This window comes from Enterobacter sp. RIT637, from assembly GCF_019718755.1.
Classification (GTDB): domain Bacteria; phylum Pseudomonadota; class Gammaproteobacteria; order Enterobacterales; family Enterobacteriaceae; genus Enterobacter.
On the sequence record NZ_JAIHAZ010000014.1, the window covers coordinates 1 to 57,671 of the forward strand.

The following is a 57,671-nucleotide window of genomic DNA, read 5'->3' on the forward strand; positions in this document are numbered from 1 at the left end:
GGCCGGGGCTGGGGCCGGGGCAGTTTCTGCCACGGCTGCGGGAGTATCGGATCGCCAGGGGTCGACAGGCGCGGGAGCGTCCTCAACCACCGGCGCGGTCACAGTCACCGGTGCGGTGGCCTGCACCGGCTCCGGCGCGCTTTCAGGCACGCCGCGCTGCTCAAGCACCTCAATCCGCTGGCGCAGCCGGGCGATCTCCTGGCGCGCCGCCGTGCTGCGATTAAAGCCAATAACGGCCAGCACGGGCGCCACCACCAGCGCAAATACCAGGAATAAACAGCCAAGGATGTAAAGCTCGTCCATGTTTCCACCTTCACCGTAAACGATCCGTTAAGATTGACACAAATAGTTGCATTTGCGCCATCTTAAAAGGTGGAAACATTAACAGGTCTTAGCTGCCGGACCAGATCGTCGCGGATACCGCAGGCAGCGCCAGCACGCCGTCCTGCATCGTCGCCTTACCCTCTTTATTCTTCCACGTCGCCACCTTCAGCAGCGGTGAATCATCCAGCACCACTTCGCAGGCTTCGCCCCGGTTAATCGCCACCAGCACGCGCTGCTGGTTATAGACGCGGGCAAACACCACCACGTTATCGTGCGCGTAGACCACCTGACAGCCTCCGTAGCGCAGAGCCAGGCTCTGTTTACGCAGCTTCGCCAGCCGCTGATACAGGCCGAACAGCACCTTGTCCTGTTTCGCTGGATCCCACGGGAAGGTTTTGCGGCAGAACGGATCGTTGTTACCGTCCAGCCCCACTTCGTCACCATAATAGATACACGGCACGCCCGGCCAGGTAAACAGCCAGGTCACCGCCAGCGGCAGACGCGCCACGTCCTTGCCGAGCAGGGATTTAAAGCGGGCGGTGTCGTGGCTATCGAGCTGGTTGAACATCCGCAGCTGCTGCTGATGAGACAGACCGGCGCGATAATTCTCCATCCACGCCATGCAGGTTTCAGCGTCGATATGGTTCGGATCGTAAGAGATATCGGTGTTAGCGAGGAATCCCCACAGCGGGAAGGTAAAGCCGCGATAGTTCATCGCCGCATCTTCCGCGTCGTTCTGCAGCCACTGGCGCGCGTCGCCAAAATGCTCGCCAAAAACGAATGCCTCCGGCTGGGTCGCTTTCGCCGAACGCGCGATCCCGGCGACGTGCTGAAGGTTATTCCGCGCCCCGCCCGCTTCACCGAGCATATGCACCACGTCCAGACGCCAGCCGTCCATGTTCCACGGCGCTTTCAACCAGTGGCGCACGATGCTGTCCTCGCCGCCGTAGATTTCATTCACGAGCGTTGGCGACTGAAAATCAAGCTTCGGCAGGCTGGCATAACCCAGCCAGTCGAGCGCGCGTCCCTCATCGTTAAAGCTGTACCAGTCGCGCTGCGGCGAGTCCGGGTTATGACATGCCCCGCCCATCGACTGGTTATGACGGTCAAACCAGGCGTGGGAATCTCCGCTGTGGTTAAACACGCCGTCCAGAATCAGACGCATATTTTCATTTTTTGTTTTCTCACGCAGGCGCAGCAGGGCCTCATCTCCACCAAACTGTTCGTCAACGTGGCGATAATCCTGCGTATCGTATTTGTGCACGCTCGGGGCTTTAAACACCGGGTTCAGGTAGAGCGCCGTCACGCCAAGCTTTTTCAGGTACGGCAGTTTTTCGCTGATGCCGTCGAGATCGCCGCCGTAAAACGTCGAGCCGCCAGCCTGCGCCGTCACCGGGTCATCCCAGGCTTTCATAATGACGTCGTGACCCGCCGCGTGGTGGTAATAAACCTTATCCTGCTGCGCGGTACGCTTTTCGCTGCGCGCAAAACGGTCCGGGAAAATCTGGTAAAAGACCTGATCGTTAACCCACTGCGGGCCGTTATCCGGGTAATCGACCGCAAACTGCTCCAGCCGTGCGGGCGGGAAACGGCTGAACCCCTGCGGGGTAAACCACAGCTGGCGGTTATTCCACAGCAGTTTGAAGCTATAACGGCGGCGCGGCTGTCCGCTGCGCAGGTCGATATTCGCCCGCCACGCCGTGATCCCCGGCTGCGGCTGGCTGCGCAGCTTGTGCATTTTCAGCCCGGTCTCTTCGTTATCAATTTCGGCGCGGAGCGTCACGCGTTCAGGCTGGTTTTCCCCCGCCAGCCAGAGCGTAATCACAAGGTTGTCTTTGTTTTGCTTAACAAATGGGGCAACCGGAAGGTGCCAGGCGTTTAACATCACGAATCCCCTTTGATGAAATTGACGTCACCTTGCCACAGGGTGATTAAGGATAGCTCACCATGACGTTATTTATTGGGGGAGGAGGACGGGGGAGGAGGCAAAATTCCCTCTCCCACGGGGAGAGGGGAAAAGGATGTTACTGTGCTTCCGCCAGCTGACGGTCGCGGCGGCATTTGAATATCCAGCCTACCAGCAGCAGGACGATCCACGCGAAGCCCACGTACAGGGAGATACGGGTATCAGGATGGTAGCCAATCAGCGCAATAATAAAGACCAGGAAGATCAGGCCGACCACAGTGGTTGGCACGCCGCCCGGCACTTTGAACTTCAGCGCTTTGGCCTCTTCCGGCGACAGGCGACGGCGGAACGCAATCTGCGACAGGAGGATCATGATCCACACCCACACCGTCGCGAAGGTCGCCAGCGACGCAATCACCAGGAAGACGTTCTCTGGCATGATGTAGTTAAGGTAAACCGAGAACAGCAGCGCCACGGTCATCACCACTACCGTCACCCACGGCGTGCCGCGGCGTGAGGTTTTGGCAAACACCTTCGGCGCGCTGCCCTGCTCCGCCATGCCGTGCAGCATACGGCCCACGCCAAAGACGTCACTGTTGATTGCCGACAGCGACGCGGTCAGCACCACAAAGTTCAGAATGCTGGCGGCAAAGGCGATACCCATATGCTGGAAGGTCAGGACAAACGGGCTACCGTTGGTGCCAACCTGATTCCACGGGTAGATGGACATAATCACGAACAGCGTACCCACGTAGAACACCAGGATACGCATCGGCACCGAGTTGATGGCGCGCGGAATGGATTTCTCCGGGTCTTTCGCTTCCCCTGCGGTGATACCGATAATCTCGATACCGCCGTAGGCAAACATCACCATCTGCAGCGACATCACCATGCCGAGCCAGCCGTTGCTGAAGAAGCCGCCGTTGCTCCACAGATTATGGATGCCGGTCGGCTGACCGCCGTTACCGATACCCCAGATGATGATGCCGAAACCGGCGAGGATCATGATGATAATGGTCGCGACCTTGAAGAAGGAGAACCAGAACTCCAGCTCACCAAACACCTTCACGCTCATCAGGTTGACGGCGCAGATGATCAGCACCACGCTCAGCACCCAAATCCAGTGCGGCACCGCCGGGAACCAGACACCCATGTAGATACCAAACGCGGTCACGTCGGCAATCGCCACTATCAGGATTTCAAAGCAATAGGTCCAGCCGGTGATAAACCCGGCCAGCGGGCCTAAGTTTTCCTGTGCGTAGCGGGAGAAAGAGCTGGCAGACGGGTTGTGAACCGACATCTCACCCAGCGCGCGCATGATGATATAGGCCGCCACGCCGCCGATGATGTACGCCAGCAGAACGCTGGGACCGGCCATTTTGATGGCATCTGCCGAGCCATAAAAAAGACCGGTGCCGATAGCAGAGCCCAGCGCCATAAAGCGGATGTGGCGCGTGCTCAATCCACGTTTAAGTTTGTTAGTGCTTTCCATTTAAATCTTGCCATTCAACACGAAAAAAACAAAAAACCACGGGGCCTTAAGCCCCGTGGTTAAACAGTTTGTTGCCGTTGATTAATGGGCGTTCGATGCGACCTGACGCCCTGCAGCACGGTCCCAGATAATCGCCAGAACCAGTGCAACAACGGTAGGCATCAGCCAGGCCAGGCCTTGCTCAGACAGCGGCAGACGCTGTGTCCACGCAGGCAGAATGTCTGCGAAAGCTGATGCTTTAATCCCGTCAAGGATACCAAAAATCAGGCTGATAAACATGGCTGGCGCAATAATTCGTGAAAAGTTGTTCCACCACGGACGAGTAAAGCTCAGCACCACCAGCACGATGCACGGCGGGTAAATCGCCGTCAGTACCGGAATAGAGACCTGAATCAGGTGGCTCAGACCGAGGTTTGACACCGCCATAGAGAAGATGCCGAGGATAAACACCAGGGTACGGTAAGAGAGCGGCAGATACTGCGCAAAGAACTCTGCGCAGGCGCAAGTCAGGCCAACCGCCGTCACCAGACACGCCAGGAAAATCAGCGCAGCCAGCAGCATGCTGCCCGCACCGCCGAAGGTGTGCTGAACGTAAGCGTGCAGGATAGCCGCACCGTTGGCATTCTGATCGACCAGCATGGCGCTGTCGGAACCCAGGCGGAACAGTGCCAGATACAGCAGCGTCAGACCCACACCGGCCATCAGGCCAGCCCAAATGGTATAGCGAGTCAGCAGACGCGCTTCAGTCACGCCGCGGGAACGTGCGGCGTTAACGATAACGATACCAAACACCATCGCGCCCAGCGTATCCATCGTCAGATAGCCGTTCACAAAGCCGTTGGAGAAAGCAGCATTTTTATAGGCGTCCATCGCGTCGCTAATCGGGCCTGCAGGCCAGACGATAGCAGCTACCGCCAGCACGATCAGTGCCACAATTTTCAGCGGCGCCAGGAAGTTACCCACGGTATCCAGCAGTTTGCCCGGATAGAGGGAAACCAGAATCACAATCGCGAAGTAGATCAGGCTGTAGATAAACAGCGGCATCGCGCCGTCACCCGTCAGCGGAGCGATCCCCACTTCAAAGGAAACGGTCGCCGTACGCGGAGTCGCAAACAGCGGGCCAACGGCCAGATAGCAAACGGTCGCCAGCAGAACGCCAGCTACTTTGCCAATCGGGGTGCTGAGGCTGTCCACGCCGCCACCGACTTTCGCCAGCGCGACAACGGTGAGGACCGGTAGACCCACGGCAGTAATCAGGAAACCAAACGCAGCTGTCCAGACGTGTTCACCCGCCTGTAAGCCAACCATTGGAGGGAAAATGATGTTACCTGCGCCAACGAACAGCGCAAATGTCATAAAGCCCAGCGCGATGATGTCACGCGATTTTAAGTGATGGGTCATAAAACCTTACTGCCTGTGGATGTGGTGTTGAAAACGTTGAGATTTTCGCTATCCCTGATGGGACGATACAGCGGAAAATTTGCTCAATTTCAGCGGGAAATGCTCCCGTCCTGGCGTGGAGAAGAATAGTTTTTCGATTTACCACGCAAATACAGTCGGTCTGACAGTATCTGGGGGGCAATTTAAACGCTTATAACGTTTAAAGGCAAGGAGGGATCGTAAAACCAGAACAATATGCCAGTATGAAAAAACAGACCAGCACAATGCACTAATTATAAGAAAAACCCATGGCTAATCATGCGAACAAAAAACCATCAACCGTATAATATTCACACGCGTTTCGCTTGACTGCAAAGCAAACGGGCCAGCAAATGCTGGCCCGTGGAAAGGTAAAATGACACGCCTGCCGTCAGGCGATCTTTTTGGCAATTAATCGTTCCGGAATAACAAAGCTGAAGCGGGTTCCTTTGCCCAGCGTACTTTGAATATCAAGACGGCTTTCATGATGATGCACCGCGTGCTTCACAATTGCCAGCCCCAGGCCGCTTCCCCCGGTCTGCCGTGAACGCGCTTTATCCACACGGTAGAATCGCTCGGTCAGACGCGGTATATGCTCAGGGGCAATCCCCGGCCCGTTGTCCTCAACGCTAAACTCAGCGCCCGCGGTTACACGCTGCCAGCGCACCACTATATGGGTCCCTTCCGGCGTATGATTCACCGCGTTATACACCAGGTTGGAAATGGCACTGCGCAGTTCATCTTCACTGCCAAGCACCTTCAGGGTGCCGTCGACCTCAAAGCTAATCTGATGTTTTTTATGGCTTAACGTTTGCGCTTCGCGCTCCACCACCCGCAGCATCATCGGCACATCGATGGTGTCATTCAGCGCCAGTGAAGGTGCGGCTTCAATCTTCGAGAGCGTCAGCAGCTGCTTCACCAGGCCTTCCATACGGTGCGTTTGCTCGCGCATGGTGTGCAGCGCTTTTTCACGCGGCGCACCTTCGAGCGTTTGCTCCTGCATCATCTCCAGGTAGCCCTGAAGCACGGTCAACGGGGTGCGTAATTCGTGGCTCACGTTCGCGAAGAAGTTGCGTCTCGCCCCTTCCAGCTGGTGCATCTGGGTGACATCCCGCGCCACCATCAGCCACTGCCGATCGCTGTAGGGCATCACGCGGATTTCCAGATGACGCCCGTTGTTGAGCCTCAGATTATGCGGCCCCGTAAAATCACGCTTTTTCAGATACAGCGTGAACTCCGGATAACGCAGCAGGTTAAGAATGTTTTGCCCGTTATCGTCCGGCCAGCGCAGGCCCAGCAGCTGTTGCGCCAGGCCGTTACACCAGAAAATCGTGCCTTCTTCAGTGGTCAGAATGACGGCATCCGGCAGCGACTCCGCGCCGCTGCGAAAGCGTTTGATTAAGCTTCCCAGCTCGCGACGTCGCTTTTTATTGCGCATCTGCATCTGGTGCAGACCATACAGCAGCGGTTCCCAGCTGCCGCTTCCCGGCGGAGGGGTCATGCTTCTGTCCACCCACAGCCACCAGGAAAGGCGCAGTAAGTTCCAGAAATGCCAGATTAATAACCCGGTCACTGCCGCCAGCAAAAACCACGGCAGATGCCCAACGATGGCCCCCAGAATGAAGGCCGGAATACAGCATAAGATCAGTTCAAAGACGAGCCTTTTCCATGACAGACGTTCCAGCACGCGTCACACTCCTGTCACTGTTCAGAAACGGGTCGAAAAACGATAACCCGTACCGCGGACCGTCTGAACCATGCGATCGTGACCGCTCAGCTCCAGCGCTTTACGCAGGCGGCGAATATGCACATCAACCGTCCGGTCTTCCACATACACGTTAGTTCCCCAGACGTTATTCAGCAACTGCTCGCGGCTGTAGACGCGTTCCGGGTGGGTCATAAAGAAGTGCAGGAGTTTAAATTCGGTAGGTCCCATGTCGAGGGGATTTTCGCCGGTCATCACGCGGTGTGACGTTGGGTCAAGGCTGAGGCCCTGCATCTCAATCACCTCTTCCACCGCCATCGGCGAAATGCGGCGCATGACGGCTTTGATGCGTGCCACCAGCTCTTTCGGGGAGAACGGCTTGGTGATGTAATCGTCCGCGCCGGTTTCCAGACCGCGCACGCGATCCTCTTCTTCACCGCGCGCCGTCAGCATGACAACCGGAATATCGCGGGTCATCGCTTCACGTTTAAGATGTTTGATAAACTGCAGGCCAGATCCGCCAGGCAACATCCAGTCAAGCAGAATCAGATCGGGCCAGGGTTCATTCAGCTGGTTCACCGCGCTGTCATAATCTTCCGCTTCAACCGGCTGGAAGCCATTTTGTTCGAGCACGAAGCACACCATTTCACGAATTGGAGCTTCATCTTCTACGACCAGAATACGTCTCGCCATACTTTGCCCTGTCTTATCTTATTTAAGTTACAAGTTTGTAATGCGGCGTCATTATGCGTCAGATTTATGACAGATTTATGAAAAACCTTACCACCATAAATGGCAAACTGTTGTTTTATTACAGCGGTTATTTTCCACTCCCTGAGAGTTTATAATCGCCATCAACTCTTTTCGCCACGGATCAGCTATGCGCATACTTCACACTTCAGACTGGCATCTGGGTCAAAACTTTTACAGCAAAAGCCGGGCGGCGGAACACGAAGCCTTCCTGAACTGGCTGCTGGAGACGGCACAATCGCATGACGTGGATGCGATTATTGTCGCGGGTGACATCTTCGATACCGGTTCTCCACCGAGCTATGCGCGTGAGCTCTATAACCGTTTCGTGGTGAACCTGCAGCAGACCGGCTGTCATCTGGTGATTGTTGCCGGAAACCACGACTCTGTGGCCACGCTAAATGAATCCCGCGATATTCTGGCGTTTCTCAATACCACCGTGGTGGCCAGCGCCGGGCATGCCCCGCAGATCCTGAAAAAACGTGACGGCACGCCGGGAGCGGTGCTGTGCCCCATTCCATTTTTACGTCCGCGCGATATCGTGCAGAGCCAGGCGGGACTTTCCGGCGGCGAAAAGCAACAGCATTTATTACAGGCTATCACTGATTATTATCACCAGCAGCATACCGATGCCTGCGCCCTGCGCGGCGAAACGGCAATCCCGGTGATAGCAACCGGGCATCTCACCACCGTGGGTGCCAGTAAAAGTGACGCCGTACGTGACATCTATATCGGCACGCTGGATGCCTTCCCGGCGCAGAACTTCCCGCCAGCCGACTACATCGCGCTCGGGCACATTCACCGCGCGCAGATCGTCGGCGGCTGCGAGCATATCCGCTACTGCGGCTCGCCCATTTCGCTCAGCTTCGATGAAACAGGCAAGGCCAAATCCGTGCATCTTGTCAGTTTTACCGACGGTAAACTCAGCGCTGTCGAGACGCTGGACGTGCCCGTTACCCAACCGCTGGCAGTGCTAAAAGGCGATCTGGCGGCCATCGCTGAACGGCTTGAGCAGTGGCGTGGCGTCGAGCAGGTTCCGCCCGTCTGGCTGGATATCGAAATCACCACCGATGACTACCTGCACGATATGCAGCGTAAAATTCAGGCGCTGACGGAAGATTTGCCCGTCGAAGTCTTACTGGTACGCCGCAGCCGCGAGCAGCGCGAGAAAATTCTGTTAAGTGCGCAGCGTGAAACGCTCAGTGAACTGCGGGTGGAAGAGGTGTTTGAGCGTCGGTTGTCTCAGGAAGAGATTGACGACGCGAAGCGCGCAAGGCTCAACGAGCTGTTTACGCATACCTTGCATGCGCTTAACGATGAGGGAGAAAACGCATGAAAATTCTCAGCCTGCGCCTGAAAAACCTGAATTCCCTCAAGGGCGAGTGGAAAATCGACTTTACCGCTGAGCCGTTTGCCAGCAACGGGCTATTTGCCATTACCGGTGCCACCGGTGCCGGGAAAACCACCCTGCTCGACGCCATCTGCCTGGCGCTTTACCACGAAACGCCACGACTGCAAAAGGTCTCACAGGCGCAAAACGACCTGATGACGCGCGACACCGCCGAGTGCCTGGCGGAAGTGGAGTTCGAGGTAAAAGGTACTGCCTATCGCGCCTTCTGGAGCCAGAACCGTGCGCGCAATCAGCCTGACGGGAACCTGCAGGCCCCGCGCGTGGAGCTGGCTCGCTGTGAGGACGGCAAAATCCTCGCCGACAAAGTGACGGATAAACTGGAACAAACGGCAGCGCTTACCGGGCTGGACTACGGCCGTTTTACCCGCTCGATGCTGCTCTCTCAGGGACAGTTTGCCGCCTTCCTTAACGCTAAACCGAGCGATCGCGCGGAGCTGCTGGAGGAACTTACCGGCACGGAAATTTACGGCCAGATTTCCGCCATGGTCTTTGAAAAGCACAAAGCCGCGCGCAGCGCGCTTGAGATGTGCGAAGCGCAAGCTGCGGGCGTTGTCCTGTTGAGCGAAGAACAGCAGCAGCAGTTGCAGCAAAGTTTGCAGGCACTTACTGACGAAGAGAAAACCCTGCTGGCGCAGCAGCAGAACCACCAGAAAGAATTTCAGTGGCTTACGCGCAGCGAGGAGCTTATCCGCGAACAGCAGCGCGCCACGACCTTACAGCAGCAGACGCAACAGGCGCTGGCCGATGCGGCGCCCGATCTGGCAAAGCTCCAGCTCGCGCAACCCGCGTCCCAGCTCCGCCCGCTGTGGGAACATCAGCAAGAACAGGCATCACGCCTGGCGCAAACGAAGCAGCGTATTGTTGAAGTAAATACTCGCTTACTGGAAAAAACCGCCTTGCGCTCGCGGATCCGCAACGGCGCTTTACGTACTCATACGCAGCTACAGACCGAGCTGACGGCACTGGCACAGTGGCTGACAGAGCATGATCGGTACCGCCTGTGGGGCCAGGAAATTGCTGGCTGGCGGGCTCACTTCTCTCAGCTTAATCGCGATAAAAATCAGCTGACTACGCTTGCTGCGCGCATCGCTGAATTACGCCATAAGCTGACGGGGCTGCCAGAAAGTTCCCTCACGCTGACGGCTGACGAGGTTGCAATGGCGATGGAGCAGCGGGCGCAAACCCGGTCTACGCGCCAGCGCCTGACCGCTCTCCATGCCCGCTATCAACCGCTGCAAAAACGCCAGCGCCAGAACGCCGAAAGCGTGCAAAAAGCACAGGCCGGGCTGGTCGCGCTTAACGAAACGCTGGCGCAGCGCCGCCAGCAGTATAAAGAAAAAAACCAGCATTATCTGGATGTTGAAACACTCTGCAGGCAGGAAGAGAAAATCAAAAGCCTTGAGTCGGAGCGCGCTCAACTCCAGGCCGGGCTGCCTTGCCCGCTGTGCGGCTCCACTACCCATCCGGCCGTGACGGCTTACCAGGCGCTGGAACTCAGTGAAAATCAACGCCGACGCGACCAGTTAGCAAAAGAGGTCGCCGCACTCAAAGACGAAGGTTTGTTAGTTCTCGGCCAGGTTAACGCCCTGTCACAGCAGATCCAACGCGAGACAGACGAAGCGCAGGCGCTCTCTCAGGAAGAGCAAACGCTCACTAAAGAGTGGCTGGCGGTGTGTGCCTCTCTGAATATTACGCTGAACATTCAAGAGGATATTGCCCCGTGGATGAGCGAGCAGGAGCACTACGAGCAACAGCTTTATCAACTCAGCCAGCGCTTAACCCTCCAAACCCAGCTTAGCCAGCAGGAAGAACAGGAGCGTCAGTACCAGCAGCAGCTGGCGGCGACGCGTCAGGCAGTGGAAACGTCCCTGCATACGCTGTCGCTGGGCATTCCGGATGCAGGTACTGAATCCGTCTGGCTCGCCTCACGCGAAAGCGAATACGCGCAGTGGCAGGAGAAACAGGCTCAGCATGGCGCGACGCAGGAACGTATTAACGCCCTGACGCCGCTGCTCGACACCCTTCCGGCAACGGAGGCCACGGAAGCTGAAACGGCGATCCCTGCGAACTGGCGCGAAATTCATGACGAATGCGTGTCGCTGCAAAGTCAGCTTACCGCGCAACAGCAGCAGGAGGCGCTGGAGAACGAACGTTTGCAGCAGTCACAGGCGCAATTCGCCGCGGCGCTGGCCGCAAGTTGTTTTGAGGATCAAGACGCGTTCCTTTCTGCGCTGCTGGATGCCGACACCGTTCAACGTCTTGAGCAGCTAAAGCAGACGCTGGAAAACCAGGTACAGCAGGCGACAGCGCTCTCCGCGCAAGCGACCCGGCAGCGCCAGGAACATCAGTCGCTGCGCCCGGAAGGGCTGGACGCCGATGTTCAAACATTGCAAACGCAACTGCAGCAACTGGCACATCAGCTTCGAGTGAATACCACGCACCAGGGTGAGATCCGCCAGCAGCTCAAGCAGGACAGCGATAACCGTCTGCACCAGCAGGCGCTTATGCGGCAAATAGAAGAGGCTGCACGCCTGGCGGACGACTGGGGCTACCTGAATTCCCTGATTGGCTCCAGCACCGGCGACCGATTCCGTAAATTCGCTCAGGGGCTGACGCTGGATAATCTGGTCTGGCTCGCGAATCAGCAGCTTAATCGCCTGCACGGACGCTATCTGCTTCAGCGCAAAGTCAGCGATGCGCTGGAGCTGGAAGTGGTCGATACCTGGCAGGCGGACGCGGTGCGCGATACCCGTACCCTGTCCGGCGGAGAAAGCTTCCTGGTGAGCCTGGCGCTGGCCCTGGCGCTGTCGGATTTAGTGAGTCACAAGACACGGATCGATTCCCTCTTCCTTGATGAAGGGTTCGGCACGCTGGACAGCGAAACGCTGGATACCGCGCTGGATGCGCTCGACGCGCTGAACGCCACCGGCAAAACCATCGGCGTGATCAGCCACGTTGAGGCGATGAAAGAGCGCATTCCGGTGCAGATTAAGGTGAAGAAGATTAACGGGCTGGGGTATAGCAGGCTGGATAAGGTGTTTGCGGTAGAATAAATGGGTGGATGGTGCGGTCTGGTGCCCTCACCCTGGCCCTCTCCCTGTGGGAGAGGGTACAAACATCAAAAACGGCAACGCAAGTTGCCGTTTTGCATTTATTCTGGCCACAGCCACGCCGCGCCGCGCACGCCGCTGGAGTCACCATGCACCGCTTTGCGGATCGGGGTTTCGCACTCGCCGCCGAAGACCCACTGTTTCACCAGGTTCGGCACCGTGGCGTACAGCCGGTCAACGTTGCTCATGCCGCCGCCGAGCACAATCACGTCCGGATCAAGAATATTCACCACGTGCGCCAGGGATTTCGCCAGCCGCATTTCATACCGGCTAAGGGCCAGCTCGGCAACCGGATCCTGTTCTTCGACCAGACGCATAATCTCATTTCCCTTCAGCGGCTGTCCGCTCAGGCGATGGTAGTCCGTGGCAAAGCCCGTACCGGAAATAAAGGTTTCGATACAGCCCTGCTTTCCGCAGTAGCACGGCACCTCAGCGCGGTATTTAAGCTCATCTTCATCCATCCACGGCAGCGGGTTATGTCCCCACTCGCCTGCCGTGCCGTTGCCGCCGATATGGGCGCGCCCGCCGAATGCCACGCCCGCGCCGCAGCCGGTACCGATGATCACAGCAAACACGGTCTGGGCACCGGCCGCCGCGCCGTCGATGGCCTCAGAGACCGCCAGACAGTTGGCATCGTTAGCCAGTCGCACATCGCGTTTAAGACGCGCGCTCAAATCTTTATCAAACGGCTGGCCGTTGAGCCAGGTAGAGTTAGCGTTCTTCACCACGCCGGTGTACGGCGAGATCGACCCTGGGATCCCCATGCCAACACTGCCAGTCTGCCCTGTTGCCTGCTCGGCCATCTCGACCAGCCGGGCAATCGTATCGATAGTCTGGTGATAATCATCACGCGGCGTAGGCAAGCGGTGGCGAAACAGCTGCTCCCCCTGCTCGCTCAACGCAATCACTTCAGTTTTGGTGCCGCCTAAATCGATCCCAATACGCACAAGAGACTCCTCATTATTTTGATTATCAACAGAGTAGAAGCCGCCTACCCGATTAGCAATGCAAGCGATGCGACAATTCGTTATCATGCCCGCTGATTTAACGACAAGGCCGTGGAAATTATCATGCTGTGGTTCAAAAATTTGATGGTTTACCGTCTCAGCCGCGACGTTTCGCTGCGTGCAGAAGAGATGGAAAAACAGTTAGCCGCTTACACCTTTTCCCCTTGCGGTAGCCAGGATATGGCAAAAACCGGTTGGGTTCCGCCAATGGGTTCACAAAGCGATGCCCTGACCCACGCCAGCAGCACCGGTCAAATCATCGTTTGCGCGCGTAAAGAGGAAAAAATTCTTCCAACGCCGGTCGTCAAGCAGGCACTCGAAGCGAAAATTTTCAAGCTGGAAGCCGAACAAAGCCGCAAGCTGAAAAAGACCGAAAAAGATTCGCTGAAAGACGAAGTGCTGCACTCCCTGCTGCCGCGCGCGTTCAGCCGATTCAGCCAGACCATGATGTGGATCGACACCGTCAACGGGCTGATCATGGTGGACTGCGCCAGCGCCAAGAAAGCAGAAGACACGCTGGCCCTGCTGCGCAAAAGCATCGGCTCTTTACCGGTCGTTCCGCTGGCGCTGGAAACGCCGATTGAGCTGACGCTGACCGAGTGGGTACGCAGCGGGACGGCCGCACAAGGTTTCCAGATCCTGGATGAAGCCGAGTTGAAAGCCCTGCTGGAAGATGGCGGCGTGATCCGCGCGAAGAAGCAGGATCTGGTGAGCGACGAGATCGCCGTACACATTGAAGCGGGTAAAGTGGTCACTAAACTGGCGCTCGACTGGCAGCAGCGCATTCAGTTTGTGATGTGCGATGACGGCTCCGTGAAGCGCCTGAAATTCTGCGACGAGCTACGCGATCAAAACGAAGATATCGACCGGGAAGATTACGCCCAGCGTTTCGACGCGGACTTCATCCTGATGACCGGCGAGCTGGCCGCGCTGATTCAGAATCTGGTGGAAGGTCTCGGCGGCGAAGCGCAGAGATAACAGACAAAACGTAGGCCGGGTAAGCCTTAGCGCCACCCGGCTTATTTTTTATTTCAGGTAGCGGCACAGATAAGAGGTGGGTTCAGCCACCTGCAAATGAAATTCGCTGTGGGCAGGAACGTTGAACACTTGCCCGGCAGCGTAAACTTTCCATTCCGTTTCACCCGGCAGTAAGACGTTCAGCGCGCCGCTCACAACCGTCATCTCTTCTGCTTCCGCAGTGCCAAAGGTGTATTCCCCTTCCGCCATAACGCCGACACTGGCGCGGCCAGTGCTGCTGCTGGTAAAACCGATGGATTTCACTTTACCGGAAAAGTATTCGTTACTTTGAAGCATGAACTGGCCCTTATATTTATAGATAAAAATCCACTATAGGGGCCATGCTCATGGCCTGTCACGCAAAATCATTACACCAGCAGTTCGGACGCCAGACGCGCCATCAGCACATTGGACAACAGCACCGGTATATCGAGTGCCTTTTGCAGTAAATCGCGATGGTGCTGATGGAAGCCGAGACAGTCCAGAATCAACACATCCGCCCCTCTCTCCATCAGCTCCCGTCCTGCCGCAATGAGCGCCGCTTCACTGTCCCAGAACGGATTAGCCAGCGCATACAACGGAACCTTTTCCAGCACGTGCCATTTTGCCTCCTGGTTATCCATGAGCTCCTCGATGGGAACGATGACCCCCACCTGATGGCCGTCAACAATCGAGGCCACCAGCGGTGGAATAATTCGCATCGGTTCCAGCAAAATCGCATTACGCGCAACCAGTCCTGTTATCGGTGCGGTGCTCATTAATAAAATGACGTCATAACCCTGGTTATCGAGCACTTCAATAACCCCCTGAAGCGCGCGCTCAATTTTCTGGCGTGACACATGCGCCAGTTTACCGTCACTTAATAACGTCGCCAGGGGATCCTCCCCTTCATCCACAGCGTAGTCTTCCATAACCTCTTCACGACTCATCTTACCCAACAGGCTAAGATGAGAGATCTGTTGTTCAGAGACATGCTCGGTTAAGAGCGGTAATACTTCGCTTACAGGGACCACACCAATAGTGAGGATCGCCAATGTCGCCTTCATTTTGATCGCCTTCCATTACTACCACAACCGTTACACAGGTACAGGCTCACTACGCTGCACCGTTCGTTTTTTCAACAAAACAGCACCAAGCGTAGCAGGGGATCTCTGCACCGAAATGTAAAGATCCCAGGCCCATGCCGAATCACCCTGTAATAACTAAATATTAACTCCTGCTTAACATTCAAGATGGGTTAAAAGTGTGATTCAGGCACGGTTTTGCGTGGTTTAGGAATTTAATCAGGACTTTTCGGGATCTTCGTAGCGCCGTTTCGCATCCAGCGCTTCTTGTTCGGTTTCATGTTCGCTGATCAGCGAGTCGGGTTTGGGGTGATCGGCACGCAGCTGATACCAGGTCACGGTATGGTCGGCATGACCTTTTTCGACGGTGACAATGCGTGCTTCACGCGGATAGGGAGGTCTGGTTGGCATAGCTCATCCTTTTTTTATGTCTGAGCTATGAGTATAGACGGCAGTTAGCTGGCGCAGGCCAAACGAAGGGCGGTAATAATCTGAATAACAACCTCTTCAGGTGGAGCAGAGGCATCCACAACGTGGTGTGCCGCCTCGCGGTATAACGCATCGCGCTCCGCCAGCACCTCACGCACTTCTTCGCTGAGCGGCTTCGCGGTCAGCGCAGGACGCTGCCCCTCTTCCGGAAACGCTTCAAGGCGTTCAACCAGGGTAGAGACCGCCGCGCAGAGATAAATCACAATCCCCTTTTCGCGCATAAACTGCCGGTTGTACTCCGCCAGAATAATGCCCCCGCCGGTTGCAACGATCGTCGCAGGTGACGTTACCGCCTCCAGCGCGGCGGTTTCACGCGCGCGAAAGCTCTCCCAGCCCTCTTTTTCGACAATCTCTGCGATGGTTTGAGCCGCATGTTCCTGAAGCCAGTGATCGGTATCAACAAATTGACTCTGGCACACGCGCGCCAGTTCCAGGCCAACGGTGGTTTTCCCACAGCCGCGAGGGCCAACTAAAAAGATGGGTGGGTTCATAACCAGGTGTTTCCCCTTGATGCCGGAAGGCTGAAGACTGTAAAGAAATGATTGCAGAAGATGTTGCGATCACTTTACTGCAAAGCGGTACGGGATGACAACCCTGTGGAGGCCACACTGTACCACATTTTGACAATGGTTATCATTACGCCGTGCGGCGCTTCACTTCCAGCAGCCATTTATCCAGCTCGGCAGCAAACTGCTGGCGGTCACGCTGGGACAGGCTATCCGGCCCGCCAGTCTGCACGCCGCTGGCGCGCATGGTGTCCATAAAATCGCGCATGGTGAGCTTTTCCCGAATGGTCGACGGCGAATAACGTTCACCCCGCGGGTTCAGCGCTGCCGCCCCTTTCTCCAGCACTTCTGCGGCCAGGGGAATATCCGCCGTGATCACTAAGTCCTCGGCGCTGCACAGGCGCACAATCTCATTGTCCGCCACATCGAACCCGGCCGGTACGCGCAAAGAGCGGATGAACCGGGAAGGCGGCACGCGGATATTCTGGTTCGCCACCAGCGTTAACGGCATCTGCACGCGCTCGGCGGCACGGAACAAAATCTCTTTAATCACATTCGGACAGGCATCCGCATCAACCCAAATCGCCATATTGTCACCCTTGTATTGCATTGACGGCTATTGTCGCCTGCTTTTCGTTGTTAAGCTATAAACCTATCAATCAGAGATAACAACGCATAAAAACGGAGAGACGTGATGGACAAGAAAATCGGGTTTATCGGCTGCGGTAACATGGGCAAAGCCATCCTGGGCGGCCTGATCGCCAGCGGGCAGGTGCTGCCGGGACAGATTTGGGTCTACACCCCATCACCGGATAAAGTCGCGGCGTTGCATGATGAGTACGGTATCAACGCCGCTGAAAGCGCACAGGACGTCGCCCAGGTTGCGGATATCGTCTTTGGCGCCGTTAAGCCGAACATCATGATCAAAGTGCTGAGCGATATCACCTCCAGCCTGAATAAAGAGACGCTGGTGGTGTCCATTGCCGCCGGCGTGACGCTCGACCAGCTGGCTCGCGCACTCGGTCACGACCGTAAAATCGTCCGCGCAATGCCAAATACCCCTTCTCTGGTCAACGCCGGGATGACATCCATCACCCCTAACGCGCTGGTCACCGCCGAAGACGTGGCGGATGTACTGAACATTTTCCGCTGCTTCGGTGAGGCAGAAGTTATTTCTGAGTCGATGATCCATCCGGTTGTCGGCGTAAGCGGTTCAGCCCCCGCGTATGTCTTTATGTTCATTGAAGCGATGGCGGATGCCGCCGTGCTGGGCGGTATGCCGCGCGCGCAGGCGTACAAATTCGCCGCCCAGGCCGTCATGGGCTCCGCCAAAATGGTGCTGGAGACAGGTAAACACCCGGGTGAGCTGAAAGATATGGTCTGCTCTCCGGGCGGCACCACGATTGAAGCCGTGCGCGTGCTGGAAGAGCGCGGATTCCGCGCAGCCGTCATCGAAGCGATGGCAAAATGCATGGAAAAATCAGAGAAGCTGAGTAAATCCTGATAAACAGGGCCGGGCGTCAGGCTGCCACTTCGGTGCGGCCTCGTCCGGCATTTTTAGCTTTATAGAGGGCAACATCCGCTGCTTTTAACCATTCGCGGTAGTGTCCGAATTGCGGTCCCCAGGGGGCAACCCCGACGCTAATACAGATCCTCTCTGAAGGTGCTCCGGGTAGCGGCATGTTGACCAGGCGTTCGTGTACGCGGGACATCGCGGCAATAGCACTTTCCGCAGGCGTGCCGGACATAATCACGGCAAATTCATCCCCACCGAAGCGGCCAATAAAATCACACGAGCGTAGCGTCAGCTGCAGCTGGCGGGTGATAGCCACTATCGCTTCATCGCCGACGTCATGGCCCCACGTATCGTTGATGCTCTTAAAGTGATCAATGTCGATGAGCAATACCGTCGCCATCCGATGGCTGCGACGGCATTGCTCATATTCATTTCGCAAAAGCGTTTCCCAGTGGCGGCGATTGAACACCCCTGTCATCCCGTCGCGCGTGCTCATCAGCTCAAGCCGCCGCTTATGCTCAGCCAGCCGAACCGCCGTCCGGTGGCTGACCCAGGCAAACAGCATCGGGTACAACATCAGAACCGGTAGCGTCAACCACCACTCCAGCGGCTCCGAATAGAGCATAATCATGCTGCCGTTCAGCTGCAGCGTGACCAAAGCGGAAAACAGGATAATGAAAAGACCGGTAATAAATAGCCGAAAACCGCCCGATCCCATCATATTCATGCCGATCATCATGATCAGCGCCGTCGTGGGCAGGGCATTCAGGCCCATCAGGCCAATCCAGACGCCGGCGATGATTGCATCTACCTTCAGGTTAACGATTTCACTGTAAAACGGTTTAGATGAGCGGCAGGCAAGTTGCCAGGCGAGATGTGGCCAGATGAAGGTCCAGCCCACCAGTAATAGCCACCAGCCGCCAGGGAGAAAATGGGTAACCAGCACAGCAGAGATCGGGAAAAACATGGCGGCCAGCCCCACCACGCGCGCCAGCCGGATCCGCCGGCAGAATCGTATCCCGGAGCGGTGTGAGTCATCCTGAGAAAGATGTTTATTCCACTCTTCCTGAATGCTCTCTTTGTTGTAATAGATTTCATCATTCATCATTTTTGGGAATATTCTGAAACATTTTCCCAAATTATAGAGAGGGGGCTTTCGGGGAAAGTATGAAATTTCGGGTGAGCCGCGACGGCGACTCACCCGTTAGAACTACACTTTTTTCTTCAGGCAGGCGCTCATGAACTTACTGCGATCGTCCCCTTTCAGGGACTGCTCGGTGGCCTTCGCATTACACTCGCGCATTTTTTGCTGCTGCGGCGTCAGGCTTTTTTCATCCGGTTTAGAGGCGCCGTTTTTCAGGCAGTCACTCATGTAGGTCTTACGGGCATCGCCTTTCAGCGATTGCGAGGTCGCCTGTTGATTACAGGTTGTCATGCGCTGCTGCTGGGGCGTTAAGGTTTTTTCTTCCGCATTCGCTGAAGCCATCAGGAACACGCCTGAGAGTAAGGTAACCAGTATTGTCGTTTTCATTGCATCATCCTTTATGTGAATTTCCACTCTAATTCTGGTTCGTGACGGGGAAAATACCACCCGGCAGTCACGATTTCCGCCGGGTGAGGACCTTATTTCAGACCCAGCGCGGCCTTCATGGTGTAGAACAGATCGGTCTGGTCAGTTAAACCCACCACGTTTGCAGCATGTGGACCGTACGCCGCGATGCGCAGCTGTGTGCCGGTATGTTCCATTGACTCTTCTTCAGAATTGCCATAGCTCATCACCATCACGGCACCGTCTTTGGTCGTCAGCGCCTGCGTCAGGCCGGGTGCTTTGGTATCGGGCGGGATAATCTGGCTGGAGTGCGCGTGGTCAGCGGTGACCACCACCAGCGTGTTACCGTCTTTCTTCGCAAACTCGAGTGCTTTTTGCACCGCTTCATCGAGATCTACCGTTTCGCCAATCTGCCCGCACGGGTTCGCCGCGTGGTCTTGCTTATCAATTGACGCCCCTTCAACCTGCAGGAAGAAGCCTTTTTCACTCTTGCTCAGCAGAGAGATGGCTTTGTCCGTCATCGCCGCAAGCGTAGGAACGCTGTCATTTCGTTTCGGGTTTGGCGTACAGGTCACAGCTGGTTTATCGATATTGCCGTGGTACGAGGCTTTTGGCCCTTCCCAGCGCACCGGCATGTTGCCGTCAGAGAACAGTCCCAGCAGCGGTTTGTCCTGGCTGGCTTCGGTAATCGCCGCCAGAGAAGCCGCATCGCTCACCAGCTGATAGCCGCGGGCCTGCGCCTGCTCGCGCAGGGTTTTACCCTGCCACTCACCGGCCGTCGCCGTTTCGGCAAAGGTTTTCGCCCCGCCGCCCAGCGTCACGTCAGGGCGCGCGTTCAGCATCTGCTCTGTAATCGAGCCTTTACCGCCCTTTTCCAGCGCATTGGTCGGGCATTTTTCGCTGGTCACCGACGGGCCATAGCATTTACGCGAGGTCACGTGCGACATTAACGCGGCAGGGGTAGCATCCTGAAGCTCAGCGGTAGAGACGTTGCCGGTAGCCAGCCCTGCGGCTTTCGCCATTTCCAGAATGGTTTGATGATCTTTCTCGTGAATATCGACGCCCAGCGCGCCGTTATAGGTTTTCACACCGGTTGCCCACGCCGTTGCAGACGCGGCGGAATCCGTAACGTAATCCGGCTTGCCGGTTTTTTTATCCAGCGAGTAATGGGTATATTGTCCCGTCAGAGGCAGCGCATCGATGCCTTTAAAATAGCCGCCTGCCCCCTCGGCATAATTTCTCGCCGCCGTAATTTCGGAATCGCCCATGCCGTCGCCAATCAAAAGAATAATATTTTTAGCGGGGTTTTCATTCAGAGAAGCTCGAATGGCGGCAGTCTGATCCTCTGACAGACGGCGCGCACCGCCTGGCAGGGTGATATCCCCCTGCGCGGCACGATGTTCGAGGACGTTCATATTCGTGGTTTCAGCGTGAATAGCGGGGGCAAATAACAGCGGGAGTAATGCGATAAAAAGCGCGCTCTGTTTCAATTTATTTTCTCCATGTACAAATACATAAAAATAACAACAGAGCGACTATAGGCAACCGGCATGACATTTCTATGACAGCCCGTCACGCATTGTGACAGTTTAGCTGCGCGGATGCCTTAACAGCTTTTTTATGTATTGATGAAGCATCTCGGCGTCCTCAGGCGGAACCTGGGAATCAGGCTTGGCGTTGTCCAGCGCGCTTTCAATGCTGTCAATTAACGCCTGTTGATCCTGGGCAGCCATATGTCTGAGCAGCGCGGTGACGACTATTTCCAGCGCCTCAACCTGGGCGACCAATTCTTTCGACTCTTCTTCCTTTTGTGCAAGCTTAACCAACAACTCAGTAATGAGATTCTTCATGGTGCTATTTCCTTTTGGGTTTTTCCTGAAATTAGCACTCTCAATGATTTATGCAAAGAGGAGAAAAGTATTATCTTATGCAAAAGTGACGTTGCGTCAAAAATAGCGTGGCGCGCACCGCAGCGAAACGTTTTTCTATAACAACAGGCCGCTTTTTGTTATATAAAAAAGCGGCAGCCATAAAAATATATAATACATCCCCAGGGTTAACGGGCTCCTTTTGCCTCCGCTAATTGTCTGCGACGACGCAGTGCAATAGCCAGCTGGATAATATTTATCAGCACCACCACTGCCGTCGCGGCAAATACCCAACGGAAACCGGCCATCGCGGAAACGGATGCACCAATAAGCGGACCGGCGACGTTGCCCAAATACATAAACGACTGGTTATAACCAAAAATACGCCCGGTGACCTGGTCACTGGAATATTTCACCAGCAGTGTCTGGACTGCGGGCAGCATGGCGCCATCGGCAAAGCCGAGCAAGAAGCGCAGCACGCCAAGCTGAAGCGGGGTCGTGACGAACGACATAGCGAAAAAGAGTATGACCGCGAATATCAGGGTGGCCATCAGAATGCGCGCCGTGCCAATCCTGTCGCCCAGCTTGCCGAGCCGCGGCGCTGAGATCAGCGCCGACACGCCGGGCACCGCCGCAATCAACCCGGCGAGAAAGGCGATATTGTTGCTGTCTGGCTCCATCGACTTGATAAACAGCGCCAGAATAGGCCCGACGGAACCGTTACAAAGCTGGATCACCATGGTGGTGACAAAAAGGCTGATCATCAGGCCGGGATAAGGCAGTGAGGCAAAGACCGCCCTGCCGCTCAGGCGTTCTGATTTGCTGACAGCGGGACGCCCCCCTTCTTTGATCAGGAAAAGCGTCACCAGAAAACTGATCACCAGCAGTATCGCGGTGATGAAAAATACCGCGCGCAGCCCCACGTGATCCGCGAGAAATCCTCCCAGCAGCGGGCCGCCGATGACCCCGCTGATCTGCGCGGTAGAGAGCGTACTCAGCGCCCAGCCGCTCCGTTCACGCGGCACCTGCGAGGCCACCAGTGCCATCGCGTTGGGAATATACCCGGAAGTCAGCCCCATGATTGCCCGCAGGATAAACAGCTGCCAGACGTTGGTGGCAAAAGCCTGAAGCAAAATGGCGATTGCCATGCCGAGGGATGCACGCAGCAGCATCAGCTTGCGGCCTTTTCTGTCCGCCAGGCTCCCCCACATCGGCGAGACAATGGCCGAAACCAGAAACGTGACGCTGAACGTCAACCCTGACCACATTGAGAGGGCTTCGTGGGAGGTCACCCCCAGCTGCGACACGTACAGCGGCAGAAAGGGTAAAATCTGGCTAATGGCCAGTCCGGTAAAGAAGCAGCCAAACCAGACCGAGATGAGGTTAACTTTCCAGGATTCCATAACAGAAATAGTCTTCATTTTTAGGCGAATTCGCCGACAGATTAGCAAGTTACGCGCATTGACGTCGCACCAGAGATGCGGCATGGCTGACTTTGGTGTTTTATCTTCCCAGTCATCATATTTGTGAAACAAGTCACAAATTATCCACTTTTCGACGAAAGATTATGCTTCAGCGACACAGCCCGAAGCCGCGCATCCCAAGATGGAAATGATTCGCGTGGGCCGCGTTATAGTCTGGCCCCAGACCGTTACCGTAATATCCACAGCTCGCGGCCAGCAGAGCCTGAAGCCACGGCTGGGTTTTAGCCGACGACCAGCCCGTCAAAATAGTAATCCGCTCACCGTTAGCCAGCCGAAATGCGCTGATGTCCAGCGCCTCTGCCGTGGCATGTTCACTGCGTCGCGCATCCGGGCGACCGTAAATATTGCGACAGGCATAGCTTCCCAGATGGTCGATGCGCGTAAGCTCGCTGCCCATCAAGTTTTTCGTCAGCGGCCGGGCCTGCTGGCTGACAAATAGCGCAGAGCTTAATGCCAGAGGACAGCTGGCAAGGAAACTGCTGTTCAGCCTGACCGGACCGAAGTTACTCACGCGCACCACGTTAGTGAGCGGGCATGCTCCCGCGCTGTCTGCCACCGGCTGCGTGCGGATAAGCGCTCTTTGATTCGCCTCGTTTAGCAGGCTTTCGCAGGCCTCCGGCGTTAAGCGCCGAAGCTTGAACTGGGTGATTTTTCCGGGAGGATCGTCAAGGGTAAGCGGCGTAAAAGGGTTGTAATGAGACGGCAACCAGCGGTAACCCGCCGTTGCAACAGCCACAATGATGAAAACGGTTAGCAGACTTTTTCCTTTCACGCGCCCCCCACGACATCCCCAAAACATTATGGCAGAAGGCCGCGAAACCCGCAGGGCATCGTGGTATGTTATTGGCTTTTCGACAGACTGGAAGAGAGTGAGATGGCAAAGCAGCGCGTAGGTATTGTCTTTGGGGGAAAATCAGCAGAGCACGAGGTGTCATTGCAATCGGCCAAAAATATTGTCGATGCGATCGATAAAAGCCGTTTCGACGTGGTGCTGCTGGGTATTGATAAACAGGGTCAGTGGCACGTTAACGATGCCAGCCAGTACCTGATCAACGCCAACGATCCGGCGCACATCGCCCTCAATCCTTCAGAAACCAGCGTCGCGACCGTACCAGGCCTGGTTCAGGGGCAGTTTATCAACGCCGGTAATGCGCAGGCGCTGGCTCAGATTGACGTTATTTTCCCTATCGTCCACGGCACGCTGGGCGAAGACGGATCTTTGCAGGGAATGTTGCGCATGGCGAACCTGCCGTTTGTCGGCTCCGACGTGCTTGGCTCCGCCGCCTGTATGGACAAAGACGTCACCAAGCGTCTGCTGCGCGATGCCGGGCTGAATATTGCGCCGTTTGTCACGCTCACCCGCGCCAACCGCGAGAAATTCGATTTCGCGCAGCTTTCCAGCCAGCTCGGCCTGCCGCTGTTCGTCAAACCGGCGAATCAGGGCTCCTCCGTTGGCGTCAGCAAAGTCACCACCGAAGCGCAATTTACCGACGCCGTGCGTCTGGCGTTCGAGTTTGACCACAAAGTGGTGGTTGAACAGGGTATCAAAGGCCGCGAAATCGAGTGCGCCGTGCTGGGCAATGATTTCCCCCAGGCGAGCACCTGCGGTGAAGTGGTATTGAACAGCGATTTTTACTCTTACGATACCAAGTACATTGATGATAAGGGCGCGCAGGTTGTGGTCCCTGCGGTTATCGATCCGGTCATTAACGATAAGATCCGCGCGATCGCCGTTGAAGCCTATCAGGCGCTGGGCTGCTGCGGTATGGCTCGCGTTGATGTGTTCCTGACACCAGAAAACGACGTGGTCATTAACGAGATCAACACGCTGCCGGGCTTCACTAACATCAGCATGTATCCGAAACTGTGGCAGGCCAGCGGAATCAGCTATCCGGAACTCATCACCCGCCTGATCGAACTGGCGCTGGAGCGTCACGCCGCTGACAGCGCCCTTAAAAGCTCCGTAAACGGTTAATCGGCTTTATTGACCGTTTCCGTCTCTTCCGCTGTCGTCTCTTCAGGACGGCGGCGGATAATCAACCCCGCCAGCCAGAAACTGATGACCCAGGTGACCAGCCCCACGGCATAGGTTTGCCAGCCTTTTGCCTCAAACCCCAATAGCCCGACAACACCGTTAAGAATAAAGATCAGCCCGATAGCAAAGGCGTAGTAATGCCAGTCACGGCGTAGTTTGGACGTGAGCTTCATAACAACTCCGGCAGGAAAAAAAGACATCCTCTCACAGTTTTATGACCGGGTCTGTGGCGAATGCGGAAATTCTGAAACGCGACGCAATTTCACTTAAGTGATCAAATTGTGATGTGATGCAGAAATCATCAATCCAGGAGCATTCCTGAGGGTAAATTACCACGATTCTGATATTGACAAATGCGATGACCTGTCAAACTCACCCTATGCGAAACGTATAAAACAGCGTGATATTTCGGGAGGTCTATATGGCTGATTTTACATTGTCGAAACCGATCTTTGGCGGCAAACAACCAAAAACCTCCACGGCGGGTAATATCGCCTATGCCCTGTTTGTGCTGTTCTGCTTCTGGGCGGGTTCACAGCTTCTCAACATGCTGGTTCATGCGCCTGGCGTTTATGAACACCTTATGCAGGTCCAGGATAGCGGGCGCCCGCGCGTTGAGATCGGTTTCGGGGTTAGCACCCTGTTTGGCCTGGTCCCCTTCCTCATCGGCTGCATGGTTCTTGGCGTCATTGCTCTGGTGCTTCGCCTGCGCCGTCGTTTCTAAAGTCCCATACAGCGAGCCCGGCGGTCATCAACGCGTTTCGCGAACCATGCGGTTGTCAGGTTACGCGTGATCTTCGGGCTCTCTAGCTGAATGCCGGGCAGGATAGCCCTCGGCAACGCTTTTCCACTTTTCTTCTCTGCCAGCGCAAAGACCTGCTGATACAAATCCGTTTTCTCAAACGCCAGACTGTCGCCCTTCTCCAGCTGACGGCGAATATCGCTATTGCTCATATCCAGCTTTGTCGCCAGTTTGCGCACTGCGCGTTCGGTCGTGCCCGCTTCGCTGCTGCCGTAGGCAATCAGATCGCCATCCAGCGCCAGTTTCACCCCGGATGCGCGGCTAACGGCATTCTGAAACGCTGCGTTCCGGCTGGCATACCATCCCGCGTTAAAGTCAGCAAAGCGGTACAGCGGCTCGCTGTAATTCGCCGGGTAGTTAAGAAGGTGATAAGTGCCAAACCAGAGCCCGCCGCGCAGGGAGAAGACCTCCTGACGCACCGTACCGTCGATTTTCCACGGATAACCGTCGGTATGTTTTTCTGCAAACGCGATGCTGACCTGCATCGGACCGCCGGTGTGCACCGGATTAAGCGAGCCAAACAGTTTTTGCCCCATCGGCACCATGTTGATGAAGTCATCAAAAATGGCGCTTAGCTGTTTCTCGGTTTTCACCGTATCCAGCCGATCGCTGTAACTTTTGCCGTTTGGCGAGGTGATTTTAAGCGCGGTATGGACCAGGAAGACCGGGATATGCATCGATTCCGCGCGGCGGTCGATCTCTTTCCAGGCAATTTTGTTCAGACCCGGTACGACCGGGTCTGACTGGTACATGGATTCCTGCTGCGCCACCGCCAGCACCGAGCAGATATTCTCCTCGGTGGGGGCAATTTTCTGGCTTTCAAAGGTCTTTGCCAGCGCGTCCGCCCACGCATTGCGATCCTTCACGCTGGAGGGCATTTTTTGCCGGACTACGCTCGCCACGTCCACGGGCTTTTCCCCTTTTTTAAGTGGCGCGGCCCCTTTCTCGGCACACCCCGCCAGCACCAGGGCAGCAAGCAAGGACAGCGATAATGTACGCGGTACGGCAAAAGACATAGCAACTCCCTGTATTAGCTAAATGTGTTGGTGACTTCCTGCAGATCTTTATCGTCCAGCTCGCGCTCGAAACTGCGTAAACGTTTGTAGATGGACATCAGTTCCACCAGCGTGGTCCAGGAGCTGATCAGATACTGGAACGAGCCGCGCACCTGTCCAAAGACGTTGGTGATCTGCGTCATCAGGCCCAGCGTAATCGTACCCGCAACAATCGACGGGAACAGCAGGAACAAACCGAAAACGTTATCAACCTGCAGATACAGAATGCGCGCAATGTTGAAATACATGTAGTGGAAATAGAGGCGGAAATAGTTGCGACGCACCGCGCCAAACAGCTCGCGAACGGTCGGTGGTGAGGCGCGGTTAGCATCATCTTCGCCGTAGACCAGCTCTTTACGGTAAGCCGCTTCGACACGCTGATTTTTAAACTCCAGACCCGGCAGCTTGATACCGACCACCGCCAGCAGCCCGGTGCCCATCAATGACCAGACAATCGCGGCGATCACCAGACCATACGGCAGGTGACCAATAATCGGCAGTTCCGGCACGTGCGCGGAGAGCGTCACCAGCACCGGCAGGAAGGCAATCAGCGTCATAATGGCGTTGATAAAACTGACGCCCATGTCTTCAAGCGTAGAGGCAAAACGCATGGTGTCTTCCTGCACACGCTGCGCGGCACCTTCGATATGACGCAGGTGCTGCCAGTGCGCCATATAGTGTTCGTTCATGGCGGTACGCCAGCGGAAGACATAGTGGCTGACGAAGAAATTGTTCATCACGCCAATGATCACCGCAATCAGGGCGATACCGAGGAAGATACCCACCTCATGGTAAAACTGGTTAATCGTCACCTTATGCGGGGAACTCAGCGCCGTCTGGATCAGATCGTAGAAGGGCGCATACCAGGCGTTCACCGCCACGCCAACTTCGACAAGGAACCAGGTCACAAAGACGATCAGCGAGGTGCCCAGAATCGACCAGTATTGCCAGCGGTGCGGAGAGTAGATAAACCAGAAAAGCGCAAACACGCCCACGCACACCGTATAGTAGGCGTAGAACAGCAAATAACTTAGCGACCAGAAGCGCGCGGCGCTGATTGGCACCTCACCCGTTGCCCCCGTGATACGCGTTAGCCATGCGCCGCCGCCCGCCTGCCAGAAAATGACAGCAATCAGTGCCCAAATAAATGCCGACAGGAAAAAAGGCCCCGGCTTTGGGAAAAAAGACTTAAACATTGTGCTTCCTTCTTGTTGTTATGGCTGTTGCTGTGCTCAACACATCGCCACACGAAAATCTGACCTGAACCCGCCAGTGGCGCAGGTAAAAAGGTCAGACCCGTGGGTTTATTATTAGTTCGCTTTCCAGTTTTCGAGAATTGTTTCGGTGCGTTTCACCGACGGTGGGTTGGCAGGGGCGATAAAGTTACGCCAGACATCGTTGTAGTGGTCAATCAATACCTGGGCTTCCGCCGCCGGGCGATTAGCCGTGGTGTGGGCATCTTCAGCAACCGTGATGTGGTAGCCCCGGCTGACACCGTTTTTGAGGGTGGCATCAACACAATAATCGGTGGCACAGCCGCAAATGACAAACTCACGAATGCCCTGCTCACGCAGCAGCGCCTCAAGCGCGGTGTTGTAGAAAGCATCACAGGCGGTTTTAGTGACGTACAACGCGCCTGCTGGCTGGTTTAGCTCAGGAAGCAATGCAAACCCTTCACTTCCCTCTTCCAGGCCCCCGGCTTCGGTATGCTGTATAAAAACCACCCTGTCGGCTGCCTGCGTAAGCTGGTTGATCAGAGAGACACATTTCTCGCGCTGATGACGCGGCGTCTCGAATACCCCGTTCTGCATATCAACCACCATAACCACACGCTTATCAGACATACCTTTCTCCGCAAGATTGAGTCGCACTGGTGCCTATCATAAGCCCGATGTCACAAAATGGGATCCAGGCCGCAGGTAAATTGTTCATATTTACCCATGGTTACGTTTTTCTCGCTATCGTTATGCAATTCGGGCCTTTGCAGCTTACCGATTAGTAGTATAAATACCCCTAACTTTCCTTATTTACTTGATGGATGCTTTTCGTTGAAACGTTGTCTGCTCTCTTTCGCCGCGCTTTGTGCGGTGAGCTTTTCCACCGCCCAGGCAGCACAGCCGCTGACGGCCCCGGTTTTAGCCTCTGATATCGCCGATCGCTACGCGAACCTGATCTATTACGGTAGCGGCGCGACGGGAATGGCGCTGGTGGTGATTGACGGTAACCAGCGCGTGTTTCGCAGCTTTGGTGAAACGCGCCCGGGAAATAACGTTCACCCGCAGCTGGATTCGGTGATCCGTATTGCCTCCATCACCAAGCTGATGACCAGCGAAATGCTGGTGAAGCTGCTTGACCAGGGCGTGGTCAAACTCGACGACCCGCTCAGCAAATACGCGCCACCCGGCGCTCGCGTCCCGACTTATCAGGGTGCGCCAATCAGACTGGTCAACCTGGCGACGCACACCAGCGCCCTGCCGCGCGAACAACCTGGCGGCGCGGCACATCGTCCTGTGTTTGTCTGGCCGACGCGCGAACAGCGCTGGAATTACCTGAGCACCGCGACGCTGAAAACCACGCCGGGTTCGCAGGCCGCCTATTCAAATCTGGCGTTTGATCTGCTGGCCGATGCGTTATCGACCGCTTCGGGTAAACCCTACCCTCAGCTGTTTGAAGAGCAGATTACGCGCCCGTTGGGAATGAAGGACACCACCTTTACCCCCTCCCCGGACCAGTGCCGTCGCCTGATGGTCGCTGAAAAAGGTGCCAGTCCGTGTAATAACACCCTGGCGGCGATCGGCAGCGGTGGCGTGTATTCCACGCCTGGCGATATGATGCGCTGGATGCAGCAGTTCCTCTCTTCGGATTTCTACTCTCGCACTCAACAGGCCGATCGCATGCAAACGCTGATTTATCAGCGTACCCAACTGACCCGCGTGATCGGCATGGACGTACCAGGCAAAGCCGACGCCCTCGGTTTGGGCTGGGTGTACATGGCACCGAAAGACGGCCGCCCGGGCATTATTCAGAAAACGGGCGGCGGCGGCGGATTCATCACCTATATGGCGATGATCCCGCAGTCCAACGTAGGGGCGTTTGTGGTCGTTACCCGCTCGCCGAACACGCGCTTCGTCAACATGAGCGATGGCATCAATAATCTGGTTGCCGAGCTGAGCGCAAATAAAGCGCAGGTGCTGACGGCATCGAACTGACCTAATAGTCCGCGGGCAAACGGTTGATGCCAACCAGTTTGCCCCGGCTCATCGTAATATAATTACCCTGCCGCAGCGCTGCTAAAACTTCCGCGACCACAGAGCGCGAGATCCCTGTGCTGCGCTGAATATGATTCATAACGCCAATTTTTGAGCGCAGCGTTTCATCCCACTCGGCCATATTCATGAGCATGGCCCGGATCTGGCTGTAAGAGTTATTCCCCACCAGCTGCATGTCACGTTTACCCAGATGATGGTTAATCCATGACAGCCAACAAAATGCGTCTTGCCAGAGTGAGGCTTGCTGAAGCCGTTGGTACAGAGAAGAGGCTGGTAAATAAAAACCTGAGCAATGTGAATGTGCCATCATTACATATTCCTGATGGCTATTATTTACCCACGCGCTTAAACCATAAATATAGGGTGCCTTCGCAATGCCTACGAGAAGTTCATCTGACTTTCTGTGAATCGCAACGACGCCGGTTTGTATTACAAATGTGTATGGAACATCATCCTCATTATTGGCGATTGAAATTAATTTCTGTGGCGCGGTCTTAAAAGGGGTGCTGCCGATTTCCAGGCAGTTTACGATCCGGTTTAATTCAGAAAGTGGTTTCGCATTAACACTCATGCACACCTCACGTCATCTGTATCTGTCGGTTCTCTATTATTTTTTTAATTGACATATAAAAAAGCGGGGGAAATATTCCCCCGCTTTTTAAATTTTACCAGGTATATTTCACACCCAGATTTGCACCCCAGTTCTGGTCAACGTCGCCGCCGCCGAGATAAGTTGCATCAGTATAAGCACTGAAGTTCTTCGTGAAGCTGAACTGCGTGCCCAGGCCCACGCGAACCGCAGAACCTTCTACACCGTTATCGATGCTGTCGTCGTTCACATCAGCATTGTTGTCGGCATCGTCATACACATAAGCCAACTTGAAGTAAGGCGTCAACGCCTGCTCTCCGCCGTAGTTGAAGGTATAACCCGCATCAACGCCAAGCTCATAACGCAGGCTGTCATAAGACTGCCCGTCGATACGCATGTCGTTGCTCAACCGGTAGTCATCACCGGACTGGAACAGGCCCGATACCGCCGCGTAAGGCGTCACGTAGCCAGACGCGTTTGGTTTCCAGTCATAGCCCAGCTTCATGCCAAAGCCGACCGCATCGGTCGTGGTGTCACCGTCAACGTACTGGCCGTTGCTCATGGTAGCGGAGAGCTCATTGTTGAAGCGGGTGTAGCTCAGGGAGCTGTCGAGGAACAAGTCATTCATGAACTTCGCTGACGCGTAGACCATCGCCGTCTGACTGTCCTGATCAACCTGACCGGTACGATCGCTGATATCGCCCTTCGCAAAGCCTGCTGCACCACCTACGATCCATTTCGCATTGTTGCCGTCAATCTGGGTATCCAGACCGACCATAATGCCGCTCACGTCCTGATCGTAGCTAACGGTGCCGTTATCAGCGTCGAAATTGCCGCCAAAATAACTCACCCACGCCCCGCCGTTATCCGCCAGACCATGACGGCTGTTGGTCAGACGCGTGCCGACGGTATCCTGCTGCAGATTCCAGATGTTGGTATTGGCAGAAGGAATGCTTAGCGCCATATTGGCGTAGTCGGTCAGCTCAGTCTGCTGCAGGACAACAGTGTCCCCTTTCTGCTGCGCCTGGTAGGTGTAAGCACCTAAATCGGCTTTGTTTGCAGCAGTAAAGCTAGCTGTGGTATCCGCGTTATTGTCATAGATGCGGACGATCTCTTTATTTTTGTAATCGGCAACGGAACCGGCACCGGTCGCATCATCGATGCGCACTTTGTAGTTACCTGCAACGTCACCGTTCACTGACAGATGGCCATCAGAATTAATCGCCACAACGCCGTGGTCGTAATCGGCATTATACTTATCGTTGGTGATATAGCGCGCGTTGTTCAGATCGCTGTTCAACACGTAATCGCGGCTGGCAACGTTCAGCACGCCACCGTCGGTCAGTACCATGTTGTGGGTATCAACCTGACCCATACCCAGCGCCAGCTCGGCACCGTTGTCTACAGTGATGGTATTGGCATACAGCTCAGCCGTCTCTTCGGTCAGAGCAGCACGGCTGTAGCTGTCCAGATACAGATGGTCGGTTGCCACACCACCGCTGTCACCGATATTCAACGATGAGGCATTAGTCAGAGTGATGGTATCCGCCAGCAGGCCAGAGTTTTCAACATTGACCTGAGACTGGTTGTTTACCGCCAGCGCGTCGATGTTAGAAACCTTACGGGTATCCCACTCGGAACCGTTCTCCAGCGTCACGTTAAACAAACCGCTCTGATAAACCTCTTCACCCGCAACGTGATCATTGCTGTCAAAGGTTGAATCAGGCCAAATGCTGTTCGGTGACAGGGCCTGCCAGTCAACGTTACTGTAACCCTGGCCATACATCTGTGCAGTGCCAATAGCTTCAACGCTGGACTGGGCTGCACCAACCCATTTGCTGCCATTGGTCAGAGTGACGTCCAGCTTATCAGTACCGTCCCAGCCGTTGGTGGTTGGGTTATAGACACCGTCTGCACTGGTATCCGTTGCCGGATCGCCGTTCGGGTAGAAGTTGTTGTCGAAGGTACTGGAGAAAAGAATGTCGCCAGTAACGGTGGAGTGATCGAACGTGGCAGAAGTCTGCATCGCATTATCAGACGCGCTGGCTGCTACAATCAGCGCCGCATCATCCGCCGCTCTCGCGTTAGTTTCACCATAGTCGCTCGGCTTCGCGGTTTGACCGTAGAATCCACTATAACCCAGATCGCTGTACGCACCCGAGGTCAGTACAGAATCTTTCACCAGCAGCGTGTCGGTAAAGACATTGCTGCTGTTGGCGACACCTTCAACACCGTCATACGGGGTGTTGTCGAGCTCCTGATAACCCTGCGTTAGCGTAATACCCGCTACGTGGGAGTTATTCTGAATAACGATATCAGACTCTACATCCAGCGTAATCGCGTTACCCAGAGCATAAGTATCCTGATAATGGGTTTCGGTGGTGTCACCATTCACAACCTCATAAGCATAATGCTCATAGGTGTCGTTGATGGTAGAGTGATCAACGGTCAGACTAAAACGATCGTACTGTGAATGTGTCGTGCCGTCGGTATCCAGGCCGTCAGCACACGAAGTGGTCATACATTCAGAGGTGATCATGCCATTAATGGTGCTATTTGAAATGCTCAACGCATTCGCCCGGCCATTCACGCCATCATCAAGATAGTATGTCGAAATAACACCGTTTACCGTGGATTTGTTAATCACCGGATAAATGTCACCATCATGGGTGGCATCCGAGTAATCCCAGTCTGCATAACCATAATACCATGGTGTAGAAGCAGTATTATCATATCCAAACGTATTATACGTCGTACCGGAAATATCTTTCGCATTAGCCTGAGAAGCGATAGCCAGGGTGCAGGCTAATGCAAGTTGAGATACAACCAGTTTCTTTTTCCATGTTTGCATTGGGTCATCCCTCCTCAGGGACGTAAGCAAGTTTGTCCATCAAATCATTTTGCAATGTTTAATTGCGGAGGGAATTATGCAGTTTCATTTCGAAAAGGTTCAATGAATGATTCAATTAAGTCCGTATCCAGACAACCCGCACCAAAAAATCGAGGCAACAGCCATCATTATGAATAAATATTATAAAATCAGCCTATTGCAGACTTATTTCATTCGCTTTGAATATATAATAAAAAATAATAGATCATTTATAATGATAAATTCCCCTCTATCCAAAACCGCCGCCAATATTTAACGTCGCGTAAAAAAAAGATAATTTACGTTATTATATATCCCTACCATGCGGCTTGTTTTGGCGCATTCCGCAAAATCAAAATGCCCAATTTCGTAAAACACCCCTCTTCACTTTCATGTACACTAGTCTTCTTTGTTCCACAAACATCAGGCATACCATGACCGATTTAATTGCACGTCCCCGCCGCCTGCGCAAGTCACCTGCACTGCGCGCTATGTTTGAAGAGACAACCCTGACCTTAAACGATCTGGTGTTGCCGATTTTTGTCGAAGAAGAGATCGATGACTACAAAGCCATCGAAGCCATGCCGGGCGTAATGCGCATTCCGGAAAAACATCTGGCACGTGAAATTGAACGCATCGCCAACGCGGGGATCCGCTCGGTGATGACCTTCGGCATTTCACACCATACCGACGCCACCGGCAGCGACGCGTGGAAAGAAGATGGCCTCGTCGCCCGCATGTCTCGCATCTGCAAAGAGACCGTGCCGGAAATGATCGTCATGTCCGATACCTGCTTCTGCGAATACACCTCACACGGCCACTGCGGCGTGCTGTGCGATCACGGCGTGGACAACGATGCCACCCTGCTGAACCTTGGCAAGCAGGCTGTAGTCGCTGCCGCTGCCGGTGCGGACTTCATCGCGCCATCTGCGGCGATGGACGGACAGGTTCAGGCTATCCGTCAGGCGCTGGACGCAGCGGGCTTTACCGACACCGCCATCATGTCTTACTCCACCAAATTCGCCTCCTCCTTCTACGGCCCGTTCCGTGAAGCGGCAGGCACGGCGCTGAAAGGCGATCGTAAGACTTACCAGATGAACCCGCTGAACCGCCGCGAAGCGATTCGCGAATCCCTGCTCGATGAAGCCCAGGGCGCAGACTGCCTGATGGTGAAACCCGCGGGCGCGTATCTTGATATCCTGCGCGACATCCGCGAGCGCAGCGAGTTGCCGCTGGGCGCTTATCAGGTCAGCGGCGAGTACGCGATGATCAAATTCGCCGCGCTGGCGGGTGCGATTGACGAAGAGAAAGTGATCCTGGAAAGCCTCGGCGCGATCAAACGCGCGGGTGCGGACCTGATCTTCAGCTACTTCGCGCTGGATCTGGCCGAGAAAAAAATCCTCCGCTAATCTTCACCAAACTGCAATACAACCGACATCTGCTCCTTCTACTGTCTTCGCAAGACGGCAGGAGGAGTAACCATGTTTAGCCTCGATAGCGTTCTCGACGATCTTTGGCCTCAGGCGAGGCCTGCACCCTGGCAAAAAAGTCTGTTAAAAAGACTGTTTTACGAAGACGAATTTCAGCAATTTGCCGCAGCCCACCGCCACCTGAAAGGGCTGGATATGGTGGAGCAAGTTCTGGAACACCTTGATATTCTCTGCACCGTTTCCGCCCGCGATCTCGAACAAATCCCCGAACATGGCCCGCTGGTCATTATTGCTAACCACCCGACGGGGACCCTGGACGGGCTGGCGCTGTTGTACGCCGTCTCCCGCGTGCGGCGCGATGTTAAAGTCGTCACCAACCGGATGCTGACGCACCTTGAGCCCCTCAGCTCGCTGTTTATCCCGGTGGACAATATGGGCGGCAGGACGGCGAAAACGTCGCTGGTCCAGATGGAACAGCATCTGCAAAACGCGGGCGTGCTGATCTTCTTCCCGGCCGGAGAAGTTTCCCGCCCCACGCGCAAAGGCATTCGCGATAAAAAATGGCACTCTGGCTTTATCAAACTCGCCAGCAAGCTGCGTGCCCCGCTGCTGCCGGTGCATATTCAGGCGCATAACAGTCTGCTCTTCTATGCCAGCACGCTGGTGTCGCCCACGCTGTCCATGCTGTTGCTGATGCAGCAGATGTTCCGCCGCCGCCATAGCCAGCTGCCGATTAAAATCGGCCAGCAGATTGCGTGGAACAACTGGTTTAGCGCCACCCTTTCGTCGCGTGAGATGGCCGAGCAGTGCCGTCAGCACGTGATGCGTCTTGGCAAGGGAGTGCCTGGCGTCTTTAAAACCCAGTGCGCCATTGCTCGCCCGGAAGACCGGGCTACGCTGAAACGCGCGCTGGCGCAGGCCGAATGTCTGGGCAATACCAGCGACGGTAAAACCATCTATCTTTGGCAGCGCAACGGTCAGGAAGACGCCCCGCTGCTGCGCGAGCTGGGCCGCCTGCGCGAGATTGCGTTTCGCGCGGTGGAGGAAGGGAGCGGCAAGCGCCGGGACACGGACAGCTACGATGATGATTATCTCCACCTGATCCTCTGGGATGATGAGGATCTGGAGATCGTCGGCGCGTACCGCTTTATGCCTACCGCCAGCCAGGTAGAACGTCGCGGTCCGGACGGGTTGTACAGCTATAGTCTGTTCCACTACGACGACAAAATGCAGGACGTGCTGGAGCACGGTATTGAACTGGGGCGCAGCTTTATTCAGCCGCGCTACTGGGGACGCCGCGGCCTGGATTATTTATGGTCCGGGATTGGTGCCTATCTCGCCCGCTATCCGCACTACCGCTACCTGTTTGGCCCGGTCTCCATTTCCGGCGGCTTACCGCCTGCCGCGCGGGATCTGCTGGTCGCATTTTATCGCCTGTGGTTCCCGGCAACGCATCCGCTGGCCGCGTCACGTCAGCCCTATCCCGCATCGCTGCCGGACGTGCTCGCGCAGTTTGGCGGCGTGGATTACGTGGACGATCTGACAAAGCTGAAATCCCTGCTCGGCAATCTGGGCTGCGGCATTCCGCCGCTCTACAAGCAGTATTCCGAGCTTTGCGAACCCGGCGGCGTGCAGTTTATTGATTTTGGCAGCGACCCGGCGTTCAACAACTGCGTCGACGGGCTGGTGCTGGTGGATTTGTGTTACCTGAAGGCGAACCGCTATCAGCGGTATATTGAGGCGCACCTTTAGATGTGCAGTTTTTTGTAGGCCGGGTAAGCGCAGCGCCACCCGGCAAGAACGGTGCACAATTGCCGGGTGGCGGCTACGCCTTACCCGGCCTACGTGTACTACGGGATCAAGGGCGGTAGAACGGCTTATCCCCCAAAATCGTCGCCCGCTGCATAATCCTGCGCTGCGGCAGATAGTCCGCATTGGCATAGTGCTGCGTTACGCGGTTATCCCAGATCGCCAGGTCGTTCTCCTGCCAGCGCCAGCGCACCTGAAACTCCGGCTTAGTGACATGCGCAAACAGGAACCCCAGCAGCGCCTCACTCTCTTTCTCGGACACGTCCACAATGCGCGTCGTGAACCCTTCGTTTACGAACAGCGCCTGCTTGCCCGTCACCGGATGGGTCCGTACCACCGGGTGCAGCAGCGGAGGATGCTTCGCAACCGCCTCCTGCCAGCGCTGATGCTCCTCTTCCGTTTTACGGTACTTGTACTCCTGGAACGATTTTTTGAAGTCGTGCTCCGCCCGCAGCCCGCTCAGCAGCGTCCGGAACGGCGCGGAGAGCGCCTCATACGCCGCAATCCCACTGGTCCACAGCGTATCGCCGCCCGTTTCCGGCAGCAGCTTCGCCGCCAGAATCGCCCCGGCGGGAGGCGTTTCGATAAAGGTCACGTCGGTGTGCCAGTTGTCGTTATCCGGCGGGTTATCGTTGTGGGTGTCCAGAACGATAATCTCCTCCACCCCTTCCGCATGTGGATAGACGGGGTGGATATGCAGATCGCCAAAGCGCAGGGCCAGCGCGCGCTGCTGCTGCGGGGTGATCGCCTGTCCGCGCAGGAACACCACCTGATGGCGCAGCACCGCGTGGTACAGCTGCTCGAACTGGTTATCGCTCAGCGGACGGGTCACATCCAGGCCCGACACCTGCGCGCCAATGTACGGTCCCAGCGGGGTAATGGTCAGACGTTCACTCATTGTATTTCTCCATGCCAGGGCGTCAGGCGGCGCTGTAACGCGCGCAGCCCCAGTTCTAATCCGAAGGCGATCGCGGCGATCACCGCGATCCCTGCCAGCACCACGTCAGTCGCCAGGAACTCTCCCGCCGACTGCACCATAAACCCAAGGCCGCGCGTGGCTGCAATCAGCTCTGCCGCCACCAGCGTGGACCAGCCTACGCCGAGGCCGATGCGCAGCCCGGTTAAAATCTCCGGCAGTGCGCCCGGTAAAATCACGAACAGCAGCACCTGCGTGCGGCTGGCACCCAGCGACTGCGCCGCGCGGATCCGCACCTGCTGGGCGCTCTTCACGCCCGCCAGCGCCGACATGGCTACCGGGGCGAAAATCGCCAGATAAATCAGCAGGATTTTTGACGTTTCACCGATGCCGAACCAGATAACCATCAGCGGCAGATAGGCCAGCGGCGGCACCGGGCGGTAAAGCTCAATCAGCGGGTCGAGAATGCCGCGCACCGTCGGGCTTAAGCCCATCGCGATCCCAACCGGAATACCGATAATCACCGCTGCCAGCAGCGCCACCAGAATACGTGCCAGACTTGCACCTAAGTGCTGCCAGAGCGTGGCATCCATAAAGCCCTGCGGCCCGGCGATGGTAATGAGTTTGGCCAGCACCTGTCCCGGCGGCGGCAGAAACAGCGGGCTGACCCAGTGCTGGGCAGCAACCGCCCACCACACCGCCAGTAAGACCAGCAGCGTACCGACGCTCAAGGTGATTTGACGCGAGAAAGGCCAGCGCAGCGCCAGACGCGTGCGGCGCGTTTTTTCACTGAAGACGATGCTCATGAGAAAGCCTCCCGTTGTTCAAACACGCGGCTTAAGACGTATTCACGCTGTTCGATAAACAGCGGGTCGGATTTGATGCTGCGCACGGGTTCTCCCGCGACGTAGCGGCGGGCGAAATCCAGCGCCAAACGCTCCAGCACGCGGCCCGGCCCCGGCGAGAGCAGCACCAGCTCCGTCGCCATAAACACCGCCTCTTCGATATCGTGGGTAATCAACAGCACCTGCTTGCCCGTCTCGTGCCACAGGCGCAGCAGCAGAGTTTGCATCTGCTCGCGGGTGAAGGCATCCAGCGCTCCGAACGGCTCGTCCAGCAGCAACAGCTGCGGATTCGCGGCCAGCGCGCGGGCAATCCCGACGCGCTGCCGCTGGCCGCCGGAAAGCTGCCAGATAAAGCGTTTTTCCGCCCCTTCCAGCCCCACTTTTTTTAGCATCGTTCGTGCCGTTTCCAGCCGCTGTTCGCGATTGATGCCCGCAAGCTGTAGCCCAAACGCCACGTTTTCCTGCACGTTGCGCCAGGGAAGCAATCCTTCGTTCTGGAAGACCACGCCGCGCTCGGCGCCAGGACCTTCAACCTTTTTGCCTTCCAGTTGGATGGTGCCATGCTGATAAGGGACAAACCCGGCGATCAAATTCAGCAGCGTGGTTTTTCCGCACCCGGACGGGCCCAGCACCACCAGCAGCTCACCGCTGTCCAGCGTCAGGTTGATATCCTCCAGCGCGGGCTTACCACCGTAATCGGCATACAGGTTCGTGATATTCAGCATGGCGGACTCCTTATTTCACAAAACGATCGGTCACGTACTGGCTGTAATCCGCCGCTACCGCAGGCACTTTGCCCTGCTCTTTCAGGAAGGTGGCGGTATCCACAATCGCTTTGTTCACCGGCCCGGTCAGCTGCTGCACCTGCTGCGCGGGCGTCAGATAGGTATTGCCTTTCACCAGTCCCGGCACGTCCGCTTCCGGCACGCCGCTCAGGCGGGAGAGTTTTTCCAGGTTGGCGGGCTGCTTCAGCCATTCATCCGGGTTAGAGATGTACGGCTGCTGAGCGTCAATCGCGCTTTTGGCGAAGGCTTTCACCACCTCAGGATGTTTCTCGGCAAAGTCTTTGCGCACGACCCACACGTCGAGGGTTGGCGCCCCCCACTGGCCCACTTTTTCAGAGTCGGTCAGCACGGTGCCGTCTTTTTCCAGTTCGTTCACTGCCGGTGCCCACACATAGGCCCCGTCAATATCCCCGCGCTGCCAGGCCGCGATAATCGCCGGCGGTTGCAGGTTGATAATTTGTACCTGACCCGGCTTGATGCCCCAGTGTTTCAGCGCCGCAAGCAGGCTGTAGTGGGTGGTGGAGATAAACGGCACGGCGATGCGTTTGCCGATCAGATCTTCCGGTTTGGTGATGTTTTTCTTCACCACCAGCGCTTCAGAGTTACCGAGCTGCGAGGCGAGCAGGAAAACCTCGATCGGCACCTGCTGGCTGGCCGCAACCGCCAGCGGGCTGGAGCCAATATTGCCGATCTGCACGTCGCCGGACGCTAACGCACGCACGACGGACGCCCCACTGTCGAACTTGCGCCAGTCGACTTTTGCGCCGCTCTCTTTGGCAAAGGTGTTGTCCGCCTGCGCGACTTTCGCCGGTTCCGCAGAGGTTTGATACGCGACGGTGACGTCCACCGCCTGCGCCTGGAATGCCCACAGCGCCAGTGCGCCGAGAAGTGTGATTCGCGATGAATTTGCCATAGTGCCTGCTCCCCTTGTTGTTATGAGGGCAGTATTTCCGGCGCGGGAATTTTGATAAAGGAATAAAAAAGAATCGCTAATGACGATTCGTTTTTAGAAAAAAAACGGGAAAGGATAGTTGGTTTTGTGCGGTTGGTTTGTACCGGGTGGCGCTGCGCTTACCCGGCCTACGGTTCGTGCAATTTGTAGGCCGGGTAAGGCGTAGCCGCCACCCGGCAAAAGACTCAGCGCTGCGCGTTCAGCTCAGCAATGTCTTTCGGCGTGGTCCGACAGCATCCGCCAATCAGCTTAGCCCCGGCAGCCAGCCACTGCGGCAGATACCCTGCCAGCGTCTCGCACGCTTCACCGTGGTGGTGCCAGGTTTTGGTTACCGCGTCATAGTGCTCCCCTGAATTCGGGTAAACCACCAGCGGCAGCGACGTCAGGCTTTGCAGATGTTTCAGCGCCGCCGTGGTGTTTTCCAGAGCGATGCAGTTAATGCCCAGCGCGACAATCTGCGGTGAGTTTGCCAGCGCGCTGACCACCTCACGCAGCGGCGTACCGTCGCTCAGGTGCTCACTGTCTCGCAAGGTAAACGAGAACCACGCCCGAGCGCGGGGATATTCAGACAGCAGCGCCGCCAGCGCCTTAATCTCTTCAAAGGACGGCAGCGTTTCGCAGGCCAGCAGGTCAGCGCCCGCATCCAGCAGCGCTTCCACGCGCGGACGATGGAAGGCAGTAAACTCCCCGGCGCTGCGCACGTAGTCGCCGCGATACTCTGAGCCATCCGCCAGATAGGCGCCGTACGGCCCAACGGATCCCGCCACCAGCAGCGTGCCCGCATGCGGGTTTTCGGCCAGATACGCTTCTCGCGCCTTACGCGCCAGCTCCACGCTTTTGCCAATCAGCGAGCGGGACTGCGCCTCGTCCAGACCGCGCGCGGAAAAGCCCGCAGGCGTGGCCTGATAGCTGGCGGTGATCGCCACCTGCGCACCCGCGCGGTAGTAATCAAGATGTACTTCGCGGATAAGTTCCGGGTTTTCAACCAGCACTTTGGCAGACCAGAGGCTGTCTGCCAGGTTACAGCCGCGCGCTTCCAGCTCCGTCGCCATCGCGCCATCCAGCACCACAAACGGCTGCTTTTCAAGGATGGCGGTAAGCGGATTATTCTGCGACATGTTCAGGCTCCTGCGATGTCAGATTTCGGGTCAGGTAGTACGCACCATAACACAGGGCGACAAAAGGCAGCCCGCAATAAAGGGCAATGCGCTGGCTCGGATCAAACCACAGGCCGACACAGGCCACCACGCAGAGGATAAAACCGAGCACCGGCACCAGCGGATACCACGGCGCACGGTACTGCAGCGCAGAGAGCGGCTGGCCGGACTGCAGATGGCGACGACGGAAAACAAAGTGCGACGCGCAGATGCTGATCCACACCGCCACCACCGCAAAGCCAGAAATCGCAGACAGCGCGACAAACACCGTGTCCGGTGCCACGACGCTTGAGAACAGCGCCAGCACGCCGCCGAGCATGGAGACCGACAGCGCCGTCAGCGGCACGCCGTTTTTGTTGACGCGGGCAAAGCATCGCGGCAGCGTTTTCTCATTCGACAGCGACCACAGCATGCGGCCAGACGCGTACAGGCCGGAGTTCGCCGCCGAGAGGATCGCCGTCAGGATCACAAAGTTAAAGATATCCGCCGCGTAAGGAATACCGACCTTTTCGAACACCAGCACGAACGGACTTTTTTCTACCCCGGCCTGCTGCATCGGGATCAGCGCCGCCAGCACAAACACGGTGCCGATAAAGAAGATAATGAGGCGCGCGATGGTGGTGCGGATGGCGACTGGGATCACTTTGTGCGGATTTTCCGTTTCCCCCGCCGCGATACCGATGAGTTCAGTCCCGGAGAAGGCAAAGTTCACCGCTACCATGGTCATCAGGATCGGCAGTCCACCGTGCGGGAACCAGCCTTCGGCGGTGATGTTGCTTAAGCCCGGCGCGGGTGCACCGTCCTGCATCGGGATAAAACCAAAGATCGCCGCACCGCCGAGAATAATAAAGGCAATGATGGTGATGACTTTCACAAGTGAGAACCAGAATTCGCCTTCAGCAAAGAAGCGCGTCGAGATGACGTTGAGGCCAAAAATCACCGCGCAGAAGACCACGCACCACGCCCAGACGGGCACCTGCGGGAACCAGTACTGCATACAGAACCCGGCGGCAGTAAAGCTCGATCCAAGCGCCACCGTCCAGGTGAGCCAGTAGAGCCACGCCACGGTGTAGCCCGTCGCCGGGCCAAGGTAGCGAGCGGCATAGACGTGGAACGCGCCGGTTTCCGGCATCGCCACGGAAAGTTCGCCCAGACACTGCATCACCAGCCAGACCACCAGCGCGCCAATCAGGTACGCCAGCAGCGTGCCCGCCGCCCCGGTCGTGGAAATGATGTATCCGGTATTGAAGAATAACCCTGTGCCAATCACACCGCCCAGCGAGAGCATAATCAGGTGGCGTGTTTTCATGGTGCGCTTAAGCTGCCCATTTTCTTGTTGTGTTTGCATATTACCTTCTATACGTATGGACATCTAAACATCCAAAGAAGGTGTGTTATACCGCGATTGTTAATAAAAAGCTAGATGACCAGACGCAGACGGGCGCGTCGCGCGCTGAGTCTGGGGTGGGTTGTGAGGATCACATAGAGAATCGGACGCCAGGCCATAAGCACCTCCGCAAGCAGATGTTTACAGCATGGTGCGGGAAGAAGCGATCTTCGGTCAGTCGAAAGTCGTATCCGTAAAGAGTGAATTTATACCGCAACACCGTCTGTAGGGCAGGTAAGGCGCAAGGGTTGGTAAATCCTACAATCAGTTCTATAGTCGACACAGTTTCTTAGTAACAGGACTGACTGATGCGCTTTAATGGACTGACCAAAGGTTTCTTTATCTTTATTCTTGCCCTTGTGACCTGGGCCTTCTTCGACGTGCTGTCGCCCTACTTCTCCGCGATCCTGTGGGCCGCTATTCTGACCGTCATCTTCAACCCGGTAAAAAACAGGCTGCGCGCCGCTCTGGGGGATCGCAACGGACTTGCTTCTCTGTTGACCATTGGCATTATCTGCCTGATCGTCTTTATTCCGTTGATGGTGATCCTCTCCTCGCTCGCCATTGAGCTGAACGTGGTCTATACGAAGCTCCAGGAAAACAACACCCAGTTTCCGGAAGTGGTGGCGAGCATCTTCAACCATCTGCCGGACTGGGCCAGCGGCTTCCTGGCGGACCACAACCTGACTAACGCCGCGCAGATCCAGAAAAAACTCTCTGACGTGGCGTTGCAGGGGGGGCAGTATCTGGCAGGCAGCGCGTTCCTGATCGGTAAGGGGACGTTTGGTTTTGCCATCAGCTTCGGCATCATGCTTTATCTGCTGTTCTTCCTCCTGAAGGATGGACCGTATCTGGTGCGCCAGATCCTTGATTCCCTGCCGCTGTCTGATTTCGCCAAGCAACACCTGTTCGCCAAATTCGTCGGCGTCTCGCGGGCGACGGTAAAAGGCACGGCGGTTGTCGCAGTGGTGCAGGGCACGCTCGGCGGGATTGCGTTCGCTATTGCGGGCATTGATGGCAGCATACTGTGGGGCGCGCTGATGGCCTTTCTCTCGCTGGTGCCTGCCGTCGGCTCGGCGATTGTCTGGGTGCCTGCGGCTATTTTCCTGTTCGCCACCCACCAGCTGTGGCAAGGGCTGTTTATTGTTGGCTTCTTCGTGATTATCGTCGGGCTGGTGGACAACATCCTGCGCCCGCTGCTGGTGGGGAAAGACACCAAAATGCCCGACTACCTGATTCTGATCTCCACCCTCGGCGGCATGGAGCTGTATGGCATTAACGGCTTTGTCATTGGGCCGCTCATTGCTGCGCTGTTTATCGCCTGCTGGAATCTGTTCTCAGGCCGCGATCACGAAGGTAACGCCGAAGAGCTGGACGCGGATTTCATCGAAGAAGGAAAAAACCCTCCAGATTTGTAGGGATGTGACGATAACGACCACACCAGGCGGCGCTGTGCCGCCTTTTTTTTCGCCTTAAATCAAACGTTTTCTATAATTTGAAGAACGCCCTCCTCTTCATGTTGTAAAAGGATCTCCAGGTGCGAATCGCGACAATAACAAACTGGGCCTACGGTGCCACGGTCTGCCTGACTATCGCCTCCGGCATTATCATGCTGATGGCCTCCGGGGCTGATACCGCCGAACGTCAGGCGATTGAACAACGCCAACGTTTTGATGAGCTTACCGAAAATATTGAAACCGATGCCTGGATACAATCCGATTTAGCGCGCCTGTACGTCATCAAAAAAAACCCGCAGATCCTCAGAGAATATAACCAATCAGAAAACAGCCTTAAGAACATTGAGCTGAAGCTTGAAAAACTCCAGGACAGCGGCGCTTCAGATGAAGAGCTGGCCCTGCTGCATGATGGCCTAAAGATTATCGATCAGCTGCAGGATGAGCAGCAGACGGCACTGACGAGCGCAGCGCGGGGCGAAGATGAACAGGCCGTTGCCCTGCTCTATGGCATGCCCTACGAACAGGAGCTTGAGCGCGCGCAAACCCAGATCGATCGCTTTCGCCAGATACTCGACAAGCGCGTGATTGCCTCCGTGCGGGAGGCGACGAAAAAATCGAAAGCGCTGCGCACGGCCTCTGAAGTGATGGTTGGCCTGACCGCCCTGCTGTTCTTGTTTGTTCTCGGCTTCATATTGAAACGTCGCGTGCTCCGCCCGGTGGTACGTCTGAGCGACGTGGTGCACCGCCTGGCGTCGCAGGATTACGCCGTCGAAACGCCCAACTTTAGCCAGATTGATGAAATTGGTGACATGGCCCAGGCCATCCGCATCTTTCGTGAAAACGGCCTTGCGCGACAGCGCCTGGAAAAAGAGCGCGATGCCGACTGGGCCATCCGCGAGCTGCTGGCGCGCATGACCCAACGGCTGCAGGGGTGTGAAAGCTTTGACGACGTGATTAACGTGGCGGAGCTGTTTGCGCCCAATATTGCGCCGGGGATAGCGGGCCGGCTCTACATTTTTGACCGCGATCCGTGGCAAATGCGCTGCGCCGCGCAATGGCTGTCGCCGACCGGTGAAGAGACGACGTTCCACCCTGATGCGTGCTGGGCCGTGCGCCGCGGTCAGAGCCATCCGCCGGTCAATGGTGAACCGGATATCGCCTGCTATCATCTCCCGCCATCACAGGCGGAAAGTTCGCTGTGTGTGCCGCTTATCGCCCAGGGCGAAGCCATTGGGTTACTCTCGTTCCAGAACATTACCCCGGAGAATGCCCCTTCACGTGCGTATCTGGAACTGATGGCCGAGGCGCTCGGACTGGCTCTGGCCAACCAGCGCCTGCGTGATGCGCTGCTGGAAAAAGCCTTGTTTGACCCGCTCACCGGCCTGCGTAATCGTCATCATCTGGAAGACACGCTGCACACGCATATGACGCAGGCAGTGCGCAACAGCGAGCCGTTAAGCTGCATGATGATCGACATCGATCACTTCAAGAGTATTAACGACCGCTTCGGTCACGAGGCTGGCGATCAGGTGATCAAAAGCGTGGCGTCGATTGTTCAGCGGGCCGCACATGACGGTGGCCTGGCATTCCGCTACGGTGGCGAAGAGTTTCTGGTTCTGCTTCCCGGTGCCGATGATGAAGAGGCGCACGCCTGCGCGCAGGAGATTTACAACGGCGTGCAGGAGCTGTCGCTTCGCTATGGGCTGACCGAGATTGGTCCGGTGGATGTGTCTATTGGCATCGCCAGCTATCCGAAGCATGCCCAGAGCGATAACCTGCTGCGCGCCGCGGATGTGGCCCTGTACCGGGCGAAAGAGCTGGGCCGCTCACGGATTGTGAGCTTTGGGATGCTGGAAGCGAGCTAATGGGGATGAGTCGGCCCCGGGTTCAGGGCCGTGTGATTGCCCAAAGCACCACCATGCCCAGCGAATTACTCCGCTTTTCCACGTACAGGGTGCTGTCGATAAAATAATTCCCCTGCGGGTAACAGATGCGGATCTCTCTCTTGAGTTCCGGCTCATAGACTTTCGCCCCCGAACAGCTTTTTCGGCTGCCGGATTCATACCGGTAAGGTTGACTCCAGGCAGAGTATTCTCCGCCCAGTAGCCAGGCCGCGGTAACGATGACGAAAATGACCACCGGCAGGCTGATGATGGTGAGGCCGAGGTAAATTTTGACAACGTCAACAACGGTTTTGCCTTTGAACGCTCTCTTCGCGATGAACATCGCCATCACCACCAGCGGCAGCAGCAATGCGCCAACCGCAAGAACCTGTTCTCCCAGGACGGTGAGAAAGGTCACGCGATAAATCTGGATTGACCAGACAACAAAACCGAAGATCAACGCCAACCCGCCAACGATGAGTGGGATCAGAAAGGCATAGCCATCTTTTTTCATGGTGAACAGTTCCTTGTTATGCGTCTGCGGTCAGAAGGGCGATCATCGCGCGAGTGGCTGCCGACTGACGACGGTGCGGCGCGAAGATCACGGAGAAAGGCCGCGAGCGCCCGCGTAAATGGGGCAGCACTTCGACGAGCTGGCCGCGCTGGATCCGCTCACGGACGATGAACTCATAGCTTTGACAGATCCCCATTCCGTGTTCAGCCAGCGATACCACGCCGAGAACATCATCTGACGTTTCGACGGTTGAAGCCGGCAGCCAGTCAACGTCGCGTCCATCATCCCGGAACACCCAGGGGGCAATACGGCCCGTACGCGGCATGATAAAAGGCAGACACATATGCTGCTGAAGTTCATCCAGCGTTTGCGGCATTCCCATCCGGTGAAGGTAAGCGGGTGAAGCGACCAAAAGCAGTGCCGCATCCTGGAGTTTACGCGCGACGAATCCACTGTCAGGCATCTGACCCAGACGAATAGCCAGATCGAACCCTTCGGCGATCAGGTCGACGTTACGATTGGTGATGTTAAGTTCCACCTTAACGCGCGGATAGTGTTGGGAAAAGCGAGCCAGCAAGGGCGGCAGACAATAATGTCCGAACGTGGTCGGGACGCTTATCCGTACCCGGCCGGTCAGATCGCCCTCCTGCCCCCGGCCTTCGCGTTCAGCTTCATCAAGCAGGGAAAAGGCAGAACGCGCCTGCTCAAGATAAATCCGTCCGGTTTCCGTTAGCCCCACGCGACGGGTGGTGCGCTGTAATAGCTGTCGTCCAAGACGTACTTCAAGGCGGGACACCGCGCGGCTTAAGACCGAGGGGGTGGTTGAAAGGGCAACCGCAGCCGCGGTAAATGAGCCATGTTCAACGACAGTAATGAAGACTTCAACATCGCCGAGATAATCGAATTTTCTGCTCATTTTGCTCTTTCAGGAACAAATGTTTTTCAATTTCGCTAATTTATCTCCGTTTGGGCGATGAGTAAAGTGACCGCACTTATCACCAAAAGGCACAAATTATGATTCTCGCACTCAACGGTCAGACTGCACGCGCCTGGGTTAACGGCCCCCGTCATCTCCCCGCCATAGCGATGGCAATCTTGTTCTCTTTCACTAGCCAGGCAAACGCGACAAATGAGCCGCCGCTTGAACGCTGGCGCAGCTATTCAGGCGTAAGCTGGGATACACCAGAGAACGGGCAGCCGGCGCTGTTTTCCGGGTCGGTTAATGCCCCAATCGCCGGTATTCACTTTGATGCAAAGGGCCGAGCCTTTGTGAGCACGCCGCGACTGGTTTCGGCCAGTGCCAGTGCCCCCGCCACGTTAAGTATTCTGGATACCCACACTCAGTCGGGCCCGGCGCGCCTGACGGCATTTCCGTCAAGCCAGGGTAATGCGGTAGATTCTGCTCCCGATCGGAACCTGCGCAACGTGCTCGGCTTTTATGTTGATCGTAAGAACGGCTGGTTATGGGCGCTGGATATGGGGTTCGTCGCGGGAGAAGCGGAATCCCCCGCAGGCTCGCAGAAACTGGTCGTGATGGATCTCGACTCGGGCCGCACGATTAAACGGATCCCACTGGACGGCGTGGCTGACCGTAAGGCGAGCTTCCTCAATGATGTCGTTGTCGACGAGGATCGTCGTATCGCATACATTTCCGACAGCGGATCGCGAAGTGCGCCTGTAAACCGTGTCGGTCTGATCGTTGTGGATTTTGCCACCGGTGCAGCCCGACGCGTACTGGATCGCCACCCTGCCCTGCAGATTGAACCCGGCGTAAAAGTCGTTTCCCACGGTGCGGAAGTGTGGCCGGGTAAACCGCTGTTGATTGGCATCAATGGCATTGCGCTTTCTCCTGATGCTGAGACATTGTACTGGACGGTGACGACGGGAACACATGCGTACGCGGTACCGACTGCCGTTCTGAAGCAGCCTGGCTTAACCGATGTGCAGATTACCGGGCACATCCAGAATCTGGGCACAGTGGGAGGCAACACGGACGGTCTGGTGACCGATGCAAAGGGCAACCTCTATATTACGGATGTCACCCGCAACGGCATTGTCAGGTATGATCCGAAGACCCGTACAATGTCGCTTATTGCTGAAAATGAATCCGTACGCTGGCCAGACACGCCAACTATTCGTCCGGACGGTGATCTGATCTTCACATCAAGTAGCCTTAATGACCACTTTGCCGGAGCAGTCAAACCCGGTCATGAACGCTACGAGCTATGGCGTTTGCCACTTGATGCTTCACAGGGCACGAAAAAGTAACGGTGCACTACGCTGGACAATCGCTAAATATGACGACGCCGCCCATTGGGTGGCGTTTTTTTTACCTGTCCATGACAGATACAATCTTTGTGGTGAGAAAATAACACGCAATTAAAGCGATCGTTTTTTAAACGCAAGAGAGTTTATTCAAGTAAGTTTAGCGTGTCTCAAAAAAAAGAGGCGTTGTATGTGATTCAAACGCACCCTTCCAAAAACAAGTAACCTTTTGATTTAATTAGACTTAATCTTCGTGCGAGTACAGAAGTAACAGCGACTCAATAAAATACATAAACTACTGTGATAACTAAATTATAATTCATATACTTCTGTTCAAAAGTGGAGGCCATAATGCGATTAACCCTAATGCTGGTATGCTGTCTGGTACAGAGTTTAGCCTGGGCTGGCGAACTGCCAAAACCCGTTGGAAAACCCATTTTGACGATTTACGGTAATATAGAAAATACCAATGAAGAGGGAAAAGCAGTGTTTGATCTCGCCAGCCTTGAAAAACTGGGTATGGTGAGTTTTGAGACGACATCTCCCTGGTACACTGGTCGTACAAAATTTGAGGGTGTCCCAATGGGCAAACTCATGGATTATGTTGGCGCGAAGGGTTCTGTCGTTAATGTTATTGCACTCAATGATTACGCTACCGAGATCCCTCTCAGCGACTTTAAAAAATACAACGCCATACTTGCCTTAAAGATCAATGGCGAATATATGCGCATTCGCGATAAAGGCCCATCATTCATTGTTTACCCTTATGACAGTCTTCCTGAATTGAATAATCAGATTTATTACTCGCGCTCGGCATGGCAGGTTAGCAAAATGAAGATTGAATAGCAGTTCAGGAGAACATAATGAACAGGATACTGGTTGGTATCATTTTTTCTCTTTTTATCACGACAGGATATATTGCATTTCTTGTTTACGATCGTCAGCAAGAGTTGCAAAAACTGACTCACTACACTGAGTCCTGGTCCGTGGCTCAACTGGTATCAGAGTATTACCGATTTGAATCATGGCTTGGTCTGTACGCAACCGATACCGATGAGGTTACGATAGACCAGGCCCGCATGCGCCTTGAAATTATGCTCAGCCAGAGTGAGTTAATGAAGGGGGGAGATTTAGGTCGCTATATTGAAAGCGATAAAACGCATCAGGCGCTCGCTGCACGCCTGGAAGAAATACTTTCTTATCTGGATAGTCATCTGGAAAAAATGAGCCATGCAGAATTGAAAAAATATTTGGCGAATATGCATCTGCTCGACGCACCACTAAGCCAACTCTCTTCAAGTGCGTTAACAAAAGATATTAATACAATTAATGAATCCAATAGAAAAATACAAATCCTCTATTATATCTATTCCGCACTCTCATTACTGCTGGTGATATTAAGCTTTATTCTTGGGTTCTTAATGATCTACCAGAACAAAAATATTCTCAAAGCCCACATGCAGGTTAAAAGCCTTGCTGACGAACTTCAGATATCAAAAGAAAAGCTACAAATTCAGAACGCGAAGCTGGAGTATGATGTTTATCATGACTCCCTTACCGGCATGAAAAACCGCCTTTTCTTCTGGGACGATCTCAGCAAAATTAATCTTCAGGCAGACAAAAACCACATCCCTGTCACGGTGATGTTATTTGATTTAGACCGGTTCAAAGAGGTCAACGATACCTATGGCCATGATGCCGGTGATTTACTGTTGAATCAGGTATCCAGACGGCTCACCTCAATGAGTAGCGCCACTGATACGTTTTACCGTTTGGGCGGAGACGAATTTGCCCTTCTGTCGAGTGGCCTCACCGAAACGGCAGCCGTTTCGCGCGCAAAAGAAATCAGTAACCATATCAGCCAGCCCTATACGATTAATAACCAGCTGATAAAAATTGCCACCTGTGTGGGTATCGTTTTATCTGATAATGAACGACGCTCTGATTATCTTTATAAATTTGCCGATCTGGCACTCTACGAGGCCAAAAAAGAGGGTTCACAGCAGATAAAAGTCTTCCGTCAGTGGATGCTGCAAAAATTGCAGGAAAGCAGAACTCTTGAGCATGATATGGCGCTGGCGCTCGATAACAATGAATTCGTTGTTTATTACCAGCCTATTGTCGATTCTTTCAGTAATGAAATCTACGGCTATGAAGCGCTTATTCGCTGGAAACACCCTGTGAGGGGGATTCTATCGCCGGATACCTTCATCTCTGTCGCCGAAAAAACCGGCAAGATCAATGAAATTGGCAAAATTGTGCTTGAGATTGCCTGCCGTGAAGCGGTTTCCTGGGCCGTTCCGGCAAGAATTTCTGTGAATGTCTCACCGATTCAGCTGGGCACCAAATCGTTTACGACGATGGTGCAGTCCATTCTGAAAGAGACAGGACTACCGGCTAACCGTCTTGAGTTAGAGGTTACCGAGTCTTCGCTCTTCAGTGACAGCAACATGCCGATCAGTATTCTTAAAAAGCTGAGATCGTTGGGCGTAAAAATTTCTATCGATGATTTCGGGACGGGATATTCTTCACTCTCAAGACTCAGTGAACTGAATTTTGACAAAATCAAAATAGACAAATCCTTTGTGAATTCTATATCCACGCAAGATGAAGCACTGAATATCGTGAAATTGATTACCGGCATGGCAAAGAGCCTCAATATGCGTGTCATTGCAGAAGGCGTTGAAACCGAAGAGCAGCTTGAACGTCTTCAGGTGCTTGGCTGCGATCTCGTGCAGGGATACCTGTTCGGAAAACCACAGCCTGAGGTGAACAAGGTAATCAGATGCAGTTGAATGGGTGTTAGGACCGTTTAGATCTAACACCATTTTGATAATCAAAGGTTTAAAAATGAAAAAGACAATGCCGGAATATACGCCTGTTGATTTATCTCGTTGGGCAAGGAAAGAGCATTTTGAGGTATTCCAGTCGTTTGCTGAGTGTACAATTAACCAAACGGTTCTGATCGACATTACCGTGCTGCGAAAACATATCAAAGAAGTCGGCTGGAAGTTTTACCCGACGATTATTTTCCTCCTTTCTAAAATCATGAACCGGCATCCGGAATTCCGTATGGCCATGAAGGACGATGAGCTGGTTATATGGAATGAAATCCATCCAAGCTATACCATTTTCCATCCTGAAACGGAGACTTTTTCGTCATTGTGGAGCCACTTCGACGGCAATATGCATCACTTCCAGAACACCTATGCCGAAGACGTTGCGCGCTATGGCAATAACCTTTCTTACTGGCCAAAAGAAGAGTCACGGGAAAATGTCTTTTTCGTATCGTCGATTCCCTGGGTAACGTTTACTAACTTTACTATGAACATTGCCCACATGAAGAACTTCTTTTCTCCTATGTTCACGTTTGGAAAATACTACGAACAGGATGGGAAAGTGTTGTTGCCTATGGCGGTGCAGGTACATCACTCGGTGTGCGATGGTTTCCATGTGGCAAGGATGTTCAATGAGCTGCAGGAGATGTGTGATGGTTTGCCGGAGCTGTCGGAAGAACGTAATGGTTGATACACCCAAATTGGGCATAATCTTTATCTGTTGCAGAGTAACGAAAAAACGCAGTGAGACCCCTATCGGCCTTTCATCATTTTATGCGCTTTCCATGAAAGGCCAAGCGGTATCAGATACCAGACCGCAATAACGCCAAAAACTGCAATAAGTAAGTAATATATCAGCAGAGAGGGTGTATAGACGATGGGAAGGAAAATCAGCGGTGCCAGGATAAGCATCAGACAAATAACCCCACCATAAAAACGCTTACTTAGATCATCTACTAATGTGGAAAGCGTTTCGCCAGCATTTTCATTCCTGCTCAATACCTCTTTCAGACGAGATAATTGCTTACTCGAAAAACCATTATCCAGTAGGTCTTTTTCCGTCAGTTCACTGGTCACATGCTCGCTTATATTCATGATTGGTATGTTTATGCAAGGATACCCTTAAGGTGAGCTTTTTTAAACACTAGCCTGACTGATGAATTTCTGAAGATAGCTGGTGGGTGAAGATAAACCAGCACTATCGGCTAGCTATTAGTTACCTGACCGTGCTCCAACAGAGCCGGGGATATTTTCAGCAGGAGAATGTAAACCGGGAGGATAAAGAGACAGGACACCCACGGGGGCGGGTCGTGAAAGTATTTCCTGTTGTCTTCGACCTTATTGCACGTAAAATGACCAGACACATTTTGGGAAGGAGTCTTTAATGGATATTGCGCTGCTCAACAGGGGCTGGAACAGAACATGGTCAGATACCATGGTGAATCTTGAAGCCCGGAAACTCGTCGAAACAGCAAACCGGCTGTCAGCATTCTATTTGCAAGATGGTCTTACACGTATCAAGTTTGTCGAAGAGATAAAACAGGTTGTAGATAAAGAATTTGAAACAGCACGACGAGCTAAAACCGATGAAGAATGCATTGCATGCATCAAAAATCTGCGTGCCGAAACAGATAATCTACAAGAACAAGAACGCCTGTTAAGAACCAGAGCCACACAGCTTTACGCGAAGGTCGAATTTGTTAAGGAAAATAATAAAATCGTCGGTTATGTTATATCCGCTGTAAATGTGGTGCTATCAGGCGTGGTTCTCTTTGGTGGATTTATGATGTTATCCACTATGGGGCCGATTGGTATGCTGGCTGGGGCAGTCCTGATTGCCGATGGAATGAACGGATTCACGAAAGAAGTGCTCAACTTTGATCAGCCAGCAGGACATAAACCCTCGCAAGGTATCATTGCTGACTCCGCGATGCATACGGCCCAGTTCATGGGATTTAATCCTAACACGGGCTTGGCTCTCTATAATGGTGTTACTCTTGGTGCCAGTGTGTACAGCATTGTAGGTCTCGCTCGAAAAACTGGAGCCTGGAGATTATTCCGCTGGCTTCCACACGATTACTTTCGCAAAGTCAGCACTATGAGCACTCCTAAACTAACAATGAAGATTGTCGGTTATGGTGTTAAAGCAAAAGTGATTTTCGATCTATTGACAACAGAAAATGGAACCAGTTAATCCTTGATGCTTTTTCGGTAACGCCAGGATTTATAGGAAATTACCGGCGGCTGTGCGAAGGACATAATGGCAACCCCAAAGATCATCGCCAGCCCCCATGCAACTGCTCTATCAGGTGAGCTGAAGACGATAAGTAGCAGTAGGATTAAGGCACACACAGCCACTACTCCCGCCAAGGTAACAAATCGCCTGGCGAGGTCATTTATGGCCTCTCCAAGCGTTCCTCCATATTTTTCAATATTGCTTTTTATCTTCTGCAATTCGGGCTGCGTAAACCCTGAACGTAACAAAGCCTCATCAGTCACTTTCATCTCGTCTCGTCCCTTATCTTCCAGAAGTGTTTCCCAATCTCTGATTGTGCAAGCAATCATACTGATGAACTTTACAGCAATCCACATGATGTTTGTGCAATGTATCAGATTTCAGGCAATAGAAGCCATAAAGCCCCTGTATAAGCAACAAGCGGAGCGCAGCGACTTCATCAGATTGTCAGAGGGATAACACCTTATCAGGATAATTGTGTACCTTTCGGAGCGTGAGCGAAGCGCTGGCAGAGCCTGCATAACGTGTGCAGGTACGTTCCCACTATTCACCTGTTTACGCAGCCACAAGGCCGTTCAACGGTGACACAAAGCGTCATCACTTCTGACCGGACAACCAAGGCCACACATCGGGTTTAAATGCGTGTGATCAATCTGTTTCGGGAGGATTTAGAGACGTTGGCAGCGTCATCAGCTTCGAGTTGATAGCGGTTCGTGTAGACTGTTCACGCCTTGTACCTGTTCGAGTTTTACAACTACAGGCCGCTACGTGCTAACTTCCCTGAATAGCCACTGTTAACCATAGCGGCAACTGTTGGTCATAGAATCCCTTAAAAAAAGAATGTATTCTGAGAGTGGTAACCTCATTAACCTATTGTTTTTAAAGGATTTTTATGTGTGAGTGCCGATAATAGGAGTCGAACCTACGACCTTCGCATTACGAATGCGCTGCTCTACCAACTGAGCTATATCGGCCCTGAGAGGCCGGTTACGAGCGTAACCACGGGGCAAAAGGTTAGATCTAACCGGGTGATGCGTCAATGCCCTTTTGAATCAAACGGCTATTTTTGCATCACCCGCGTTTATTTACGCACGAATCGTATCGTCACCGAAGCCGATCCACTTGTACGTGGTCAGCGCTTCCAGTCCCATCGGACCGCGCGCGTGCAGTTTTTGCGTGCTGACAGCCACTTCTGCGCCCAATCCAAACTGTCCGCCGTCGGTGAAGCGGGTGGAGGCATTCACATACACCGCGGATGAATCTACTTCGTTTACGAAGCGATCGGCATTGCGCAACGTGCGCGTCAGGATCGCGTCCGAATGCTGGGTGCCGTGTTCACGAATGTGCGCAATGGCGTCGTCGAGATCCGCTACCACTTTCACGTTCAGATCCAGCGACAGGAACTCATCGTCGTACTGCTCCGCTTTGACGGGAACGACGTTCGCCGGGCCATCCTTAAGCAGGGCAAGCGCGTTGGCATCGGCGTGCAGCGTCACGCCACTCTCCGCCATCTGCTTGCTCAGGGCTGGCAGGAAAGTGTTTGCGATGCCCTGGTGCACCAGCAGCGTTTCGACCGTATTACAGGTGCTAGGACGCTGGGTTTTGGCATTCACGATAATCTTCAGCGCCGGTTCAATCTCCGCACTGTCGTCCACCACGATATGACACACGCCGATACCGCCAGTGATCACCGGAATGGTCGACTGCTCGCGGCAGAGCTTGTGCAGGCCCGCGCCACCGCGTGGGATCAGCATGTCGATGTATTTATCCATGCGCAGCATTTCGTTGACCAGCGCGCGGTCCGGGCTTTCAATGGCCTGTACGGCGCCCGCCGGTAAGCCACACTCTTCCAGCGCCTGCTGAATGACTTTCACCGTCGCGGCGTTGGTACGCCAGGTCTCTTTCCCGCCGCGCAGAATGGCGGCGTTACCGGTTTTCAGGCACAGGGAAGCGACGTCAACGGTGACGTTTGGGCGGGCTTCATAAATCACACCGATAACGCCGAGCGGCACGCGGCGGCGCTCAAGACGTAAACCGCTGTCGAGCAGCCCGCCGTCAATGACCTGCCCTACCGGATCGGCCAGATTACAGACCTGACGGACATCGTCGGCGATGCCTTTCAGGCGTGCCGGCGTCAACGCCAGACGGTCAAGCATCGCTTCGCTCAAACCGTTTCGACGCGCCTCCAGTAAATCCTGCTCGTTAGCGAGCAAAATCTCCTGGGACTGTGATTCCAGATAATCAGCGATTTTTTCCAGCACGCGGTTTTTCTCGCGGCTGGAAAGGAGCGCCAGTTTGTAAGAGGCGGCCTTCGCGGCTGCGCCCATTTGTTCCAGCATGTTCTGGCTCCTTAACGAATAATCATGTCATCGCGATGTACGGCAACCGGGCCATACTCGTAGCCCAGAATGGCATCGATTTGCTGCGAATGGTGGCCCGCGATGCGGCGCAGCGCGTCGCTGTTATAGCGGCTTACGCCGTGGGCGATGTCGCGGCCTTCAAGGCTACGGATGCGGATCACTTCACCACGGGAGAAGTTGCCTGTCACGCTTTTAATTCCTTTAGGAAGTAATGAACTCCCTCGTTCCAGAATCGCGGCGGTTGCCCCTTCATCGACGATGAGCTCGCCAGCGGGAGGTGCGCCAAATATCCAGCGTTTACGGTTTTCCAGCGGGGATTCCTGGGCGTGGAAGCGGGTGCCGACAGAGATCCCCTCCATCACGTCGCCAATCACGCCCGGGCGGCTGCCCGCCGCAATGATGGTGTCGATACCGGCGCGGCATGCGACGTCGGCGGCCTGCAGCTTGGTGCCCATTCCGCCGGTTCCGAGGCCTGAAACGCTGTCACCGGCGATGGCGCGCAGGGCATCATCAATGCCGTGAACGTCGGTAATCAGCTCGGCTTCCGGGTTAGAACGCGGGTCGGCGGTGAACAGTCCCTGCTGATCGGTCAGAAGCAGGAGCTTATCGGCACCGGCCAGAATCGCCGCCAGCGCAGAGAGGTTATCGTTATCACCCACTTTAATCTCAGCGGTGGCAACGGCATCGTTCTCGTTAATGACCGGAACAATATTGTTGTCCAGCAGCGCGCGCAACGTATCGCGAGCGTTAAGGAAACGCTCTCTGTCTTCCATATCCGCACGCGTCAGCAGCATCTGCCCGACGTGAATGCCATAGATAGAGAACAACTGTTCCCAGAGTTGAATGAGTCGGCTTTGTCCCACGGCGGCCAGCAGCTGTTTAGAGGCTATCGTCGCGGGGAGTTCGGGGTAACCCAGATGTTCACGCCCGGCGGCAATCGCCCCGGAGGTCACAATAACAATACGATGCCCTGCGGCATGCAGCTGAGCGCACTGACGTACAAGCTCAACAATGTGGGCGCGATTTAGGCGGCGCGATCCGCCTGTTAACACACTGGTACCGAGTTTTACCACCAGCGTCTGGCTGTCACTCATGATTCTCTGCCGTTCAACGATAAGGGAAAATGATGTCGAACGAACGTTTTAACAGGACTCAGCCCGGTTGCCAACTGCCTTAGCACAAAGCAAAACACTTTGTTGCGCGGGATCAGGAAGCGTAGCGGCTGATTTTGACAAATTTATTACTGAAAAATTAAAACATACTTTTTTAAACATATTCTTAAATTGTCATAAAACGTTCACCCACGGACGATAAAACCCTTCCTGTTTTTTCACGGAACATAAGCGTCGGCTTAGCGTTCAGCGAATATTAGCGCGTATATAAAACTCAGGATTGAAAATGAAAAAGAGCACTCTGGCATTAGTGGTAATGGGCGTTGTGGCTTCCGCATCTGTTCACGCAGCAGAGGTTTATAATAAAAACGGTAATAAACTGGACGTGTACGGCAAAGTAAAAGCAATGCACTACCTCAGTGATGATGATGCTAAAGACGGTGACCAGACTTACGTGCGTTTCGGCTTTAAAGGTGAAACGCAGATTAAC

52 protein-coding genes, 1 tRNA gene and 1 pseudogene (1 of these 54 running past the window's edge) are annotated in these 57,671 nt (G+C 54.8%); 17 read left to right on the forward strand and 37 right to left on the reverse strand.

The genetic code is table 11. The features are described from left to right. The 6 genes and pseudogenes from K5E19_RS17785 to phoB all read right to left on the reverse strand — a co-directional run. A pseudogene (locus K5E19_RS17785) lies at positions 1–303 on the reverse strand (DUF2339 domain-containing protein); the annotation flags it as partial. An 88-nt stretch (positions 304–391) separates the two neighbouring features. Then, entirely contained in the window at positions 392–2,209 is a 1,818-nt protein-coding gene (gene malZ, locus K5E19_RS17790; protein WP_221552348.1) for a maltodextrin glucosidase, read from the reverse strand. A gap of 139 nt (positions 2,210–2,348) precedes the next feature. Further along, positions 2,349–3,722 carry a proline-specific permease ProY gene (gene proY, locus K5E19_RS17795; protein WP_221552349.1) on the reverse strand — a complete coding sequence of 458 codons (1,374 nt, stop codon included), beginning with the start codon at positions 3,720–3,722 and terminating at the stop codon, positions 2,349–2,351. An 81-nt stretch (positions 3,723–3,803) separates the two neighbouring features. Continuing rightward, on the reverse strand, positions 3,804–5,123 hold the full coding sequence (brnQ, locus tag K5E19_RS17800) for a branched-chain amino acid transporter carrier protein BrnQ (RefSeq protein ID WP_221552351.1): 1,320 nt from the start codon (positions 5,121–5,123) through the stop codon (positions 3,804–3,806). 409 nt (positions 5,124–5,532) lie between these two features. After that, entirely contained in the window at positions 5,533–6,828 is a 1,296-nt protein-coding gene (gene phoR, locus K5E19_RS17805; protein ID WP_221552352.1) for a phosphate regulon sensor histidine kinase PhoR, read from the reverse strand. Positions 6,829–6,849: 21 nt separating this feature from the next. Next, positions 6,850–7,539 (reverse strand): phosphate response regulator transcription factor PhoB, encoded by a 690-nt coding sequence (gene phoB, locus K5E19_RS17810; RefSeq protein WP_010428026.1) that lies wholly within the window; start codon positions 7,537–7,539, stop codon positions 6,850–6,852. Between the two features lie 187 nt (positions 7,540–7,726). Here phoB and sbcD point away from each other — a divergent pair, with 187 nt between their 5' ends. Together sbcD and sbcC are read left to right on the forward strand one after the other, a co-directional pair. Further along, positions 7,727–8,932 (forward strand): exonuclease subunit SbcD, encoded by a 1,206-nt coding sequence (gene sbcD, locus K5E19_RS17815; protein ID WP_221552353.1) that lies wholly within the window; start codon positions 7,727–7,729, stop codon positions 8,930–8,932. Then, positions 8,929–12,060: an exonuclease subunit SbcC gene (gene sbcC / locus K5E19_RS17820; RefSeq protein ID WP_221552354.1), complete on the forward strand. Its 3,132-nt coding sequence runs from the start codon at positions 8,929–8,931 to the stop codon at positions 12,058–12,060. The genes sbcD and sbcC overlap by 4 nt, the downstream gene beginning before the upstream one ends. Positions 12,061–12,158: 98 nt before the next feature. Here the strand turns inward: sbcC and mak are convergent, their stop codons facing one another. Then, on the reverse strand, positions 12,159–13,064 hold the full coding sequence (gene mak / locus K5E19_RS17825; protein WP_221552355.1) for a fructokinase: 906 nt from the start codon (positions 13,062–13,064) through the stop codon (positions 12,159–12,161). Between the two features lie 123 nt (positions 13,065–13,187). Between mak and rdgC the strand changes: the two genes are divergently transcribed. After that, entirely contained in the window at positions 13,188–14,102 is a 915-nt protein-coding gene (gene rdgC, locus K5E19_RS17830) for a recombination-associated protein RdgC (RefSeq protein ID WP_221552356.1), read from the forward strand. A 48-nt stretch (positions 14,103–14,150) separates the two neighbouring features. Here the strand turns inward: rdgC and ppnP are convergent, their stop codons facing one another. From ppnP to K5E19_RS17855, 5 genes are all read right to left on the reverse strand, one after another. After that, entirely contained in the window at positions 14,151–14,438 is a 288-nt protein-coding gene (gene ppnP / locus K5E19_RS17835) for a pyrimidine/purine nucleoside phosphorylase (protein ID WP_042716688.1), read from the reverse strand. A 71-nt stretch (positions 14,439–14,509) separates the two neighbouring features. Then, a complete protein-coding gene (locus K5E19_RS17840) occupies positions 14,510–15,187 on the reverse strand; it encodes an AroM family protein (RefSeq protein ID WP_221552357.1) in 678 nt (225 codons plus the stop codon). Between the two features lie 237 nt (positions 15,188–15,424). Next, entirely contained in the window at positions 15,425–15,616 is a 192-nt protein-coding gene (yaiA, locus tag K5E19_RS17845) for a protein YaiA (RefSeq protein ID WP_221552358.1), read from the reverse strand. Positions 15,617–15,660: 44 nt separating this feature from the next. Then, a complete protein-coding gene (gene aroL / locus K5E19_RS17850; RefSeq protein WP_221552359.1) occupies positions 15,661–16,185 on the reverse strand; it encodes a shikimate kinase AroL in 525 nt (174 codons plus the stop codon). Between the two features lie 145 nt (positions 16,186–16,330). Beyond that, complete coding sequence (locus K5E19_RS17855; protein WP_010428006.1) at positions 16,331–16,789, reverse strand: YaiI/YqxD family protein; 459 nt, start codon at positions 16,787–16,789, stop codon at positions 16,331–16,333. A gap of 105 nt (positions 16,790–16,894) precedes the next feature. Between K5E19_RS17855 and proC the strand changes: the two genes are divergently transcribed. After that, positions 16,895–17,704: a pyrroline-5-carboxylate reductase gene (gene proC, locus K5E19_RS17860; RefSeq protein ID WP_221552361.1), complete on the forward strand. Its 810-nt coding sequence runs from the start codon at positions 16,895–16,897 to the stop codon at positions 17,702–17,704. A gap of 16 nt (positions 17,705–17,720) precedes the next feature. On the opposite strand, the gene adrA is transcribed toward proC, so the two are convergent. The 6 genes from adrA to K5E19_RS17890 all read right to left on the reverse strand — a co-directional run bounded on the left by adrA (position 17,721) and on the right by K5E19_RS17890 (position 23,389). Then, positions 17,721–18,824, reverse strand: a complete 1,104-nt coding sequence (gene adrA / locus K5E19_RS17865; protein ID WP_221552363.1) for a diguanylate cyclase AdrA — start codon at positions 18,822–18,824, stop codon at positions 17,721–17,723. 102 nt (positions 18,825–18,926) lie between these two features. Next, complete coding sequence (psiF, locus tag K5E19_RS17870; protein ID WP_010427999.1) at positions 18,927–19,247, reverse strand: phosphate starvation-inducible protein PsiF; 321 nt, start codon at positions 19,245–19,247, stop codon at positions 18,927–18,929. Between the two features lie 92 nt (positions 19,248–19,339). Then, positions 19,340–20,755, reverse strand: coding sequence for an alkaline phosphatase (gene phoA, locus K5E19_RS17875; RefSeq protein ID WP_221552364.1), 1,416 nt, complete (start codon positions 20,753–20,755; stop codon positions 19,340–19,342). Positions 20,756–20,854: 99 nt separating this feature from the next. After that, positions 20,855–21,115 (reverse strand): anti-adapter protein IraP, encoded by a 261-nt coding sequence (iraP, locus tag K5E19_RS17880; RefSeq protein WP_042716702.1) that lies wholly within the window; start codon positions 21,113–21,115, stop codon positions 20,855–20,857. Between the two features lie 206 nt (positions 21,116–21,321). Then, positions 21,322–22,536 carry a multidrug efflux MFS transporter gene (locus tag K5E19_RS17885; RefSeq protein WP_216357324.1) on the reverse strand — a complete coding sequence of 405 codons (1,215 nt, stop codon included), beginning with the start codon at positions 22,534–22,536 and terminating at the stop codon, positions 21,322–21,324. Between the two features lie 169 nt (positions 22,537–22,705). Beyond that, a complete protein-coding gene (locus K5E19_RS17890) occupies positions 22,706–23,389 on the reverse strand; it encodes an extensin family protein (RefSeq protein WP_221552365.1) in 684 nt (227 codons plus the stop codon). A 102-nt stretch (positions 23,390–23,491) separates the two neighbouring features. Here K5E19_RS17890 and ddlA point away from each other — a divergent pair, with 102 nt between their 5' ends. Further along, positions 23,492–24,592 carry a D-alanine--D-alanine ligase gene (gene ddlA / locus K5E19_RS17895; RefSeq protein ID WP_221552366.1) on the forward strand — a complete coding sequence of 367 codons (1,101 nt, stop codon included), beginning with the start codon at positions 23,492–23,494 and terminating at the stop codon, positions 24,590–24,592. On the opposite strand, the gene K5E19_RS17900 is transcribed toward ddlA, so the two are convergent. After that, a complete protein-coding gene (locus K5E19_RS17900) occupies positions 24,589–24,825 on the reverse strand; it encodes a DUF2754 family protein (RefSeq protein WP_221552367.1) in 237 nt (78 codons plus the stop codon). The two genes, ddlA and K5E19_RS17900, sit on opposite strands and share 4 nt — an antisense overlap. Before the next feature lie 248 nt (positions 24,826–25,073). Here K5E19_RS17900 and K5E19_RS17905 point away from each other — a divergent pair, with 248 nt between their 5' ends. Further along, positions 25,074–25,376, forward strand: a complete 303-nt coding sequence (locus K5E19_RS17905) for a DUF2755 family protein (RefSeq protein WP_221552368.1) — start codon at positions 25,074–25,076, stop codon at positions 25,374–25,376. Here K5E19_RS17905 and K5E19_RS17910 read toward each other — a convergent pair. The 3 genes from K5E19_RS17910 to K5E19_RS17920 form a co-directional block, all read right to left on the reverse strand. Continuing rightward, positions 25,373–26,470 (reverse strand): DUF1615 domain-containing protein, encoded by a 1,098-nt coding sequence (locus K5E19_RS17910; RefSeq protein ID WP_221552369.1) that lies wholly within the window; start codon positions 26,468–26,470, stop codon positions 25,373–25,375. The two genes, K5E19_RS17905 and K5E19_RS17910, sit on opposite strands and share 4 nt — an antisense overlap. Before the next feature lie 14 nt (positions 26,471–26,484). Then, positions 26,485–27,705, reverse strand: a complete 1,221-nt coding sequence (gene sbmA / locus K5E19_RS17915) for a peptide antibiotic transporter SbmA (RefSeq protein WP_221552370.1) — start codon at positions 27,703–27,705, stop codon at positions 26,485–26,487. Positions 27,706–27,819: 114 nt separating this feature from the next. Beyond that, on the reverse strand, positions 27,820–28,353 hold the full coding sequence (locus K5E19_RS17920) for an isochorismatase family protein (protein WP_221552372.1): 534 nt from the start codon (positions 28,351–28,353) through the stop codon (positions 27,820–27,822). 204 nt (positions 28,354–28,557) lie between these two features. Between K5E19_RS17920 and ampH the strand changes: the two genes are divergently transcribed. After that, entirely contained in the window at positions 28,558–29,718 is a 1,161-nt protein-coding gene (gene ampH, locus K5E19_RS17925) for a D-alanyl-D-alanine-carboxypeptidase/endopeptidase AmpH (RefSeq protein WP_221552374.1), read from the forward strand. 1 nt (position 29,719) lies between these two features. Here ampH and K5E19_RS17930 read toward each other — a convergent pair whose 3' ends face one another. Together K5E19_RS17930 and K5E19_RS17935 are read right to left on the reverse strand one after the other, a co-directional pair. Then, positions 29,720–30,349, reverse strand: coding sequence for a helix-turn-helix domain-containing protein (locus tag K5E19_RS17930; protein ID WP_221552376.1), 630 nt, complete (start codon positions 30,347–30,349; stop codon positions 29,720–29,722). Between the two features lie 94 nt (positions 30,350–30,443). After that, positions 30,444–33,218 carry an autotransporter outer membrane beta-barrel domain-containing protein gene (locus K5E19_RS17935; protein ID WP_221552378.1) on the reverse strand — a complete coding sequence of 925 codons (2,775 nt, stop codon included), beginning with the start codon at positions 33,216–33,218 and terminating at the stop codon, positions 30,444–30,446. 452 nt (positions 33,219–33,670) lie between these two features. Here K5E19_RS17935 and hemB point away from each other — a divergent pair, with 452 nt between their 5' ends. Together hemB and K5E19_RS17945 are read left to right on the forward strand one after the other, a co-directional pair. Continuing rightward, positions 33,671–34,645, forward strand: coding sequence for a porphobilinogen synthase (gene hemB / locus K5E19_RS17940; protein ID WP_221552380.1), 975 nt, complete (start codon positions 33,671–33,673; stop codon positions 34,643–34,645). A gap of 72 nt (positions 34,646–34,717) precedes the next feature. Further along, the gene (locus K5E19_RS17945; protein WP_221552382.1) at positions 34,718–36,418 is read left to right on the forward strand and encodes a lysophospholipid acyltransferase family protein; all 1,701 of its coding nucleotides are present in this window, start codon (positions 34,718–34,720) and stop codon (positions 36,416–36,418) included. A gap of 106 nt (positions 36,419–36,524) precedes the next feature. Here K5E19_RS17945 and tauD read toward each other — a convergent pair whose 3' ends face one another. From tauD to mmuP, 6 genes are all read right to left on the reverse strand, one after another. Further along, the gene (tauD, locus tag K5E19_RS17950) at positions 36,525–37,373 is read right to left on the reverse strand and encodes a taurine dioxygenase (protein WP_221552385.1); all 849 of its coding nucleotides are present in this window, start codon (positions 37,371–37,373) and stop codon (positions 36,525–36,527) included. Then, positions 37,370–38,197 (reverse strand): taurine ABC transporter permease TauC, encoded by an 828-nt coding sequence (gene tauC / locus K5E19_RS17955; RefSeq protein ID WP_221552387.1) that lies wholly within the window; start codon positions 38,195–38,197, stop codon positions 37,370–37,372. Before tauC ends, tauD begins: the two co-directional genes overlap by 4 nt. Continuing rightward, on the reverse strand, positions 38,194–38,961 hold the full coding sequence (gene tauB / locus K5E19_RS17960) for a taurine ABC transporter ATP-binding subunit (protein ID WP_221552388.1): 768 nt from the start codon (positions 38,959–38,961) through the stop codon (positions 38,194–38,196). Before tauB ends, tauC begins: the two co-directional genes overlap by 4 nt. Before the next feature lie 10 nt (positions 38,962–38,971). Continuing rightward, positions 38,972–39,934 carry a taurine ABC transporter substrate-binding protein gene (tauA, locus tag K5E19_RS17965; protein ID WP_221552390.1) on the reverse strand — a complete coding sequence of 321 codons (963 nt, stop codon included), beginning with the start codon at positions 39,932–39,934 and terminating at the stop codon, positions 38,972–38,974. 224 nt (positions 39,935–40,158) lie between these two features. Beyond that, positions 40,159–41,091, reverse strand: coding sequence for a homocysteine S-methyltransferase (gene mmuM, locus K5E19_RS17970; RefSeq protein WP_221552392.1), 933 nt, complete (start codon positions 41,089–41,091; stop codon positions 40,159–40,161). Next, positions 41,078–42,478 carry an S-methylmethionine permease gene (gene mmuP, locus K5E19_RS17975; protein WP_221552396.1) on the reverse strand — a complete coding sequence of 467 codons (1,401 nt, stop codon included), beginning with the start codon at positions 42,476–42,478 and terminating at the stop codon, positions 41,078–41,080. The genes mmuM and mmuP overlap by 14 nt, the downstream gene beginning before the upstream one ends. A gap of 347 nt (positions 42,479–42,825) precedes the next feature. On the opposite strand from mmuP, the gene K5E19_RS17980 reads away from it, so the two are divergent. Both K5E19_RS17980 and K5E19_RS17985 read left to right on the forward strand, forming a co-directional pair. Next, a complete protein-coding gene (locus tag K5E19_RS17980) occupies positions 42,826–43,935 on the forward strand; it encodes an AI-2E family transporter (RefSeq protein ID WP_221552397.1) in 1,110 nt (369 codons plus the stop codon). A gap of 119 nt (positions 43,936–44,054) precedes the next feature. Continuing rightward, on the forward strand, positions 44,055–45,839 hold the full coding sequence (locus K5E19_RS17985; protein ID WP_221552398.1) for a diguanylate cyclase: 1,785 nt from the start codon (positions 44,055–44,057) through the stop codon (positions 45,837–45,839). Positions 45,840–45,861: 22 nt separating this feature from the next. On the opposite strand, the gene K5E19_RS17990 is transcribed toward K5E19_RS17985, so the two are convergent. Next, on the reverse strand, positions 45,862–46,371 hold the full coding sequence (locus tag K5E19_RS17990; RefSeq protein WP_221552399.1) for a hypothetical protein: 510 nt from the start codon (positions 46,369–46,371) through the stop codon (positions 45,862–45,864). Positions 46,372–46,387: 16 nt separating this feature from the next. Next, on the reverse strand, positions 46,388–47,287 hold the full coding sequence (locus K5E19_RS17995) for a LysR family transcriptional regulator (RefSeq protein WP_221552400.1): 900 nt from the start codon (positions 47,285–47,287) through the stop codon (positions 46,388–46,390). A gap of 98 nt (positions 47,288–47,385) precedes the next feature. On the opposite strand from K5E19_RS17995, the gene K5E19_RS18000 reads away from it, so the two are divergent. From K5E19_RS18000 to catA, 4 genes are all read left to right on the forward strand, one after another. Next, a complete protein-coding gene (locus K5E19_RS18000) occupies positions 47,386–48,639 on the forward strand; it encodes a major royal jelly family protein (protein ID WP_260411838.1) in 1,254 nt (417 codons plus the stop codon). Positions 48,640–48,987: 348 nt separating this feature from the next. After that, entirely contained in the window at positions 48,988–49,482 is a 495-nt protein-coding gene (locus K5E19_RS18005; RefSeq protein ID WP_010427922.1) for a molybdopterin-dependent oxidoreductase, read from the forward strand. A gap of 17 nt (positions 49,483–49,499) precedes the next feature. Continuing rightward, complete coding sequence (locus K5E19_RS18010) at positions 49,500–51,431, forward strand: bifunctional diguanylate cyclase/phosphodiesterase (RefSeq protein ID WP_221552401.1); 1,932 nt, start codon at positions 49,500–49,502, stop codon at positions 51,429–51,431. Positions 51,432–51,486: 55 nt separating this feature from the next. Continuing rightward, entirely contained in the window at positions 51,487–52,164 is a 678-nt protein-coding gene (gene catA / locus K5E19_RS18015; RefSeq protein WP_221552402.1) for a type A chloramphenicol O-acetyltransferase, read from the forward strand. 62 nt (positions 52,165–52,226) lie between these two features. On the opposite strand, the gene K5E19_RS18020 is transcribed toward catA, so the two are convergent. Next, the gene (locus K5E19_RS18020; protein WP_221552403.1) at positions 52,227–52,550 is read right to left on the reverse strand and encodes a hypothetical protein; all 324 of its coding nucleotides are present in this window, start codon (positions 52,548–52,550) and stop codon (positions 52,227–52,229) included. A 307-nt stretch (positions 52,551–52,857) separates the two neighbouring features. On the opposite strand from K5E19_RS18020, the gene K5E19_RS18025 reads away from it, so the two are divergent. Further along, a complete protein-coding gene (locus K5E19_RS18025; RefSeq protein WP_221552405.1) occupies positions 52,858–53,667 on the forward strand; it encodes a DUF4225 domain-containing protein in 810 nt (269 codons plus the stop codon). Here K5E19_RS18025 and K5E19_RS18030 read toward each other — a convergent pair. The 4 genes from K5E19_RS18030 to proB all read right to left on the reverse strand — a co-directional run bounded on the left by K5E19_RS18030 (position 53,664) and on the right by proB (position 57,163). After that, the gene (locus tag K5E19_RS18030; protein WP_221552406.1) at positions 53,664–53,978 is read right to left on the reverse strand and encodes a hypothetical protein; all 315 of its coding nucleotides are present in this window, start codon (positions 53,976–53,978) and stop codon (positions 53,664–53,666) included. The two genes, K5E19_RS18025 and K5E19_RS18030, sit on opposite strands and share 4 nt — an antisense overlap. Before the next feature lie 632 nt (positions 53,979–54,610). Beyond that, positions 54,611–54,683 (reverse strand) — tRNA-Thr (locus tag K5E19_RS18035). A gap of 111 nt (positions 54,684–54,794) precedes the next feature. Next, positions 54,795–56,048 carry a glutamate-5-semialdehyde dehydrogenase gene (gene proA, locus K5E19_RS18040; protein ID WP_221552408.1) on the reverse strand — a complete coding sequence of 418 codons (1,254 nt, stop codon included), beginning with the start codon at positions 56,046–56,048 and terminating at the stop codon, positions 54,795–54,797. 11 nt (positions 56,049–56,059) lie between these two features. Continuing rightward, a complete protein-coding gene (gene proB, locus K5E19_RS18045; RefSeq protein WP_221552410.1) occupies positions 56,060–57,163 on the reverse strand; it encodes a glutamate 5-kinase in 1,104 nt (367 codons plus the stop codon). A gap of 304 nt (positions 57,164–57,467) precedes the next feature. Here proB and phoE point away from each other — a divergent pair, with 304 nt between their 5' ends. Then, a protein-coding gene (gene phoE / locus K5E19_RS18050) for a phosphoporin PhoE (protein WP_010427906.1) crosses the window boundary here: on the forward strand, positions 57,468–57,671 show its start. Its footprint extends 849 nt past the window's final position; only the first 204 of its 1,053 coding nucleotides appear in the window; its start codon is at positions 57,468–57,470; its stop codon lies off the right edge, out of view.

Excerpts from the sequence above, each read along its gene's own strand:
- yaiA (WP_221552358.1), bottom strand. The coding sequence starts at position 15,616 with ATGCCAACCAGACCTCCCTATCCGCGTGAAGCACGCATTGTCACCGTC.
- hemB (WP_221552380.1), top strand. The coding sequence starts at position 33,671 with ATGACCGATTTAATTGCACGTCCCCGCCGCCTGCGCAAGTCACCTGCA.
- ddlA (WP_221552366.1), top strand. The coding sequence starts at position 23,492 with ATGGCAAAGCAGCGCGTAGGTATTGTCTTTGGGGGAAAATCAGCAGAG.
- tauA (WP_221552390.1), bottom strand. The coding sequence starts at position 39,934 with ATGGCAAATTCATCGCGAATCACACTTCTCGGCGCACTGGCGCTGTGG.
- K5E19_RS17945 (WP_221552382.1), top strand. The coding sequence starts at position 34,718 with ATGTTTAGCCTCGATAGCGTTCTCGACGATCTTTGGCCTCAGGCGAGG.
- brnQ (WP_221552351.1), bottom strand. The coding sequence starts at position 5,123 with ATGACCCATCACTTAAAATCGCGTGACATCATCGCGCTGGGCTTTATG.
- tauD (WP_221552385.1), bottom strand. The coding sequence starts at position 37,373 with ATGAGTGAACGTCTGACCATTACCCCGCTGGGACCGTACATTGGCGCG.
- mmuP (WP_221552396.1), bottom strand. The coding sequence starts at position 42,478 with ATGCAAACACAACAAGAAAATGGGCAGCTTAAGCGCACCATGAAAACA.
- K5E19_RS17885 (WP_216357324.1), bottom strand. The coding sequence starts at position 22,536 with ATGGAATCCTGGAAAGTTAACCTCATCTCGGTCTGGTTTGGCTGCTTC.
- adrA (WP_221552363.1), bottom strand. The coding sequence starts at position 18,824 with ATGATGAATGATGAAATCTATTACAACAAAGAGAGCATTCAGGAAGAG.
- K5E19_RS18025 (WP_221552405.1), top strand. The coding sequence starts at position 52,858 with ATGGATATTGCGCTGCTCAACAGGGGCTGGAACAGAACATGGTCAGAT.
- iraP (WP_042716702.1), bottom strand. The coding sequence starts at position 21,115 with ATGAAGAATCTCATTACTGAGTTGTTGGTTAAGCTTGCACAAAAGGAA.
- psiF (WP_010427999.1), bottom strand. The coding sequence starts at position 19,247 with ATGAAAACGACAATACTGGTTACCTTACTCTCAGGCGTGTTCCTGATG.
- K5E19_RS17930 (WP_221552376.1), bottom strand. The coding sequence starts at position 30,349 with ATGAGTGTTAATGCGAAACCACTTTCTGAATTAAACCGGATCGTAAAC.
- K5E19_RS18000 (WP_260411838.1), top strand. The coding sequence starts at position 47,386 with ATGATTCTCGCACTCAACGGTCAGACTGCACGCGCCTGGGTTAACGGC.
- sbcD (WP_221552353.1), top strand. The coding sequence starts at position 7,727 with ATGCGCATACTTCACACTTCAGACTGGCATCTGGGTCAAAACTTTTAC.
- K5E19_RS17995 (WP_221552400.1), bottom strand. The coding sequence starts at position 47,287 with ATGAGCAGAAAATTCGATTATCTCGGCGATGTTGAAGTCTTCATTACT.
- sbmA (WP_221552370.1), bottom strand. The coding sequence starts at position 27,705 with ATGTTTAAGTCTTTTTTCCCAAAGCCGGGGCCTTTTTTCCTGTCGGCA.
- K5E19_RS17855 (WP_010428006.1), bottom strand. The coding sequence starts at position 16,789 with ATGGCGATTTGGGTTGATGCGGATGCCTGTCCGAATGTGATTAAAGAG.
- rdgC (WP_221552356.1), top strand. The coding sequence starts at position 13,188 with ATGCTGTGGTTCAAAAATTTGATGGTTTACCGTCTCAGCCGCGACGTT.
- proA (WP_221552408.1), bottom strand. The coding sequence starts at position 56,048 with ATGCTGGAACAAATGGGCGCAGCCGCGAAGGCCGCCTCTTACAAACTG.
- K5E19_RS17980 (WP_221552397.1), top strand. The coding sequence starts at position 42,826 with ATGCGCTTTAATGGACTGACCAAAGGTTTCTTTATCTTTATTCTTGCC.
- K5E19_RS18005 (WP_010427922.1), top strand. The coding sequence starts at position 48,988 with ATGCGATTAACCCTAATGCTGGTATGCTGTCTGGTACAGAGTTTAGCC.
- sbcC (WP_221552354.1), top strand. The coding sequence starts at position 8,929 with ATGAAAATTCTCAGCCTGCGCCTGAAAAACCTGAATTCCCTCAAGGGC.
- proC (WP_221552361.1), top strand. The coding sequence starts at position 16,895 with ATGGACAAGAAAATCGGGTTTATCGGCTGCGGTAACATGGGCAAAGCC.
- aroL (WP_221552359.1), bottom strand. The coding sequence starts at position 16,185 with ATGAACCCACCCATCTTTTTAGTTGGCCCTCGCGGCTGTGGGAAAACC.
- K5E19_RS17900 (WP_221552367.1), bottom strand. The coding sequence starts at position 24,825 with ATGAAGCTCACGTCCAAACTACGCCGTGACTGGCATTACTACGCCTTT.
- K5E19_RS17840 (WP_221552357.1), bottom strand. The coding sequence starts at position 15,187 with ATGAAGGCGACATTGGCGATCCTCACTATTGGTGTGGTCCCTGTAAGC.
- proY (WP_221552349.1), bottom strand. The coding sequence starts at position 3,722 with ATGGAAAGCACTAACAAACTTAAACGTGGATTGAGCACGCGCCACATC.
- K5E19_RS18010 (WP_221552401.1), top strand. The coding sequence starts at position 49,500 with ATGAACAGGATACTGGTTGGTATCATTTTTTCTCTTTTTATCACGACA.
- K5E19_RS17905 (WP_221552368.1), top strand. The coding sequence starts at position 25,074 with ATGGCTGATTTTACATTGTCGAAACCGATCTTTGGCGGCAAACAACCA.
- K5E19_RS17910 (WP_221552369.1), bottom strand. The coding sequence starts at position 26,470 with ATGTCTTTTGCCGTACCGCGTACATTATCGCTGTCCTTGCTTGCTGCC.
- K5E19_RS17935 (WP_221552378.1), bottom strand. The coding sequence starts at position 33,218 with ATGCAAACATGGAAAAAGAAACTGGTTGTATCTCAACTTGCATTAGCC.
- phoB (WP_010428026.1), bottom strand. The coding sequence starts at position 7,539 with ATGGCGAGACGTATTCTGGTCGTAGAAGATGAAGCTCCAATTCGTGAA.
- tauC (WP_221552387.1), bottom strand. The coding sequence starts at position 38,197 with ATGAGCATCGTCTTCAGTGAAAAAACGCGCCGCACGCGTCTGGCGCTG.
- K5E19_RS18030 (WP_221552406.1), bottom strand. The coding sequence starts at position 53,978 with ATGAAAGTGACTGATGAGGCTTTGTTACGTTCAGGGTTTACGCAGCCC.
- K5E19_RS17920 (WP_221552372.1), bottom strand. The coding sequence starts at position 28,353 with ATGTCTGATAAGCGTGTGGTTATGGTGGTTGATATGCAGAACGGGGTA.
- catA (WP_221552402.1), top strand. The coding sequence starts at position 51,487 with ATGAAAAAGACAATGCCGGAATATACGCCTGTTGATTTATCTCGTTGG.
- K5E19_RS17990 (WP_221552399.1), bottom strand. The coding sequence starts at position 46,371 with ATGAAAAAAGATGGCTATGCCTTTCTGATCCCACTCATCGTTGGCGGG.
- tauB (WP_221552388.1), bottom strand. The coding sequence starts at position 38,961 with ATGCTGAATATCACGAACCTGTATGCCGATTACGGTGGTAAGCCCGCG.
- mmuM (WP_221552392.1), bottom strand. The coding sequence starts at position 41,091 with ATGTCGCAGAATAATCCGCTTACCGCCATCCTTGAAAAGCAGCCGTTT.
- ppnP (WP_042716688.1), bottom strand. The coding sequence starts at position 14,438 with ATGCTTCAAAGTAACGAATACTTTTCCGGTAAAGTGAAATCCATCGGT.
- malZ (WP_221552348.1), bottom strand. The coding sequence starts at position 2,209 with ATGTTAAACGCCTGGCACCTTCCGGTTGCCCCATTTGTTAAGCAAAAC.
- proB (WP_221552410.1), bottom strand. The coding sequence starts at position 57,163 with ATGAGTGACAGCCAGACGCTGGTGGTAAAACTCGGTACCAGTGTGTTA.